The organism is Actinoallomurus iriomotensis, from assembly GCF_030269445.1.
In the GTDB taxonomy this organism is placed as follows: Bacteria; Actinomycetota; Actinomycetes; order Streptosporangiales; family Streptosporangiaceae; genus Actinoallomurus; species Actinoallomurus iriomotensis.
Genome location: NZ_BSTJ01000001.1, coordinates 769,705 through 826,134, shown reverse-complemented (window position 1 = coordinate 826,134; position 56,430 = coordinate 769,705). Strand labels below are relative to the sequence as shown.

Genomic DNA, 56,430 nt, shown 5'->3' with positions numbered 1-56,430 from the left:
GCCCGCACCTGGTCGTGGCCGCGTTCGCCGTCGAAGGCGACCGGATCTACACCGCCGTCGACGCCAAGCCGAAGCGCACCCGCGACCTGAAACGCCTGCGCAACCTCCGCGCCAATCCGCGGGCGGCCGTCCTGGCGGACCACTACGAGGACGACTGGACACGCCTGTGGTGGGTGCGCGCCGACGCGACCGCCGAGATCCTCACCGAACCGGACACGATGGCCCACCCGATCGCCCTGCTGCGCGAGCGCTACGAGCAGTACCGGGCGAACCCGCCGGAGGGCCCGGTCATCGCCCTCACCGTCGAGCGCTGGACCGGCTGGTCGTCCCAGGGCTGAGAACCGGCGAGCAGAAGGATCCCGCCGGTCAGCAGGGCGAGCACCTTGAGCGACTCCAGGGCGATGTAGACGTGGTGCGCGTGCGACCGGGGCGCGGAACTTCAGCGGGGCCTCCAGGAACGAGATGGCCAGCACCATGCCCAGCCAGACGAACGTCACCGCGGTCGCGATCGCCGGCGCCGTGCTCATCGGGGGATCTTCTCGTCAGTCGGCGACCAGGGCGCGGACCTGGTCGGGGGCGCGGAAGACCTCGGCCCGCATGCCGAGTTCACGGGCGGCGAGCACGTTGGTCTCGTTGTCGTCGATGAACAGGCACTCGTGTGGCGCGACGCCGAGCCGCTCGGCGACGAGCTCGTACGCCCGCCGGTCGGGCTTGGCCACCCCGAGCTCACAGGAGTAGGCCAGCGTCGTGAAGTGCCGGAGCCAGTCGCCGTGCCTCGCCTCGAAGATCGGCACGAGGTCGGCGACGATGTTGGAGAGCAGGCCGAGCGTACGGCCGCGAGCGGCCAGTTCGGCGACGAGGCCCACCATGACCGCGTCGACGTTGGTCCAGCTCTTCATGTCGGCCTCGACCAGCGCGCGGACCGTCGTGTCGGTGAACCGCACGCCGAGCCGGTCGGCCACCGCCGCCCAGTACTCCCCGGCCGGCTGCCCCGCGTCGTACGGCTTGCGCAGCGCCCAGTAGGCCTCCCAGAACGGCCCGGCCTCCACTCCGGCGGTCCGCTCGATCGCGCGGATGTCCTCGGGCGTCTGGGTCGAGGCGATGACACCGAACAGGTCGAACACGATCGCGCGCGCCATGAGGTCCTCTCGTGCGGGGCGGCCGGAATCCGAGCCTAACCGCCACCTGCCGGACGCCCCGCACCGAGGGCTAGGCGCCGTCACCCTCCACCACGTCGGCGACCACGCAGGTGACGTTGTCGGGGCCGCCGGCGTCGTTGGCGAGGTCGACCAGCCGCCGTACGGCGTCGTCGGGGTCGGCCGCCGCGGCGAGGGTGTCCTGGACGGCCGGGAGCGGGACCACCGCGGACAGGCCGTCGGAGCACAGCAGGTACCGGTCGCCGGGACGCGCCTCGCGGAGCTTCAGGTCGGCCGCGACCCCGCGGCCCGCCAGGGCGCGCAGCAGCAGCGACCGCTGCGGGTGGGAGGCCCCCTCCTCGGGCGTGAGGCGGCCCTCGTCGATCAGCGACTGCACGTGCGTGTGGTCGTGGGTGATCTGGAACAGCTCGCCGTCGCGCAGGACGTACGCGCGGGAGTCGCCGATGTGCACCAGCCCGAGGCGCGACCCCGACCACAGCAGCGCGGTCAGCGTGCTGCCGACCCCCTCCATCGAGGGGTCGTCGCGGGTGATGCCGCGCAGCGCGGCGTCGGCGTCGTGCACGGCCTGGTCGAGCGCGTTCAGCAGGTCGCCCGCCGGGATGTCGGTGTCGAGCGGGCGCAGCGCCTCGATGACGGCCGCGCTCGCCGGCGCGCCGCGGCCCTCACCGCCGAAGCCGTCGGCCACGGCGAGCAGCCGCGCGCCGGCGTACGCCGCGTCCTCGTTGCTCGGGCGGACCCGGCCGGTGTCGGACCGCACGGCGTAGCGGATACCGAGTGTCATGTGCTCATCTCCTCGTCCCTGGAGCTGGTCGATGAGGAAGGCGGCCAGGTCGCGCCGCGCGGCGGTGTCGGCCTCCACCCGCGCCCAGTACGCCGCGACCTCGCGGGCCGCGTCGGCCGGCGCGAGCTCGCACACGACGCGGATGCGGGCGAGCGGCATGCCGAGCCGGCGGAGCCAGGCCACCAGCCGGGCCCGCTCCAACTGCGCCGGCTCGTAGAACCGGTAACCCGAGACCGGATCGACGCGCGCCGGGCGGAGCAGGCCGAGCTCGTCGTACAGGCGCAATGCCTTCGGCGACAGCCGTGCCGCCCGTGCGAAGGCCCCGATCGTCAGCGAACCCATCGCCGCCCTCCTCCTGTCGCCACCGATGCTGTGGCCTCCCCCAGGGACAAGGTCAACCAAGGTCGGACGCCGCCTCGCTCAGTGCCGTCCGTACGGCGGTGAGGGCGGGCCGGGCGAGGCCGTCGTTCCGTACGACGGTGAGCACGCGCCGGGAGATGCCGGTGTCCCGTACCGTCACCGAGGGCTCGCGCTCGGGCCGGGACAGGTCGGGCAGGAGGGTGACGGCGCGTCCGGTGGCGACGAGCGCGAGCAGTACGAGCAGGTCGGTCGTGCGGTGGCGGATGTCGGGCACGAAACCGCCGGCGTTCGTGCACGCGAGCATCAGCAGCCGGTCGTGACTGGTGCCCGGCTGGCCGCCGGCCCAGGCGGCCTCGGACAGGTCGCGCAGACGCGTCGCGGGATGCCCGCGGGGCAGCACGAGGCGCACCCGCTCGAGGTACAGCTCCTCGAAGGTGAGCCCGCGCGGGCGCGGCCTGCGCTGCCCGCCGTACTCGTCGCAGATCGCCAGGTCGCACTCGCGGCGCAACAGCGCGTCGAACGCCTGGTCCGGCTCGACCTCCGTCACCTCCAGGCGCAGCTCCGGATGACGGTCGGCCAGCCGGGCGAGCGCGGGCGCGACCAGGCTGATGGCCGCCGTCTGGAACGCCGAGACGCGCACCGTGCCGGCCACGGCGCCGGCGGCGGCCGCCATCTCGGCCTCGGCGAGTTCCATGCGGGTGAGCAGGACGTCGGCGTGGCCGACGAGCACGTGCGCCGCCTCGGTGAGGCGCAGCCGGCGGCCGTCGCGTTCGAAGAGGGGTACTCCCGCCTCCCGCTGCAGTTCGGAGAGCTGGTGGGAGACGGTGGAGGGGCTGTAGGACAGCGCCTCGGCCACGGCGGCGATGGTGCCGCGGGCGTGCAGCTCGCGGAGGAGCCGCAGACGCCGGAGATCGAGCATCGTTCGTTTCCTTCCACGGATATTCCGCGAGAATCTTCGCTGGATCCGCCGTTCGCGCGGGGAGATCATCGCGGCATGGACCCACGTGCACGCCGCCTGATCCGCTACAACGGGGAGTTCTCCTCCGACGTGATCGCCCGCGCCTCCGGTTCGTGGCTGGAGACCACCGACGGGCGCCGCGTCCTCGACTTCACCTCCGGCCAGATCTGCGCCACCATCGGTCACAGCCACCCGCGCATCGTCGAGGCGGTGCGCCGGTCGCTGACCGAGGCCGTTCACCTGAACTCCGGGCTGCTGTCCGAACCCGTCCTGGCCCTCGCCGAACGCGTCGCCGGGCTGATGCCCGCCGGGCTGGACCGCTCGATGTTCCTCAGCACCGGCGGAGAGGCCAACGAGGCGGCCGTCCGCATGGCGAAGCTGGCGACCGGCGGCTTCGAGGTCGTGTCGCTCACCCGCAGCTGGCACGGAATGACCTCGGGCAGCCAGTCGCTCACCTACTCGGCCGGACGGCGCGGGCACGGACCGACGATGCCCGGGGTGTTCGCGCTGCCCGCCCCGTACGCCTACCGCTGTCCGGTACGGCACTGCGCCGGCACCTGCGACCAGACCTGCCTGGAGATCGGCTTCGAGCTGTACGACCAGCAGACGAGCGGGGCCGGCGCCGCGGTCGTGGCCGAACCGGTGCTGTCGTCCGGCGGCATCCTCGTGCCGCCGCCCGGATATCTCGCGCGGCTCCTCGAACTGACCCACGAACGCGGCATGCTGCTCATCCTGGACGAGGCGCAGACCGGCTTCGGCCGGCTCGGCGCGATGTTCGGCATGGACGTATACGGCGTCGTGCCGGACATCGTGACGCTGTCCAAGACGCTCGGCGGCGGCCTGCCGATCAGCGCGGTCGTCACCACGGACGCGATCGAGCGGGCGGCCTACGACGCGGGCCTGATGTACTACACCTCGCACCAGTCCGACCCGCTGCCCGCGGCGGCGGCCCTCGCGGTCCTCGACGTCGTGGAGGAGGAGGGCCTCGCCGACCGCGCCGCCCGGCGCGGCGAACGCCTCGGCGCCCACCTGCGCGAGCTGGCCACGCGGCACGAGCTGATCGGCGACGTACGCGGGATGGGCCTGCTCTGGGGCGTGGAGCTGGTCGAGGACCGGGCCACCAAGACGCCCGCCATCGAGCGCGGCGAGGCACTGACCGACGCCTGCCACGCCTGCGGGCTGTCGCTGAACATCACCAAGGGCCGGGCCGGTGGAGCCGCCGCCTGCCTGCGCATCGCCCCTCCGCTGACCGTGACCGAAGAGGAGATCGACACCGGCGCGGAGATCATGGACGACGCGCTCGCCAAGCTCACCTGAACGGCCCCCGGGGTGCCGAGCGTGCGCCGGGCTGTGTAGACATGTGCCCGTGAACGGCTCAGCGAACGGGCACGAGGATCCGGCGGACCAGCCACCGTGGGCGATGCAGCTCGCCCTGCGCGTGGAGAAGAACGCACCCCCCTCGCACCTCGCGGTGTGCGAGTCGGCGGCGATGGCCGCCGTCACGCTGCTCGCCGACCCGCGCTCCGCGCCGGGCGGCGAGTGGCACGAGGCGGTCGCGGCCTGGGAAGGCCGGCGTATCCGCAAGGTGGTCCGCCGTGCGCGCGGTGCGCGCTGGGAGGCCCTCGACGCCCTGCCCGGCGTGCTCGTCGACCACGAGGGCGCGCCGGCGCGGGCGTTCGTCCCCGGCCCGGTCACCGAGGTGCCGCCCGAGATCGCGCGCCTCCAGGTCGGCGGCACCGACCTGGAACGCGAGGAGGAACCCAAGCCGCCGCCGGCCCCGCCCTACGCTCTGGTCGCGCTGAACCCCGGTGTGCCGATGACGACCGGTAAGGCGGCCGCGCAGTGCGGGCACGCGGCGCACCTGCTGCTGCGCGCCCGAGGCGCCTGGCCGGGCCTGCGGGTGCGCGTCGTCGAGGCGGACGAGTGGAGCCGCACGGTCGCCGAGGCGGACGTCGTCGTGCGCGACGGCGGCTTCACCGAGGTGGCCCCCGGCACGATGACCGCGGTGGCCCGGCTGGTCGTCTGACGGCTGCGCGGAGCGGACCTCAACGGGTCAGACCGAGGGTCGCGCTCAGGGCCTCGTGGAGTTCGAACCACACCTGGTGGCACGAGTCGCGGCCGGTGCCGGTGATCCACGCCGGCTCCGTGCCCGCCCGGCTCAGCGCGGCCGCGAAGCGCCGGTGGTACCCGCCGAACCGGGTCAGGTGCGCCGTCAGGCGTGCCTCGAGGCCGGCCAGCGCGTGGGCGGGCTCTTCGAGCGCGGCGATCGTGGCGGTGAGCGTCACCGGGTCCTCGCCGATGCCCATCTCGGCGAGCTGCCAGGCCGTGCAGGCCGCGCTCACCACGTCGTTGACCGGCAGGAAGTCCTGGTGGACGTCCTCCACCGCCCGGCGGGCGCCGGCGGCGTCGAGTTCGGTCGCCAGGAGTCGCTCACCCCGGTGTTCGCCGGCCTCGGTCAGGGACCAGCCGCCGTCACCGGCGAAGGAGGAGTAGGCGGCCCATCCACGGGACTGCGCGTTCGAGAGCCGCTCGGTCACCTCGGCCTCGGGCAGTCCGAGACGTTCGGCGATGCGCGCGGCGGTGGCGTAGCCGAGGGTACGCGCGGCGTGCAGGACCAGAACGTCGGCCGGAGTGGTCCGGCTCATCGGGCCGGCTCCTCGTCGGCGGCGGTCACGGTGCCGCCGGTGCCGTCCACGACCACGGGCCGTCCGTCGGCGAGCACGGTCATGGCGCCCTCGGCGGCCAGGACGGCGGGGATGCCGAACTCGCGGGCCACGATCGCGGCGTGCGCGAGCATGCCCCCGGTTTCCGTCATCACCGCGGCCGCGCGGGCCAGCAGCGGCGTCCAGGCCGGCGAGGTCGTGCGGCAGACCAGCACGTCCCCGGCGGCGAAGCGGCCGAAGTCGTCCAGCCCGGTGATCAGCCGCACTCGTCCGGCCGCGCTGCCGGGGCCGGCCGCCGTCCCGGCCACCAGCACCCGCCCGGCGGTCGTCACCGGCCGTATCGCGGTGCGGGGCGTGGTGGTGATCGGGCGGGCCTGGAGCACCCACACCTTCCCGCCCGCGACGGCCCACTCGATGTCCTGCGGGCGGCCGAACAGACCCTCGATCCGCCGGGCGACCCCGGCCAGAGCGCGTGCCTGCCGCTCCGTCAGGACCCCGGCGCCGCGCGGGCCGGCCGCCGCCTCGCCGTCGAGCGTCCAGCGTTCCGGCGTGACCGAGCCGTCCACGAGTCCGTCTCCGAGCCCGGCGGTCGCCTCGATCACCACCTGGTCGGCTCCGGTGACCGGGTGCCGGGTGAACGCCACCCCGGCCGCGTCGGGATCGACCATGACCTGCACGATCACCGGTACCAGCGCGCATGCGGGGCGGCCGGTCCGGGCCGCATAGGCCGTGGCCTCCTCGCCGCCGCCGGAGGCCGCCGCGCGCCGCACCGCTTCGGTCACCCGCGCCGGCGTGGCCGCGTTCAAGGTCGTGTGCAGCTGGCCCGCGAACGACGCCTCGGAGCCGTCCTCGCCGTGTGCGGAGGACCGCACCGCGAACGGTCCGCGGCCCAGAGCCCGCAGCGCCGGCGCGAGCTCGTCCTCCCAGCCGCCGGCGCGCGGGTCGTCGATGACGAACCCGCCGGGCACCGGGAAGCCGGCGCGCAGCAGGCGTCCGAGGTGCGCGGCCTTGGCTCCGCACCGTGCGTCGGCGTCGGCCAGGGGCACCACCATGGGTCAGGACTCCGATGACCATCAACGCCACGTTGCCAACATGGCGTTGATGTCAGGGGTCACGGGGTGCTGGGCGGCCGGCGGCGTACGGGCAGGTCCTGCCGGGTCACGTCGGGACGGCGTACGGGCAGGTCCTGGCGCGTGACGTCCGGGCGGCGCACCGGCAGGTCCTGGCGGGTCGGGTCCGTGGTGCCGGTCACGAGGTCCTGCCGGGTCGCGTACGGCGGCGGGGACGCGGCCTCATCCGGTTTGCCGGCGCGGCGCGGCAGCCGTACGGCGCCGGACCTGTACAGCACGGTCAGCAGGGCGGCGAGGACCAGGAACGCGAGTCCGTGCTCCAGCAGCCGGGAGAGGTCGCCGCAGACCGCGGCCACGACCGTCAGCACGGCCAGGTCGGCGGTCCAGCCCGCCACGGCGGCGGCCAGCAGCGTCTCGTCCGACCGGATCAGGGCCAGCACGGCGACGACGGTGAGCGCCAACTCTGCGCCCTTGCCGGCGAGCAGCAGCCCGGTCACCGCGCCGGAGCCGGCGCCGAGCATCGCCACGGCGTCATGGTGCAGGCGGGACCAGTCGAGGACCTCGGCGAGCTTGGCGACGCCGTAGAGGATGAGGAAGGCGCACGCGGGTGCGTGCAGGCGTCCCTGTGTACTGCCCTTGCGGAGTGCTGCCGCGACCACTGGGCCCCCTGTCCGTGACTCCGCCGCGTACGGTGCGGTGATTCCCGAGCATAGGGGGAAACCGCCGCAGTTCCCGTGCTTTCGCCTCCCGCGCCGGGGCGAGTTCGGCGGCGCCCGGTGCTGCGAATTGCGTGGGGGCCGGGGGCGGCGAAATGCTGATGCTTCATCGGGCCACACGCTGCAAGATGAGGTGATCCGATCGTGTCTGATGAGAACGCCGCGTTAGCGCGGACGCGAATCACATATCTCGAAAGCCTCGGCGACGAACTCCGTGACCGGGGCTTCGCCGTCCGGCTGACGATCCCGCAGGGCGGACCGCCGAGCCTGCACGTGGTGAACCCACGCGCATCGGCCCTGGCGGAGAACATCCTGGCGGAGACCACCGCCGGAGCCTGGTGGTTCTGGTGGTCCTGGGCTGAGCGCATCGCTCCGGCCAACGACCCCGCGGAGGCGGCCGACCGCGTCACCCGCGTGCTCGCCGCGACGGGGGAGTACAGCTCCTGAGACGGTACTGGAGGTGAAGGGCGCCTCCAGTACCCCTCCGTCATCCCTGGAAACGGCCGTAGGCGCCCTTGTAGAAGATGAGCGGTTCGCCGTCGTGATGGCGGTCCAGGTGGTGCACGCGAGCCACGACGATCATGTGGTCGCCCGCCGGGTACTCGGCCTCGACCGAGCACTCCAGCCACGCGAGGGCCCCGTCGATCACCGGCCCGCCTCCGGGCGACTCGCCCCATTCCAGACCGGCGAACTTGTCGGCGCCCTTCGCGGCGAACTGCAGGCAGACCTCGCGCTGCGGCGCGGACAGGATGTTGACGCAGTGGCGTTCGGCCGCGCGGAGGCGCGGCCAGGTCGTGCTCGTGTGCGCGACGCAGAAGGAGACGAGCGCCGGCTCGAGCGACACGGAGGTGAAGGAGTTGGCGGCCAGCCCGGTGGGTGCGCCGGTCGCGGGGTCGATCGCCGTGATCGCCACGACGCCGGTCGCGAAGCGCCCGAGGATGCTGCGGAACCGGCGGCCGTCGATCGCGCGGACGTTCGCCGCGTGCTGGGCGGTCGCGCGGCCGGGGTCGCCGTTCACGGAGGCGTCGTCCGCAGGCTGCCCGGAAGGGCCGTACGGCGTCGCGGCCGTCGCGCCGTCGGCCATGGGGGCGTCTCCTCTTCCGGCCGGTTCGGCCACGCGCTCGTTCGGTTGCCGTCGTTCCCGCGGCGGCGGGGAGTGCCGCTCTCCGGGACTCCTCCAGTAAAGCGCGACGGGGCCCGGGAGATTCCGACAGGCGTTTCAAATCGGTCGAAAGGCCTACGACCGGCGGCCTCGGCGGCGCGCGAGAACGGCTTCGTCCAGGCGCGCGGCCGTCCGTGCCGGAACGGCTTTTCGACCGGTGCTCACCTCGGATTTGGGACCATCGGGTAAATTCGTGCCTCGTGGTCTTGCGGGCGTTCGTCCTCTCGTGCGCCCTGACCTGCGATGTCAGGCACTGTCTGGCCTGGATCGTCACGTCCCCCGACGCAGGCTCGTAGGAGGCTGCTTGTTCTACGGCATCGTCCTCGGGCTGATCGCCACCGTGCTGTACAACGCCGGATTCGTGCTGGAGAAGCGGGCGCTGCGCGGCCTGCCGCCTCTCAGCATGCGGCGCGTCGGACGGCTGGTGTGCGTCCTGGCCACCAGCAAGGCGTGGCTGACCGGCTTCCTGGTCATGGGCATGGGCATGGCGTGCCAGATCGTCGTGATGTCGCTGGTGCCGCTCAGCGTCGCGCAGCCGATCCAGCTCGCCGGGCTCGCGCTGCTGGTCGTGTTCTCGGCCGTGTTCCTCGGCGAGCGGACCACCCAGCGAGAGTGGGCCGGCCTCGGCGTCCTGGCGCTGTCCCTCCTGCTCGTCTGCCTGTCGATGGAGCCGACGAGGCTCGGGCTGCACGCGGGCACGGGAGAGATGCTCGCCGTGGTGGGCGGCACGGTGTTCCTCGGGCTGGGGGCGTTCGTCACCGCCACCCGGTCCGCCTCGCGGGCGGGCCGCCGGCCGGCGCCGGGCCTGCTGTACGGCGGCGCGTCCGGCCTGCTGTACGGGGCCGCCGGCCTGCAGACCAAGGGCGTGTCGGGCTTCCTCGCCGAGGACGCGCACCACTTCGTCGGCCGTACGCTCGCCTCCCCGTACCCGTACCTCTACCTGACCCTGTCCGGCGCGGGCCTGCTGCTGTTCCAGACCGCGCTGCAGCGCGGGCGCGCCTCCATCGTGGTGCCGGTCTCGAGCGTCGTGGGCAGCGTCTACACGGTTCTGGCCGGCACGGCGGTCTTCGGGGAGCCGCTGCCCCAGGATCCGGTACGCCTGGTGCTGCGATCGGCGGGCTTCGGCGCGGCGATCGTGGTCGTGCTCCTCATGCCGAGCCACGAGGAGCAGCCGGAACCCTCGGTGAGCACACCCCCGCTGGTGCCCGACCGGGTGCTTTAGCCGCCGTCCAGGGCCGGGAGTGCGCCGTCCTTCTCGCCGGCCTTGACCGCGAGCCAGGCGAGCCAGCCGACGCCGACGACGCCCCAGAAGGACACCAGGCGGTACAGGGCGACCGCCGCCCCCGCCGGCGCCGACAGCGCGCCGAACGCGACGAGCGACGCGGCGAGGCTGCCCTCCATCGCGCCGAGGCCGCCGGGCAGGAGCGGAACGAGCGTGCCCGCCGCCTGCGCCGCGAAGTACGCCAGCGTGATCGAGTACAGCGCGGTGTGCACGCCGACCGCGCGCCCCGCGGCGGCGAGCGAGAGGATGTCGAAGACCCAGTTGAACAGGGACGCGAAGGACAGCATCGCCCAGTCGGACGGACGCAGCCGCAAACCGGCCCGGCCTTCGCGCAGCCGCGCGGCGTACGGCGCCGCGAGCCGGTGACGCAGGAACGGGCGGGCGAGACGGCGGGTCAACCGCGCCAGTGAGGCCCCGTGGCGCCACGCCACGACCGCGCACACGCCGGCCCCCACCGCCAGAACGGCGAGCCCGGACACCGCGAGCGCCCGCGAACCCGGCGCGGCCACCAGCGCCGCCAGCCCCACGATGGCGTACGAGCCGGTCATGATCACACCGCCCAGCATGACCACCGCGGTGGCCAGGCGCGGCGGCGCACCGGCACGGCGATACTGCCGGAAGTTGAAGGCGACGCTGATCGCCGGTCCGGCGGGCAGCGTGGTGGACAGGGCGTTGCCGGCATAGGTCATCCGCAGCGCGCGCGGCAACGACATCCGCACGCCGCCCGCTCGCAGCAGCCGCCGCTGCACCCGGGCGAACATGCCCATCGAGGCGGCCTGCGCGAGCACGGCGCACGCGAGCCACCCGGGCCCGGCGTGGAGCGTGGACCGCCACATGGCCTCGGGATCGGGCAGATCGTCATGGAAGACCACGAGACAGACGACGACGGTCCCGGCCATGACCACCCGTCCGGCCCACATGAGCCGCCGACGCCGCGCGTCCACCGGAGCCGGGACGCGGCCGGGAGTGAGGACGTCGAGCGCCGTGGCGGGAGCAGACGGCGCGGAATCTTCGTCCGCGAGGGCGGCGGCCGTGCCCGCCGAGGCCCCGGCCGAGGACGGGGGGCCCGTCGGTTCCGTCGTCTCGGACACGCGTTCACCCCGTCATAGCTTGGCCTTTGCCCAGCTCAACGGCCATCTCAAGATTCACATTCCCGACATATCCACGAACCGGCGGGGTCAGTAACCGCGGGTGCGGCGGGCGGCGGGGCGGGCGCCGCGGCCCGAGCCGCCCACGCCCACGCGCTGGAACGCGCGGATGAACTCGCCGCCCAGGTTGACGCCCGCGCCCAGGGCCAGGGCGACCGAGATACCGCCGATCAAGGTGAGCACGCCCTGCGACGGTTCGCCGCCGTTCAGCTGGATCATGCCGCGGTACAACGCCGTACCAGGCAGCAGCGGTGCCACCGCCGGCACGATGTACGGCAGCGCCGGCAGGTGCCGCCGCCGGGCGAGGACGTGGCCCAGCACACCTGCGATCACCGCGCCGATGGCCGCCGCCAGCAGCGGGGCGGCCCCCAGGCCCCGGCCGAGCACGTACACCGTCCAGATCAGCGCCCCGCTCAGCGCCGCCGCCGGCAGCGTGCGGCGCGGGACGGCCAGGGAGACCGCGAAGGCCACCGACACGCCCGCCGCCGCCAGCACCGCCACCGGCCGCAGCGTCACCGGCGCCGCCGGCAGGTCCCGTACGTCGATCGGGACGCCGAGGTGCACCGCGGCGTACACCGTCACGCCGAGCCCGGAGACGATCGCCGCCACGATGAAGAACACCTCCAGCAGCCGGGCTCCGGCGCTGACCAGGTCGCCGGTGATGCCGTCCTGGATGCTCGCGACCAGCGGCCGCCCCGGCAGCATCGCCACGATGGCACCGGTGACGATCGTCGACGCGTTGCCCGGCGAACCCGCCGCGATCACCAGCACGGCGCTCGTCGCCCCGATCGCCGCCGCCACGGTGAGCTGGAAGAACTCCGCGATGCCCCGGCGGCCCAGCAGCGCGGCGGTCCGGTCGGCCAGCACCGTCGCCACGAACGCCGTCCCCACGCCGAGCGGCCCGCCGCCCATCGACAGGCTCGACGACGCGGCGATCAGCCCCAGCGAGACGACGGCCAGCCACGCCGGATACGGCGACCCGTACGGCGGCTGGCTCCGCTTGATCCTCCGGAGCCGGTCGTGGGCCTCCTCGAGGTCCAGCAGGCCGATGGAGGCCTCCTGGATGAGCGTGTGCAGCTCCACGAGCCGCCAGTACGCCGGGTAGCGCCGCCGGATCGCCCGTGAGCCGGTCACCGGCGGTGCCCCCCGCCCCGGATGGACCGACGCGGAGATCACCGTGAACGTCACCGAGACCTCGCAGCGGGGGAGTTCGTACGCGACCGCCAGGCTGAGCATCGACTCGTTCACACGTTCGGTGACCTCGCCGCTCGCCAGCAGCAACTCGCCGACGCGGAGGACCAGGTCCAGCGCCGCCCCGGAGACGGTGTCGCCGGGTTCCTCCTCGGGCGGATCCGTGATCGTCTCACCCATCAGGGTCCGCCATGTGTCCCGCAGTCGCTCGCGACTCACACTCATGAAAGCGCCCGAAACCTCCCTGGTCGTGATCTTGCTGTGATCTCGCCAGGCAGATTACCCATCAAACCTTTCGGGCTATTTTTCCGCCCTCGGATACAAGGCCGCGCTGGTCAGACCGGGGAAGGCGGCCGAAGGTGAGCCACGCCACCGGATCGCGCGTACGGTCGCCTCCTGCATCGCCAGCGCGGCGTAGCGGCGGAGGTTCGCGTCGGCGACGCCCGCCAGCCCGGCGTACCCCGCGGTCACGCCGTCCTCCAGCCGGGCGGCGAGCTGGGCGGCCGTACGGGCCGAGGAGACGGGCGAGGGCAGGCGGTAGGCCGGCGCCGCCGCGACCGGGGTCGCGCCGCCCGCCTCGACGTAGGACCGCAGCCGGTCGCGCCGGGCGCGGTGGGAGTTCCACATCTGGGTGGCGTTCTGCCGTTGGACGCCGAGCAGGTGGGCGCCCAGCAGGCCGTACCCGAAGATCGCGACGTGCTCGGCGGTGAGGGCGCCCTGCAGCGCGGCGATCGTCTCTGGCGTCTGCGTCATGAGACCCCCTTCGTCGGCCTCATGACCAGGGTGCTGTGGTCGCCGATTCGCTCGCCTCGCTCGGTCATGGGTCCTCCTTCGTCGGAGGGTGTGACCACCGGAGCTGTGTTTTTGATGCCCTCGCTTCGCTCGGTCATGGGTCCTCCTTCGTCGGAGCGTGTGACCACCGGAGCTGTGCTTTTGATGCCCTCGCTTCGCTCGGTCATGTGAGCTCCTGGGCGTGCCCGGCCTCGCAGGCGCCGATGGCGGCGAGGAGCTGGGACAGCCCCGGCGACACGCGGCGCACCTCGTCGGCACGCGCGGAGGCCGCCTTGCGCTCGGCGCTCCGGATGGCGCCGAGGGCGCCGGACTCGGTGCGCGGCGCGGTGGCGGACGGTCGCGGCTCGGGCGTCGCGGTGCTGGCGCTGCCGGGGACATAGTGGCGTTTGAGCACCGCGAGATGCTCGACATGGTGCTCGCGCAGCTTCTTGAGCCGCCCGCTCAGGCCCTGGTGGGCGGCGAGAACCGCGTCGTACAGGGCGATGAGCGCGGCCTCGCTCGCGATCACCCCGTCGAGCAGCGTCACCTCGGGACCCGGAGAGGGAGCCTCGCCCGGCCCGACGGTCGTGCATCCCGTGGTCGTCACGAGCGCCGCAACGGAGCCCCCGAGCACCGCACGCCGCGTCGGAGTCACGGACCGCAACGCCTCCAAGCGTGCCTCCGTCCATCGTCTTCCACTCAGGTGCGCAAGCATTCCACAAGGGCGCGCCCGTCGGCTGGCGATGCGGCACCCGGCGCCCGCAGCTGTGGATAGTCTTAGGTGCGGAGTGGACGCACCGGGCGGCCACTCACACATCGGCCGCGCGGCCGTACGCGCCTATACGAAGGAGGCCCCATGAGCGTCAATGCCGACTCTGGCCACGCTCAGCGGGGCCGGCGGGGGCCCGGACACCAGGCGCGGGCCTCGCTCATGCGCCTGCTCGAGCCGGTGGTCGCCGAGATCGGGTTCGATCTCGAGGACGTCATCGTGACGCCGGCCGGCAAACGGCGGCAGGTGCGCGTGATCGTCGACGGCGACGGCGGCGTCAGCCTCGACGACATCGCGGTCGTGAGCCAGCGTGTCTCCGCCGCGCTCGACGAGAGCGACGCGATGGGCTCGGGGCCGTACGTCCTCGAGGTGACCTCGCCGGGGGTCGACCGTCCCCTCACCCAGCCACGGCACTGGCGGCGCGCGAGCGGCCGCCTCGTACGCGCGACGCTGTCCGGCGGCGAGGAGGTCACCGGCCGCGTCTCGACGGCCGATGACGAGGCCGTCGTGCTCGACACCGACGGCCAGGAGCGACGGCTCGGCTACGACGAGCTCACCCGCGGGCTGGTCCAGGTGGAGTTCAACCGCCGGGATGACGCTGATCCCGACGGCGACGAGGACTAGGGGGAGGCCTCGTGGACATCGATATGACGGCTTTGCGCAGTCTCGAGAGTGAAAAGGACATCTCTCTCGAACTCGTGGTCAAGGCGATCGAGGAAGCACTGCTGATCGCGTACCACCGCACCGAGGGCGCCGCCCCGAAGGCCCGCGTCGAGCTCGACCGCAAGTCCGGCCACGTCACGGTGTGGGCCACCGAGACGCCCGCCGACGAGGCGGAGGGCGAGCCCGCCGAGCCGCGCGAGTACGACGACACGCCCACCAACTTCAGCCGGATCGCGGCGACCACCGCCAAGCAGGTGATCCTGCAGCACCTGCGCAACGCCGAGGACGAGATGACGTTCGGCGAGTACGCCGGGCGCGAGGGCGACATCGTCGCGGGCGTGATCCAGCAGGGCAAGGACCCGCGCAACGTCCTGGTCGACCTCGGCAAGCTCGAGGGTGTGATCCCGCCCGAGGAGCAGGTCCCGGGCGAGAACTACGACCACGGCGAGCGCATCCGCTCCTACGTCGTCCAGGTCAAGAAGGGGCACCGCGGGCCGCTCGTGAAGCTGTCCCGCACCCACCCCAACCTGGTCAAGAAGCTCTTCGCGCTCGAGGTGCCCGAGATCGCCGACGGCACGGTCGAGATCGCGGCGATCGCCCGCGAGGCCGGCCACCGCACGAAGATCGCGGTTCGCTCACGGAAGCCCGGCGTGAACGCCAAGGGCGCCTGCATCGGGCCGATGGGCGGCCGGGTGCGCAACGTGATGCACGAGCTCCACGGCGAGAAAATCGACATCGTCGACTGGTCGGACGAGCCCGCCGATTTCGTGGGGAATGCCCTGTCTCCGGCGCGGGTTAACCATGTCGAGGTGATCGACGCCGAGGCGCGCGTCGCGCGGGTCATCGTGCCTGATTATCAGCTGTCTCTGGCGATCGGCAAAGAGGGGCAGAACGCCCGTCTCGCCGCTCGTCTGACGGGGTGGCGGATCGACATCCGCCCGGACACCGAAAACGGATCTTCCTCCGAAGGGGAGCATGCGGCAGGTCCCGCCGACGCGCCGACGCGGTAGACTTATGGTTCGTGGTCGCGCGGTCCCACGGCGTACATGCGTGGGCTGTCGGATTTGCACGGCCAAGTCCGACCTGCTGCGCCTGGTCGTGGTCGAGGGCCCTGTTGGTTTCAACGTGGTCCCTGACCCGCGCGGGCGAATGCCGGGTAGGGGCGCCTCCCTGCACCCCGACCTGGCATGTCTTGAGCTGGCTGAGCGTCGTCGGGCGTTCCCCCGGGCATTTCGCCGGACGGGGCCGCTCGAGGTTGGCGTGCTCCGCCAATGGCTCGAGTCCCAGCAGGCCGGTTCGTAAGCGACGTCTAGTCGGAAGCAGGTCGAGATTGCTATGAGCGCTCGATGAGCACGCAGCGATGATTACCGCAAGGTAGCGACGGTCCGAGGACGTCCCCGGACCGAGTAGGGAGTGCAGTGGCAAAGGTCCGGGTATACGAGCTCGCCAAGGAATTCGGTGTGGAGAGCAAGGCCGTCATGGCCAAGCTCAACGAGATGGGCGAGTTCGTCCGGTCGGCGTCGTCAACGATCGAGGCGCCGGTCGTTCGCAGACTTAAGGAAGCATTCGGAGGACCGTCGGCCAAGTCGGGCGACGGTAAGAAGGCCCCGGCGCCGAAGCCGGGTCCGCGCAGGCCGGTGCCCAAGCCGGCCGCACCCAAGCCAGAGTTCAAGCCGGAGGCCAGGCCGGCGCCCCAACCGGAGATCAAGACGGAGGCGCCCCCGGCGCCCCGCCGCGATCTGCCGCCGGTGCCCGAGGCGCCCAAGCCGGCCCCGCAGCCGGGCCCGCGTCAGCAGGCCCCGCGTCCGGCCGCGCCCCGGCCCGCACCCGGTCCGTCCGGTCCGGCCAGTCCGGGTGGTCCGGGTGGCCAGGCCGACGGGCCCAAGCCGGGCCCGCGTCCCGGTCCCGCGCAGCGTCCCGGTCCGGGTCCCAAGCCGGGCCCGCGGCCCGGTGGCTCCGGTGGTCCCGGCGGCGGTCCGCGTCCGGCCGCGCCCGGTGGGCGTCCCGGCGGCCGTCCGCGTCCGGGTAACAACCCGTTCTCCTCGACCAACACCGGCATGGGCTCGGCCAAGCCGGGTCCGCGTCCCGGCCCTGGCCCGCGCGGCGACCGTCCGGCGCCGCCTCGCGGTGACCGGCCCAGCGCGCCTCGTGGCGACCGCGGTGCGGGCGCCCCGCCGCGCCCGGGTGGTCCGGGCCGTCCCGGCGCACCCGGCGCCGGCGGTCCCCGGCCGAACCCCGGCAGCATGCCGCCTCGGCCCGGAGGCCCGCGTCCCAGCCCGATGAACATGCCGTCGCGTCCGCAGCGCGACACCGGTGGCCCCGGCGGCGCCGGTGGCCGCGGGCGTCCCGGTGGTGGTGGCGGCGGTCGTCCCGGTGGCGGCGGTGGCCGTCCCGGTGGCGGCGGTCGTCCCGGTGGTGGCGGCGGCTTCGGCGGCCGTCCGGCCGGTGCCGGCGGCGGTGGCCGTCCCGGTGGCTTCGGCGGCCCGCGTCCGGGCGGCGGAGGCCGTGGCCGCGGCGGCACGCAGGGCGCGTTCGGCCGTCCCGGCGGACGCCCCACGCGTGGGCGCAAGTCCAAGAAGCAGCGGCGTCAAGAGTTCGACAACATGCAGGCGCCCTCGATCGGCGGTGTCCGCGTCCCGCGTGGCAACGGCCAGTCGATCCGCCTGCCGCAGGGCGCCTCGCTCACCGACTTCGCCGAGAAGATCGGCGCCAACCCGGCGTCGCTCGTCGAGGTGATGCTGCACCTCGGTGAGATGGTCACCGCGACGCAGTCGGTCAACGAGGAGACGCTGCAGCTGCTCGGCGCCGAGCTGGACTACGCCGTCCAGGTCGTCAGCCCCGAGGACGAGGACCGCGAGCTGCTCGAGTCCTTCGACATCGAGTTCGGCGAGGACGAGGGCGGCGACGAGCACCTCGTCTCCCGTCCGCCGGTCGTGACCGTCATGGGTCACGTCGACCACGGTAAGACGAAGCTGCTCGACGCGATCCGCAACGCCAACGTGGTGGCCGGCGAGGCCGGCGGCATCACCCAGCACATCGGCGCCTACCAGGTCGCGACCGAGGTCGACGGCCAGGAGCGCAAGATCACCTTCATCGACACCCCGGGTCACGAGGCGTTCACCGCCATGCGTGCGCGCGGTGCCGAGACGACCGACCTGGTCGTGCTGGTGGTCGCCGCCGACGACGGGGTGAAGCCGCAGACCACGGAGGCGATCGACCACGCCAACGCGGCCGGGGTGCCGATCGTCGTGGCGGTCAACAAGGTCGACAAGGAGGGCGCCGACCCCCAGCGGGTGCGTGCGCAGCTCACCGAGTACGGCCTGGTGGCCGAGGAGTTCGGTGGCCAGACGCAGTTCGTCGACATCTCGGCGAAGCAGCGCATGGGCATCGACGACCTGCTCGAAGCGGTGGTCCTGACCGCCGACGCCGAGCTGGACCTGCGGGCCAACCCCGAACAGGACGCCCAGGGGGTCGCGATCGAGGCACACCTGGACAAGGGCCGTGGTTCGGTGGCGACCGTGCTCGTGCAGCGCGGCACGCTCAAGGTCGGCGACTCGATCGTCTGTGGCGAGGCCTTCGGCCGCGTCCGTGCGATGCTCGACGAGAACTTCCAGCCCGTCGAGGAGGCTCCGCCGTCGCGTCCGGTCCAGGTCCTGGGTTTGTCGGCCACGCCCGGCGCCGGTGACAACTTCATCGTTGTCGACGACGACCGGATGGCACGCCAGATCGCCGACCGCCGGCAGGCGCGCAAGCGCAACGCCGAGCTGCTCCGCACTCGCGGGCGCCGCACCCTCGAGGAGCTGTTCAAGGACCTCGAGAAGGGCGAGCTCCAGGAGCTGCTGCTGGTCATCAAGGGCGACGTCTCCGGTTCGGTGGAGGCCCTCGAGGACGCACTGCTCAAGATCGACGTCGGCGACGAGGTCGGTCTCCGGGTGATCCGCCGCGGCGTCGGTGCGATCACGCAGGACGACGTGAACCTCGCGCTCACGTCGGAGGGCACCGTCATCATCGGCTTCAACGTCCGGCCCGAGCGCAACGCGCAGGAGCTGGCCGACCGCGAAGGCGTGGACATCCGCTACTACTCGGTCATCTACCAGGCGATCGAAGAGGTCGAAGCCGCGCTCAAGGGCATGCTCAAGCCCGAGTTCGAAGAGGTGCGGCTCGGCACGGCGGAGATCCGCGAGGTCTTCAAGGTGCCGCGCATCGGCAACGTCGCCGGTTCGATGGTCCAGTCCGGCACGATCAACCGCAACAGCAAGGCGCGGCTGGTCCGCGACGGCGTGGTCGTCTCCGACAACCTCACCGTCTCGTCGCTCCGCCGGTTCAAGGACGACGCGACCGAGGTCCGCGAGGGCTTCGAGTGCGGTATCGGCATCGGGTACGGCGACATCAAGATCGGCGACATCATCGAGACCTTCGAGATGCGGGAGAAGCCGCGCGTCTGAGCGCGGCTCGTCCGCCGGTCCCGGTACGACCCGAAGAGGTGGCGTGCGGCTTCGTCGCACGCCACCTCGTCGGTCGATGCCCGGTCCGATCACGGGGGTGACCGTTGTGTATGTGGGAGCATTGACCCTTGACCTGCTGCTCGGCGACGTACGTTCGCTGAAGCAGAAACGCGCCGTGGTCCGCCCGATCGTCGCCGAAGTACGCCGGCGGTTCCCGGCGGCCGCGGCCGCCGAGACGGGCCACCTCGACCTGCATCGCCGGGCGGAGATCGCGATCGCGGTCGTCTCCGCCGAGGCGGCCAACTGCGTCGAGGTGCTGGAGGCATGTGAGCGGCTGGTCGCCGGACGCCCGGAGATCGAGCTGCTCTCGGCCCGGCAACGGCTCTTCAACGAAGAGTCATAGAGTGCATTCCATTACCGGTTGATGGAGGACCGTGACCGCACCCTGGTCACGGGACCGATGAAGGAGAAGCTGTGACGGACCCCGCGAGGGCTCGTAAGCTCGCAGATCGCATCCAGCAGATCGTCGCGGAGATGCTGGAGCGGCGGATCAAGGATCCGCGGCTCGGTTTCGTCACCGTGACGGACACCCGGCTGACCAACGACCTGCGGGACGCGACGGTCTTCTACACCGTGTACGGCAGCGACGCCGAGCGCGCGGACAGCGCGGCGGCGCTCGACAGCGCCAAGGGCGTGATCCGTACGGAGGTGGGCAAGCGCACCGGCGTGCGGCACACCCCGAGCCTGACGTTCGTGCCCGACGCGCTGCCCGAGAACGCCCGGCAGATCAACGATCTGCTCGCCAAGGCGCGCGCCGCGGACGAGCAGGTGGCCAAGGTCGCCGAGGGTGCCCTTCCCGCCGGGGACGCCAACCCTTACCGCGAGGCGCGATCCGATGCGGATGTTGACGAAACCGACGGCGACGATGCCGACAACGCGGGATACTCCGGGTCGTGAACTCCCCGCCGGGTAGCACCGTAGCCATCACCGCCGACGAGTGGGAACGGGCGGTCGCCTCGATCGAAGAGGCCGAGACGGTCTGCCTGGCGTGTCACGTCTCCCCGGACGGCGACGCCCTGGGGTCGATGCTGGCCTTCGCCCAGGCGCTACGCGTCCTGGGCAAGCCGTTCACGGCCTCGTTCGGCGACGTGTTCGTCGTGCCGCGGATTCTGCGGTTCCTGCCCGGCCTGGACCTGCTCACCGACCCCGGTGACTACCCGGCCGAGCCGGACGTCATGGTCACCTTCGACGCGGCCAGCCGCGATCGGCTCGGCAGCCTCGCGGCCAACGCCCGCAAGGCGCGCGAGGTGATCGTCCTGGACCACCACGCGTCGAACACCCGGTTCGGCACGACGCATCTCGTCGACCCGGGCGCCGCGGCGACCGCGGCGGTCACCGAGCGCCTCATCGACCGGCTCGGCGTGCCCCTCACCCATGACATGGCCCTCGGCCTGTACGTCGGGCTGGTCACCGACACCGGTTCCTTCAAGTACGCCGCGACCACCCCCGAGGTCCACGCGCTCGCCGGGAGGCTCCTCGCCACCGGCATCCGGCCCGAGCGGGTCGCCCGCGAGGTCTGGGACCGCGCCCCGTTCGGCTACCTGCCGGTGCTGTCCGCGGCGCTCGGCCGCGCCACGCTCGAACCGGAGGTGGCCGGCGGCCTCGGCATGGTCTGGACCACGGTGACGCGCGCCGACCGCGCCGCGCACGGCCTGCCGTACGACCTGCTCGAAGGCGTGATCGACGTCGTCCGGCGCACGGACGAGGCCGAGGTCGCCGTCGTCTTCAAGGAGGACGACGAGGGCGCCTGGCAGGTCTCCACCCGCTCCAAGGGGCGCGTCGACGTCGGGATGGCGTGCGTCGCGCTCGGCGGCGGCGGACACCCGACGGCGGCCGGTTTCACCTTGCACGGCGAGGTCCGGCACGCGGTCGAACGCCTACGGGAGCTTCTCGCCCAGATCGAGGTCGTCAACCGCACATGAACGGACTTGTCATCGTCGACAAGCCGGCCGGCTGGACCTCCCACGACGTCGTGGGCAAGCTGCGCCGGCTGGCGGGCACTCGCAGAGTCGGCCACGCCGGCACGCTCGACCCCATGGCCACCGGTGTGCTCGTCGTCGGGGTGGACAAGGCGACCCGCCTGCTCGGCCACCTGGCGCTCACCGAGAAGTCCTACGACGCGGTGATCCGGCTGGGCCAGTCGACCAACACCGACGACGCGGAGGGTGAGGTCACCGCCACCGCGCCCGCCTCGGGAGTGACCGAGGAGGAGCTGCGCACGGCGGTCGCCGACCTCACCGGCCCGATCGAGCAGATCCCGCCCCAGGTCAGCGCCATCAAGGTGGACGGACGCCGGGCGTACAAGCGGGTCCGAGACGGCGAGGAGGTCGCGCTCAAGGCCCGCCAGGTCACGGTGTACGACTTCGCGCTCGGTGACCTGCGCTACGCCGGTGACGTGCTCGACGTCTCGGCCACCGTGACGTGCTCCAGCGGCACCTACATCCGCGCGCTGGCCCGCGACCTGGGCGCCGCCCTGGGCGTCGGCGGCCACCTGTGCTACCTGCGCCGCACCCGCGTGGGCCCGTACGACCTCTCCCAGGCCCGTACGATCGAGCAGCTCACCGAGGAGCTCACCGTCCTGCCGCTGGCCGAGGCGGTGTCCGCGGCCTTCCCGCGGCTCGACGTGTCCACCGACGACGCCCGCAAGATCGCGCACGGGGGGCGTCTGGGCGCGACCGGCCTGGGGCCGGGCCCGATCGGCGTCTTCGGCCCCGACGGCACGCTGCTCGCGCTGATGGAGGAGCACGGCCCGGTCGCCAAGCCGATCGCCGTCTTCGTCCCCTGACGGGCTGATCTGGCCGGTCTCAGCGGTCGCGGTGGCGGGCGCGGTAGGCGGCGACGTTGGTCCGGTTCGCGCAGGCGTCGGAGCAGAACCTCCGGCGCCCGCCGCGCGAGTCGTCGGCGTAGACGCGGTCACATCCGGAGGCGGCGCAGACCCCGATCCGGTCGACGCCGTGGTCGCAGACCAGCTCCGACAGGTTCATCAGCGTGGTCGCGCGGAACCGGTGCGCCAGCTCCACCTGTGGCGGCGCGTAGTGCAGGTGCAGCCCCAGCTCGTCGTGGTCGGCCAGGTGGGGGTGCATCGGCACGTCCGCGAGCAGGCCGTTGAGCAGGTCCACCGCCCGGTCCAGCGTCTCCGCCTCGAAGACCGATCGCAGCATCCGGGCCCAGGGACGCAGCCGCGCCGCGGTGTCCGCGGTGAAGTCCGCCACGAAGAAGCCGTGGTCCGCCAGGACGCCGCGCAGCGCGTCGTCCGTGTCGGTTCCCTCGGCGCTCGTCACGGCGTTGACCAGAGCGGCCGCGGCGCCGATGCCCTGACTCTTGTAGCCGGTGACCCGCATCGCCCTATCTTGCCCGACGATCGAGCTGTAATGTTTATCATCGGATAGACCATTACAGCGATCGCATTGGCGGAATCCCGGTGACCGAGTGCCCTGTCTGTGCCTGGCCCGAGTCCGAGCCGTACGAGGTCATCTCCCGGCATGCCACCTCCGAGGGCCTCGTGACCTACAGTCGGTGCGCCTGCGGTGAGGTGCGCGTCAGCATCCTGCGGTACGGCGCCGCCGAGACGCTCCGGCCGGGGAGCTGACGAGGCACGGGACCGCCGGAACCGGCCCGATGTCACCCCCGGTGCCTCACCCATGGCACGCTAGGAGCACCGCGAGAGGGGTGGACAGTGCGACGTTGGCATGGCCTCGACGACGTGCCCGCAGACTGGGGCAGGTCGATCGTCACCATCGGCGTTTTCGACGGTGTGCACCGCGGGCATCAGCGGCTCGTCGACCGCACCGCGGAGCTCGCCCGCGAGCTCGATGCGCCCGCCGTGGTGATCACCTTCGACCCGCATCCCGACGAGGTCGTACGGCCGGGGACGTATCCGCCGCTGCTGTGCACGCCGAAGCGGCGCGCCGAGCTCCTCGGCGAGCTGGGCGCGGACGCGGTGATGGTGCTGCCCTTCACGCTCGAGCTGTCCCGCATGGGGCCGGACGAGTTCATCCAGTCGGTCCTGGTCGACCGGCTGCACGCCGTCCGCGTCGTGGTGGGGGAGGACTTCCGGTTCGGGCACAAGGCCAAGGGCGACGTCGCGCTGCTCCAGGAGCTGGGCGGCAAGTACGACTTCGAGGCCGAGGGCGTGCCGCTCGTCGCGGACGGCCGGCCGATCTCCTCGACCCTGGTCCGCGAACAGCTCGCCGAGGGCGACGTGGAGGGCGCCACGCGGCTGCTGGGGCGGCCCCACCGGGTCGAGGGTGTCGTCGTACGCGGGGCGCAGCGCGGCCGTGACCTCGGCTTTCCCACCGCCAACCTGGAGAGCCTGCCGCACACCGCCATCCCGCGCGACGGGGTCTACGCCGGATATCTCCACTGCCCCGGCTACGCCGAGCTGCAGGGCGACCGGTCCGCGGGACATCCGGACGCCCGCTGGCCGGCCGCGATCTCCATCGGCGTCAACCCGACGTTCGAGGGCGGCGAGCGCACCGTCGAGGCGTACGCCCTCGACCGCGACGATCTCGACCTGTACGGCGCGCACGTCGGCGTCGACTTCACCGCGCGGCTGCGCGACACCCTCAAGTTCGACTCGGTCGGGGCGCTGATCGACCAGATGCGCCGCGACGTCGACCAGGCGCGCGACCTGACCCGCGACTGAGGCGGTTCGCGGGAACACTCCGCCATGACTGGGTGTTCAATCGTTAACGGGGTGCCAGGTTTCCCGTGGTACCGTGATTTGCCGCTGGGAAGTGACCGGCAGTAGTCGGCTGCCCGCGCGGGGCGTGATCGCCCATCCACTCGGATGACTGTGGGTACGCATGGTTTCCGAGTGTTTCGACTTGATATCGGCGTACCCGCCAGAGAAGGAGAGCCGTGTCGCTCGACACCGCCGCCAAAAAGAAGATCATGGAAGAGTACGCCACGTCCGAAGGCGACACCGGTTCGCCCGAGGTCCAGGTGGCCGTTCTCACCAAGCGCATCAATGAGCTCACCGAGCACCTCAAGACCCACAAGCACGACCACCACTCCCGTCGTGGTCTGCTGCTGATGGTCGGCCGGCGTCGTCGCCTCCTGCAGTACCTGCAGAAGAAGGACATCAACCGCTACCGTCAGCTGATTGAGCGGCTCGGCCTGCGCCGATAGCGGTCAGAGGGAGCGGCCTCCGCCGCTCCCTCTCTTCGTATTCGTACAACTGAATGAGCCCGCGACCGCCGCCCCGCGTGCGTCGGGGGCCGGTCCTCGGTAGTGGCCATCGGAACCCGGGCGGGTCCGACGGCTTCGATCGAAGACCGGCACCTCTCCACAGAGCGTTGCACCACCGGGGAACCGGATGCGGGCCTCCACCGATTCCCAAGGAGGGTTCACATCGTGGAAGGTGTGAAGATCGCCGAAGCCGTTATCGACAACGGCGCTTTCGGCCAACGCACGGTCCGATTCGAAACCGGGCGGCTCGCCCGCCAGGCGGCCGGGTCCGCCGTCGTCTACCTCGACGACGACACCATGGTCCTGTCCGCCACCACCGCGTCAAAGAAGCCGAAGGACAACCTCGACTTCTTCCCGCTCACGGTCGACGTCGAGGAGCGGATGTACGCCGCCGGGCGCATCCCCGGCTCGTTCTTCCGCCGTGAGGGCCGGCCGAGCGAGGACGCCATCCTCACCTGCCGGCTGATCGACCGGCCGCTGCGCCCGTCGTTCAAGAAGGGCCTGCGCAACGAGATCCAGGTCGTCGAGACGATCCTGGCCCTCAACCCCGAGCACCTGTACGACGTCGTCGCCATCAACGCCGCGTCGATGTCCACGCAGCTCGCGGGTCTGCCGTTCTCCGGCCCGATCGGCGGCGTGCGCGTCGCCCTGATCGAGGGCCAGTGGGTCGGCTTCCCGACGCACACCGAGCTGGAGCGCGCGACCTTCGACATGGTCGTGGCCGGCCGGGTGCTCGAGGACGGCGACGTCGCGATCATGATGGTCGAGGCCGAGTCGACGCCGCGCACGCTGAACCTCGTCGCCGACGGCGCCGCCGCCCCGACCGAGGAGGCCGTGGCCGAGGGCCTCGATGCCGCCAAGCCGTTCATCAAGGTGCTCTGCCAGGCGCAGAGCCAGCTCGCCGCCCAGGCGGCCAAGGAGACGGCCGACTACCCGATCTTCCTGGACTACCAGGACGACGTGTTCGCCGCGGTCGAGGCCGCCGTACGCTCCGAGCTCGCGCAGGCGCTGACCATCGCCGGCAAGCAGGAGCGCGAGAGCGAGCTCGACCGGGTCAAGGCGCTCGCCGCCGAGAAGGTCGGCCCCGACTTCGAAGAGCGCGAGAAGGAGATCGGCGCCGCGTTCCGCGCGCTGACCAAGAAGCTCGTGCGCGAGCGGGTCATCGCCGAGAAGATCCGCATCGACGGCCGCGGGGTCAAGGACATCCGCCAGCTCACCGCCGAGGTCGGTGTGGTGCCGCGGGTGCACGGTTCCGCGCTGTTCGAGCGCGGCGAGACCCAGATCCTGGGCGTGACGACGCTGAATATGCTCCGCATGGAGCAGATGATCGACACGCTCAACCCCGAGCGCACCAAGCGCTACATGCACAACTACAACTTCCCGCCGTACTCCACCGGTGAGACCGGCCGCGTCGGCTCGCCGAAGCGCCGCGAGATCGGCCACGGCGCGCTCGCCGAGCGGGCGCTGATCCCGGTGCTGCCGACGCGCGAGGAGTTCCCGTACGCCATCCGGCAGGTGTCGGAGGCCGTCGGCTCCAACGGCTCCACCTCGATGGGCTCGGTCTGCGCCAGCACGATGTCGCTGCTGTCCGCGGGTGTGCCGCTCAAGCAGATGGTGGCCGGCATCGCCATGGGCCTCATCAACGAGGGCGACGAGTACGTCACGCTGACCGACATCCTCGGCGCCGAAGACGCCTTCGGCGACATGGACTTCAAGGTCGCCGGCACCCGTGACCTGATCACGGCGCTCCAGCTCGACACCAAGCTCGACGGCATCCCGGCGAGCGTCCTGGCGGGCGCGCTCAAGCAGGCCAAGGGTGCCCGGCTGGCCATCCTCGACGTGATGCAGGAGGCCATCGAGGCTCCGGGCGAGATGAGCCCGAACGCTCCGCGCATCATCACGATCAAGGTCCCGGTCGACAAGATCGGCGAGGTCATCGGCCCCAAGGGCAAGATGATCAACTCCATCCAGGACGACACGGGCGCCGAGATCACCATCGAGGACGACGGCACGATCTACGTCGGCGCCACCGACGGCCCGTCCGCGGAGGCCGCGCGGCAGGCGATCAACTCGATCGCCAACCCGCACATGCCGGAGGTCGGCGAGCGCTACCTCGGCACGGTCGTCAAGACCACGACGTTCGGCGCGTTCGTGTCGCTGCTGCCCGGCAAGGACGGGCTGCTGCACATCTCTCAGATCCGCAAGCTGCACGGCGGCGCCCGGATCGAGAACATCGACGACGTCATCAAGGTCGGCGAGAAGGTCCAGGTCGAGGTCACCGAGATCGACTCCCGCGGCAAGCTGTCGCTGGTGCCGGTCGAGGTGGTCGAGCGTGAGGCGGAGGCCGCCGCCGAGGGCGGCTCGGACGTCGCGGAGACCGCGCCCTCGGACGACGGCCAGTCGGGCGAGCGGCGCGAGAGCCGCAGCGACGGCGAGCGTCCGCGCCGCCGCCGCACCCGCAGCGGCGGCGGCAACCGCGGTGGCGACTCCGACCGCAACTCATGACGATCACCGCACGCGAGCAGGAGCCCGGCTCGACCCACACCGTCCACCCCGGCACCGATGGTGCCGGGGTGGTGCGGCGCACCGTCCTGCCGGGCGGTCTGCGCATCGTCACCGAGACGATGCCGACCGTGCGCTCGGTCGCCTTCGGCATCTGGGCGGGCGTCGGGTCACGCGACGAGACGCCCGAGGAGGCCGGCGCTTCGCACTTCCTGGAGCACCTGCTGTTCAAGGGCACGCCGAAGCGCAGCGCGCTGGAGATGTCGTCGCTGATGGACGCGGTGGGCGGTGAGATGAACGCCTTCACCGCCAAGGAGTACACCTGCTACTACGCGCGGGTGCTCGACTCCGACCTGCCGCTCGCCATCGACGTCGTCTCCGACATGGTCACCTCGTCGCTGATCGAGGACCAGGACGTCGAGGCCGAACGCGGGGTGATCCTCGAAGAGATCGCCATGCACGACGACGACCCGACCGACGCGGTGCACGATGAGTTCGCCGCGGCGTTGTTCGGCGACGTGCCGCTCGGCCGTCCGATCCTCGGCACGGTCGAGTCGATCAGCGGCCTGCCGCAGGAACGCATCTCCGCGTACTACAAGGGGCGCTACGTCGCGCCGAACCTCGTCGTCGCCGCTGCCGGCAACCTCGACCACGACGAGGTCGTCCGCCTGGTGTCGGAGGCGTTCGCGGCCAACCTCGGCGACGCCGGCCGGATGCCGAGCCCGCCGCGCACCGAAGGACCGGGCGCCGCGTCCAACCCCGGAGTCCACTCGATCGACCGGCCGACCGAGCAGGCCAACCTGATCCTCGGCACGGTCGGCATCACCCGCACGGACGAGCGCCGCTTCGCCCTTGGCGTGCTCAACGCGGCCCTGGGCGGCGGGATGTCGTCGCGTCTGTTCCAGGAGATCCGGGAGAAGCGCGGGCTGGCGTACTCCGTGTACAGCTACAACTCCCAGTACGCGGACACGGGCACGTTCGGCGTGTACGCGGGCTGCCTCCCGGCCAAGGTGGACGAGGTCCTGTCCATCTGCCGCGACGAGGTCGCCAAGGTGGCCGCCGAGGGCATCACCGAGGATGAGCTGGAGCGCGGCAAGGGACAGCTGCGCGGCTCCTTCGTCCTCGGCCTGGAGGACACCGGGTCGCGGATGAGCCGCATCGGCAAGAGCGAGCTCGTGTACGACAGCCTGCTGTCGGTCGACGACATCCTGGGCCGGATCGAGGCGGTGACGCTCGATGACGTCCGTGCGATCGGCGCGGAGGTCCTCGGCCGTCCGATGACGTTGACCGTCATCGGTCCGTTCGGAGGCCGCGACTTCACGCTGTGAGCCGTCTCGCTTCGCGGTGCATGCCGTGGGCGGGGTTTTTCAACGGGATGGCACCTCCGTCGGCGGAGGTGCCATCGCCGTTTCCGGGGTCGGCGGGGACGCCGCCGCGGGCGATAGGCTCGGCGCTGCGTGAGGACGAGCGAGAGGGAACAGATGATCAAGGTCGGGGTGCTGGGTGCGCGCGGGCGCGTGGGCGCCGAGCTGTGCCGGGCGGTTGAGGCGGCGGAGGATCTGGAACTCGTGGCCGCGGTGGACGTCGGCGACGGGCGGGATCCGCTCGCGGCCGCGGAGGTCGCCATCGACTTCACGCATCCCGACGCGGTCATGGACAACCTCCACTGGTGCATCGAACACGGCGTGCACACGGTCGTGGGGACGACCGGGTTCGACGAGGGCAGGTTCGAGACCGTCCGTGGCTGGCTCGCCTCCCACCCGGGTGTCAACTCGCTGATCGCCCCGAACTTCGCCGTCGGCGCGGTGCTCATGATGCACTTCGCCCAGAAGGCCGCCCCGTTCTTCGACTCGGTGGAGATCGTCGAGCTGCACCACCCGAACAAGGCCGACGCGCCCAGCGGCACCGCCCGCCGTACCGCCGAACTCGCCAACGCCGCGCGTGAGAAGGCCGGCGTCGGCCGTTCGCCGGACGCGACCACGACCGCCCTCGACGGGGCCCGCGGCGCCGACGTGGGCGGCGTCCGCGTGCACGCCGTACGCCTCGCCGGCCTGATCGCCCACCAGGAGGTGCTGCTCGGCGGCCACGGCGAGACCCTGACGATCCGCCACGACTCGCTGAGCCGCGAGTCGTTCAGCCCGGGAGTGCTCCTGGGCGTCCGCCGCGTCGCCGAACTTCCGGGCCTCACCGTCGGCCTGGAGTCCCTGCTCGGCCTCGGCTGACCGAGCCGAGCCTGCCCGCTCAACCTCGCCAGAGCCGAGCCTGCCCGCTCCCGCCGATCCTCGTGCCGGTGGGCTCGGCCCAGGGGCGCCCGCCGGCCTGTGCTGCTCCGGTTCGAGACCGAAGCAGCACGGGCGCACACTGCTCGCCTCGCTGCCCCGCCCGCGCGGCCCGCCGGCGTGCGGCGCGATGCACCACGCCGGCGGCTGGCCGTACGCCGGGTCGGGCGGCGCGATTCACGAGCCGACCGGGCCGTCGCGACGCACACGCGACCCACGGCAGCGCTGCGGCCGTCGGCTAGCGCTCGTCGAGTTTGGTGACGACGACCTTCAGCGTGGTGGCCAGGTCCTTCAGGACGTCGCCGTGGTCTCGCAGCGTGGACTTGATCTCGGTGAGGTCCTTGGTGTGCTCCCTGAGCGTCCGGCTGTGCTCTTTGAGTGTCCGGCTCTGCTCGGTGAGCATCGTGTCGTGCCGTTTGAGGGTGGTGCCCTGCTCCTTCAGGGTCTCCCGGATCTCGTGCGTGTCCACGGCGAGATCGACGACGTCCCGCCGGAGTGACGCGGTCTCCTGGCGGAGGAGGATCACGTCGGCCTGGAGCCTTCTGGCCGTGGAGTCCGGAAGCGGAAGCGACGTGACGATGTCCTTGACGGTGTCCTCCACGGTCGAGACACGCTCCTCGAGTGAGGGTGACGCGAGCATAGTTCGACTCCCGGTATCGGTCGGGGTTTAGGTACCCTCAAACGATACGGAGAGCGATTGAGTGATCGCAATCAGTATTCGAGAATCAGTGGCCGAGGCGGGCGGCCAGGTCCGCCACCAGGGCGTGCACCGAGTCGTCGGAGCCGTACCGCAGGTAACGCCGCACCCGCCCGAGCGTGTCGACCCGCGACCCCAGGCCGAGACCGGCCCGCATGTGCAGCGGACCGGACCGGCCGGGCGGCCCGAGCCACCACATCGCCTCGCGGGTGTGGTGGCGGAGCACTTCGCCCGCGTATGCTCCGGCCAGGACGATCAGGTCGCCGTCGGAGAAGTCCGGGTCCACGTCGCCGGGGAGTAGCCCGTGCAGGCGCCGGCGTTCCTCCAGGGCGTCGTCGAGCAGCACGAGAGAGTCGAGCGACCCGTCGAGTCCGTGCTCGGCGGCGAAGCTCGCGGCGTTCGCGGCCTGCAGGGAGTCGAGGTCCGGCGAACCGTCGTGCAGGTTCGGAAAACGCGCCGGACGCCCCGCCGCCGGACGCGGCCCGGACGGCCCGACGGTCATCGCCGCGATGTCGCGTTCGCGCAGGAACCGCAGCACACTCGACGGCGGCTCTCCACCGCTGTGCAACAGGATCGTCCACCGATGCCCCTGCCCGTCGAGCCGCTCCGCGTACGCGCGGACGTGGGCCAGCTTGATCAGGAGCTGTACGTGGTCGAGCGCTTCGCGCTCGGGCGTCCAGTCCTCCGACAGGATCCAAAGGCCCTGGTCGCCGTCGGGCTCTCCCGTCACGAGGTCGACGTTTTCAAGGTCGGCGAGGCCCAAAGGGTGCACTCCGTAAGGGGGGAAGTGTCGCTGCGGTGAGCATTGTCCCGCTCCGGAGGACTTCCACGCACTGCGACCCGCCGTCACGCCACGAACACGTCCCGACCACCCACATGAGCCGCCACCGGGAGCAGGGGCGGCGTGCGGTGGCCAGGCTGAGGGCGGCATCGGAGGCATCCGGCGGCCAGTTCGAGTGCGGGCGCTCGCAAGGCCGATCGACTGCCCTGTTCCTCCGCCGCCGAGCCGGTCTCGGCCACTCGGTGGGGACTGCGGCAGGGGGCGGGATACCCGTGGCGAAGACGTCTCGGTACCCACAGGGGCCGCCGCCAAAGTGGAGGTGTCCGATGGTGCGCACACATCTCGGCCGCACGTAGGGGACCGCCGCCGGGGCAGGGGTGGCGTGCGGCGGGTGGGATGAGGGCGACCGGCTGCCGGGTCGAGGGCGGACGCGAATGGCGGGGTGGTCGGCCGTCCCGCTGCTCCGCCGCCGACACCCCTGACGCGCGTTTCGCGGACCGTGGCCGTATCGACTCACCCTCGCCGCGCCGGCCGCTGACCGAGGCGGGCGCACCGGCTCGCCCGGGCCCACGAGGCCGACCGGCAAGACGCCGCCGGCCCGTGGCGGGGGCCACCGCTTCAGCGGACAAACCCCGACATTTATACTTCTCTAACAGAACTATCTACGATGCCGAGCGTGGAGACCTGGATTGATGACGCGGTTGCTCGTTGAACCGGCACGCCCGCGAGCGGTGCGGGAACACCCCTACGCCCCCTGGTTCGCGGTCGGGTCCGTCTGCGTCGGCGCGTTCATGGGGCAGTTGGACGCCAGCATCGTCACGCTCGCCTTCCCGGCGCTCCAGCGTGACTTCAGCGCCTCGCTGGCCGCCGCGCAGTGGGTCTCGCTCGCCTACCTGCTCGCGCTCGTCGGGCTGCTCGCCGGGGCCGGCCGGCTCGCGGACGCGGTCGGGCGCAAGCTCGTCTACCTCTACGGCTTCCTCGTCTTCACCGTGGCGTCCGCGGCGTGCGGTCTCGCGCCGACGCTCGGGGCGCTCATCGGCTTCCGCGTCCTGCAGGCGGCGGGTGCGGCCATGCTCCAGGCCAACAGCGTCGCGCTCGTCGTCACGAGCGTGCCCCGCGCCCGGATGCGCGCCGCGCTCGGCATGCAGGCCGCCGCGCAGGCCCTCGGGCTCGCGCTCGGGCCGACCGTCGGGGGGCTGCTGGTCGGCTCGGCCGGCTGGCGATGGGTCTTCTGGGTGAACGTTCCGGTCGGATGCGCCGCTCTGGTCGTCGGCCGGTACCTGCTGCCCCGTACGCGCGAGCGGGCCGACGCCGCGCGGTTCGACTGGCCGGGGCTGCTCCTCATCGCCGCCGCGAGCACCGCGGCGCTGCTGGCCATCTCCGGTGCCTCTGGCCTCGGCCTGTCCGGGGCGGCGATCGCGGCCCTCGCGGTCGTGGCGGCGGCGGCGACGGCGGCCTTCGGCGTACGGGAGCGGCGCGCGGCGAGCCCGCTGGTCGACATCGCCCTGTTGCGCACTCCCGCCATCTCGGCCGGGCTGGCCGGGGCGATGTGCGGCTACCTCGTACTGTTCGGGCCGCTGGCGCTGGTGCCGCAGATCCTCGCGGGCCGGGGCGCGACGTACGCGGGGCTCGTGCTCACCACGCTGCCGGCCGGGTTCGCCCTCGCCGCGCTCGCCGCCGACCGCCTCCTGCCGCGACGTCTCGGCAACCGGAGCCGGTGCGTGCTCGGCGGCTCCCTCTCGACGGTCGCGGCGGCCCTGCTCTGCCTGGGGGTCTCCGGCTGGAGCCTGTTCCTGCTCGGCCTCGGGCTGGGCCTGTTCATCCCCGCGAACAACGCCGCGGTGATGGCCGCCGTCCCGCGCCGGCTCTCGGCGACCGCCGGGGGCATGGTGAACATGACCCGCGGCATCGGTACCGCGCTGGGCATCGCCGTCGTGACCCTCTTCCTGCACAGCACGGGGGAGGGGGCCCGGCCGGCCTTCGCCGCGATGGCCGCCGTCGCCGTCGTCGCGACCGCCACCGGCCTCGTCGCCCGTACTCCGGGAGAACCCCGGACATGAATACTAATCCTGCCGTTTAGGGGGACAATGGGCGCATGGCCCACGACCTCCGGGCGGGTCGGACGTCGGAGGACACCGGCGTCCTCCTCGCCGACACCGTCGCGCGACTCCGTCGCGCCATGCGCCGCGCCGCCCGCGCCGCCGACCCGGCCAATCCGCTCTCGGTCGCCCAGCTCGAAGTGCTGGCGTGCGTGGCCGACGAGCCCGGCATCCGCCCCGGCCGGATCGCGCGCCGGCTCATGCTCGCCGCCAACTCCGTCACCACGCTGGTCAACGCGCTGCACTCCCGCGGGCTCGTCGTACGGACGAACGCGGCGGACGACGCCCGCGCCATCGCGCTGAGCCCGACGCCCGCCGGACGGCAGGCCGTGGAGAACTGGAAGGCGACCAACACCGCGATCCTCCAGGCGGCCCTCGGCGCTCTGGACGACCACCACCAGAACGTCCTGGCCGAGGCCCTCCCCGGCCTGCGGATCCTGGCCGAGACGGTGGACACCCTCGCCGACGAACCCGGCGCCGCCCGCTCCTGAACCGGGCCTCAGCCGGTCAGGAAGCCGTACTTGCGCAGGATCGTCCTCGCCGCGGACGAGGTCAGCCAGGTCACGAACGCCTTGGCGGCGTCGCCGTGGTCGCTGCGCCGGACGGCGGCCGCGAAATAGGTGGCCGTGACGTTCTGGAGCGCCGGGATGGCCACGCTGCTCGCCGACACGCCCGCCGACCGCATGTCCGTCACGTACACGATGCCGGCGTCGGCGGCCCCGGTGCGGACCCGCGTCAGCACGGTCCGCGCGTCGGCCTCCTCCGACGACGGCCGTACCTGGACGCCCGCCTTCGCCAGGACCTGCGCGGCGTAGCGGCCCACGGGGACGATCGGGCCGCCCAGCACCACCCGCAGCCTGGGGTCGGCGAGGTCGGACAACTGGCGTATGTGCCGCGGATTGCCCGGCGCCACCGCGATCGTCATCGCCCCGTACGCGAAGGGGCGGCGGTCGGTGATCTTGCCGTCGGCGATGTCCATCGAGGCGCTGTCGGCGGTGGCCAGCACGTCCGCGTGCTCGCCGTCGTCGATGTCCCCGGCGGCCTCCTGCGAGCCGCTGAACTCGAACTGCACGCGTGTCACGTGCCGGTTCGCCTGCTGGTAGGCGGTGCCGAGCTCGCCGAACGCGTCGGTGAGCGACGACGCGGCCAGCACCTTCAGGGTGAACCGCGTGTCTCCGGACGCGATGCCGCATCCGCCCAGAGCCAGGGTCACCGCGACAACGGAGGCGAGGCGCGTGAAATACGGCATGGCCGCGATCTTAGGGCGTTGTGGGACAAGAGCCGTCGCCGCGGGGCGAGTGTCGCAACCTCGGCCGACAGCGGGGCCGTCAGGCGGGGTAGGCGTGAGTTTCCGCCGCCTTGACCGCGGCCCACACGGGTTCGCCCTCCGCCAGGCCGAGCTCGGCCAGGGCGGCCGGGGTGATGTCGGCGGCGGCCGGCAGCGGGCCTTCGAGGTGGACGCGGACCTGGTCGCCGTGCGGCTCGATCCCGCCGACCGTGGCCTCCCACAGGTTGCGAGGACTGCCCTCCGGCCGTACGCGGAACAGCGCCACCGCCGACGGCGGGAACGCCAGGAACACCTCGCCGCCCAGCGACTCGGCGGCCGACAGGGCCAGCCGCTCCAGCTTCACGTCATGGCCCTCCGCGACGCCGCGGTAGAGGTTCAGGCCGACGAGGCGGGCGACATAGTCCGTACGGGGGTGGCGCGCGACGTGCGCGGGCGTGCCCTCCTGGACGACGCGGCCGTCCTCGACCACGATGAGCCGGTCGGCGAGCGCCATCGCGTCGAGCGGGTCGTGGGTGACGAGAAGCGACGCGCCGTCGAACTCCGCGAGGTGGCGGCGCAGCCCGGCCCGGATCTCCCGCCGCGTGTCGACGTCGAGCGCGGACAGCGGCTCGTCCAGCAGGAGCAGCCGGGGCCGTACGGCGAGGGCACGGGCGAGCGCGACCCGCTGCGCCTGGCCGCCGGAGAGGGTACGCGGACGGCGGCCGGCGTGGTCGGCGAGGCCGACACGCGAGAGCCACTCGGAGGCGAGCCGACGCGCCTCGCCCTTGCGCACGCCCTGGCAGCGCGGCCCGAACGCCACGTTGTCGAGCGCGGTGAGATGAGGGAAGAGCAGGTAGTCCTGGAAGACCATGCCGACCGGACGCCGGTCCGCCGGCCGGTCACGCCACTCCTCGCCGTGCACGCGGATGTGCCCCTCCGACAGCGGCAGGAGCCCGGCGAGGGCGCGCAGCGCGGTGCTCTTGCCCGCGCCGTTCGGCCCCAGCAGCGCCACGACCTCGCCCTCGGCGGCCTCCAGCGCGATGTCGAGGGTGAACGCCGGCCGCCGTACGACCAGGTGCGCGTCGATCACGACACCCACCGGCCTCGCAGTCCGGAGAGGACCACCACGGACACCGCGAGGAGCACGAGGCTGAGCACGATCGCGGCCTGCGGGTCGTTCTCCAGCGCGAGGTACACGGCGAGGGGCATGGTCTGCGTACGGCCCGGAAAGTTGCCGGCGAAGGTGATCGTGGCCCCGAACTCACCGAGCGCGCGGGCCCAGCACAGCACCGCCCCCGCTCCGATGCCCGGTGCGATGAGCGGCAGCGTGACCCGGCGGAACGTCGTCCAGCGGGAGGCGCCCAGCGTCGCCGCCGCGTCCTCGTACCGCAGGTCGGCGGCGCGCAACGCGCCCTCCACACTGACCACCAGGAACGGCAGCGCGACGAACGCCTCGGCCACGACCACCCCGGCGGTGGTGAACGGCAGGCTCACGCCGAACCAGCGGTACAGCCACTGGCCGACGAGGCCGCTGCGGCCGAGGACCAGCAGCAGCGCCACGCCGCCGACGACCGGGGGCAGCACGAGCGGCACGGTCACCAGCGCACGGACGAGCCGGTGACCGGGAAAGGACACGCGGGCCAGCACCCACGCGAGCGGCACCCCGAGAATGAGGCAGAAGACCGTCGCGAGCGTGGCACAGACGACCGACAGTCGGAGCGCGTCGAGAATCTCGGGCTGGGCGAGCCGGGTGCCGAGCGTGGACCAGGGCGCCCGCACCAGCAACCCGGCGACGGGCAGCACGAGAAAGACGAGCGCGACGAGCGCCGGCAGAACGAGCACCCAGGGCGCCCGGCGGTTCACAGCCGCGCCCCAGCGGTGCGGGCCGGTGTGGTGCGGGCCGCGGTGGTGCGGGTCGCGGTGGTGCGGACCCCGCCCGCCCGGGGGCGGCGACCCCACTTCCATTGTCCAGCCCCGCCCCCCGCTCCCGGAAGGCTCTGCCGCCCCTGTGGACGACCCTCCGCGGCCGGGGCAGGCGGGCCGGGGGTCATTCGGTGCGCTCCACGACGACGTTCGTGGATTTCACCACGGCGACCGCGACGACGCCCGGTTCGAGGCCGAGATCGTCCGCCGCCTCCCGGCTCATCAGGGACACGACGCGGTAGGGCCCCGCCTGGATCTCCACCTTCGCCATCACGCCGTCGCGTACGACGTCGGTGACGATGCCGCGCATGCGGTTGCGTGCGGAGGAGAAGGAGGTCTCGGCCTCGGCGGGCGAGCGGACGAAAGCCGCCAGATCCGCCCCTGAAACGATCCGATGGCCGTGTTCGTCGCGCTCGGCCGCCAGCCGGCCCGAATCGACCCAGCGTCGGACGGTGTCCGGGCTGACATCGAGCAGAGACGCGACCTCACTGATCCGGAACACCGTCACCCGCGCGAGTATATCCCTCGCAGAAACGGAGAATCTTCAACGAAACACCAGGCCGATGCGGGTACCGGAGGCCGCGAACGCTGGCAGATGCGACAAAGACGCAAACCCTGAGGAAGCTCAGACGGCGAGGCCGACGGCGAACAGAACGCCGAAGACGATCTGCAACCGTCCCGTCTCGCCGAGCACCGCGATGAGCTCCGGGCCCGTCGCCCCGCGCAGGACGCGCCGCACCGGGGAGATCGCCCACAGCGCCGACAGCAGCCCGATCATCGCCCACGGGTGCGCCGCGGCGACGACCGGCACGCAGCACAGGGCCACGACCGCGCACCCGGCGTACAGCAGGCGGGTGCGCCCGTCGCCGAGGACGACCGCGAGCGTGCGCTTGCCCGCCTCCCGGTCCGTCGGGATGTCGCGCAGGTTGTTCACCACCAGCATCGAGCACGACAGCAGCCCCACCGGCACCGACGCGATCCACACCGCCCACGGCAGGCCTTCGAGCTGCACGTACGCGGTGCCGACGACCGAGACCAACCCGAAGAACACGAACACCGAGATCTCGCCCAGCGCGCGGTAGCCGTACGGCCGTGAGCCCCCGGTGTAGAACCACCCCGCGGCGATCGCCGCCGCGCCGATCAGCAGCAGCCACCAGGAGGTGACCGCCGCCAGCACGAGGCCCGCGATCGCCGCGAGCAGGAAGCAGACGGCCGCCGCCGCGAGGACCTGGCGGGGCGGCGCGACCTTGGAACCGACCAGGCGCATCGGCCCGACGCGTTCCTCATCGGTGCCGCGGATGCCGTCGCTGTAGTCGTTGGCGTAGTTCACGCCGATCTGCAGCAGCATCGACACGAGCAGCGCGACCACGGCACGCCACCAGATCGCGTGGCCGAAGCCGATCGCGAGTCCGGTGCCGACGAGCACGGGAACGATCGAGTTGGGGAGGGTACGGGGCCGGGCTCCGGCGACCCACTGGGGGAGGGAGGCCACTACCGCACGCGTCCGGCGTCGAAGATCATGCGGGAGATTCTGCCGGATCCGGCTCGGGCGGTTGACGCAGACCCAGGGTCAGCACGAAGCCGAGGCCCAGCAGCCCGGCCGTGACGAAGGCGGCGCGGTCGGTCGCGGCCGCCAGGCTCTCGTCGGCGGCGCGGGCGACGCGCGGGTCGCCGTGCCGCAGGTCACGGGCGAACGTGCCGGCCGAGTCGCGCAGCCGCGCGGCGTACACCCCGCCCTGGCTCGCCCCCGCCCCGGTGTCGCGCAGCCGGTCGGTCATGACGTGGCTGAGGCTCGTCGCGAAGACGGTGCCGATCAGGGCGATGCCCAGCGCCGAGCCGACCTGCCGCGCGGTCGACTGCGTGCCCGAGGCGAGGCCCGCGTGGGCCGGCGGCACGTCGCGCAGGACGATGTTCGTGAGCTGCGCGGTGGTCAGGCCCAGCCCGACGCCGTAGAGCAGCATCCACGGCGCGAGCGCGTACCCGGTGGTGCCGGCGTGCGTCGTGAGGCCGATGAGGAGCACCGCGACGGTCTCCAGGGCCATGCCGGCCTGGAGCATCCGGGCGGCGCCCACGCGCCGCGACAGCCGCGCCGCGAAGCCGCCGACGACCAGCGTGCCCAGAGCCAGCGGCAGGATCGCCACGCTGACCTGGAGCGGCGAATCGCCGTGCACGTCCTGCAGGAACAGCGGCAGCGTGAACATCAGCCCCAGCTCGCCGACACTGATCAGCGAGGCGGCGGCGTTGCCGCGGCGAAAGGACGGGATGCGGAACAGTGTCAGGTCCAGCACGACCGGGCGTCCGGCCGCCGCACGCGCCCGCTCGACGGCGAACAGCGCGCCCAGCGCGACCGCTCCGGCCGCGAGGGCGACCGGCACCGGGGAGATCCCGGCGCCCCAGTGGACCGGTCCGGCCGAGAAGGGCCGCAGCGGACGCCACCAGCCGTACCGCTGCCCCTCGATGAGCGCGAACACCAGTGCCCCGAGCCCGGCCGCGGTCAGCAGCCCGCCGGTCCAGTCGACGCCGCGCCGGGCGGTACGGTCGCGGGTCTCGGGGACCAGGATGAGGGCCCCGGCGATGACGACCGCGCCGATCGGCAGGTTGACCCCGAACGCCCACCGCCAGCCGTACGAGGTCGCGAGCCAGCCGCCGAGCAGCGGCCCGAGGGCGGCCATGCCGCCGATGAGCGAGCCCCAGATCCCGAACGCCACGGCGCGGTCGCGGCCGTGGAACACCGCCGTCACCGTGGACAGCGTGGCCGGCAGGATCATGGACGCGCCGACGCCCTGCAGCACGCGGGCGCCGATGAGGGCGGCGCCGCTCCCCGCGGCGGCCGCCAGCAGGCTCGCCAGGACGAACACCACCGTGCCCAGCAGGAACATCCGCCTTCGCCCGTACACGTCGCCGGCCATCCCGAACGGGATGAGCAGCGCCGCGAACACGAGGGAGTAGACCGAGGTGACCCATTCGGCGTCCGCCGTGGTCAGCCGCAGGTCACCGACCACGCGGGGCAGCATGACGTTGACGATCGTGGCGTCGACGATGATCAGCGAGACGCCGAGACCGATGATCACCATGCCCAGCCACCGGCGACGGCCCGGAGCGCCGATCGCGGGAGCGGGAGCGGCCGGAGCCGTGCTGACAGTCATGGGGATTCGGGTGGACCTGCCTGAGTGTGGGCGATGGTTCGCCGCCGAACGGTTCGCTTTCAACCTACCCCCGCCCCTCGATCCCCCTGATCCGGGTCGCCCTCTGGCCACGCGGGCGCTGAGCACGGACAATGTCGCCGTGCGCGCCTCCGAGGCCGACCCCGAACACATGTCGCTGTCCCGTCTGCTGGCGGTGGCCGGTCATGTCGTGGCCCTGCGCCGGCAGCGCTTCATGGGGAGTCACGGCCTGACGCCGCACGGTCTGGCGGTGCTGGCCTACCTCGAACAGGGCTACGCGCTGACCCAGCGTGAGCTGGCCCGTCGCTGTGGCGTGGCGCCCTCGACCCTCAATCACACGGTAGAGCACCTGGCACGTTCCGGCTGGATCGTGCGGTGCCGCGACGACTCCGACCGCCGGCTCGTACGCCTGGCGCTCACCGAGAGCGGCCACCGCCACCTCCGGCAGGTGCAGGACGCGGCCGACCGTCAGATCGAGCCCCTGCTCGACCATCTGGCGCCCGCCGACGAGGCCGCCGTACGCCGGTTCCTGCTCGACACCGTGACCCGTCTGCAGGAGGACGACGCGGGCCCGGACGATCCGCGGTTCTGAGCGTCCGTTGTCGGTGGGCACTGTTAGTTTCGGCACATGCCCTTCGATCTCCTCGAGTTCCTGCCGGACAAGTGGCGTGACCTGATCGAGCCGTTGCTCGACGCCGAGGCCACGCGGTGCCTCGGCGACTTCGTGGCCGCCGAGTACGACGGACAGGTCGTCTACCCCGCGCTGCCCGACCTGTTCAACGCGTTCCGGCTGTGCTCGCCGGACGACGTACGGGTGCTGATCCTCGGCCAGGACCCCTACCACGGCCCCGGGCAGGCCCACGGGCTGAGCTTCAGCGTCCGCGAGGGCGTGCGCGTGCCGCCGTCGCTCCGCAACGTCTTCAAGGAGTTGCGCGACGACCTCGGCGTCCCGATGCCGGCCGGCGGCGACCTGACGCCGTGGGCGGAGCGGGGCGTGCTGCTGCTCAACGCGGTCCTGACCGTACGCGCCGGCAAGGCGGGCTCGCACGCGGGCAAGGGCTGGGAGGAGTTCACCGACGCGGTGATCCGGGCCCTGGACGCGACGGACGAGCGCATCGTGTTCGTGCTCTGGGGCGCGTACGCGCGCAAGAAGCGCGACCTCGTCACCAACCCCCGGCACGTCGTCCTGGAGGCCGGCCACCCCAGCCCGATGAACCCTCGCGGCTTCCTCGGCACGCGCCCGTTCAGCGCCGTCAACAAGGCGCTGACCGACGCCGGCCGCCCGGAGATCGACTGGACCCTCGACCAGAAGATCTTCTAGACGCCGGACTCCCGAGCCCGCTCGAGGTGGTTCAGCAGTTCGCGCATCCGGCCCGCGGGCCACGGCAGGTTCCGCCCGAGTTCTTAGCCGTGGTCCCGCCACATCGCCCGCGCGGCGCAGCGGAGGGTTCAAGCCCGTGGATCAGGCGATGGCGGTGTGGAGGCGGACCATCGCGACGGGTTCCCCCATGTCGACCTTGCTGTGGGCGCCGTCCGGCGCCCAGCCGGCCGACACGAGGAAGGCCCGCAGCACGTCGTCGGCCGCGAACACCCAGGCGACCGCCGTCGTGCAGCCGTCGTCGCGCAGATGGTCCACGGTCGCGGCGAGCAGCCTGCTGCCGTGGCCCGCCCGCCGCCGCGACGGGTCGACCAGCAGCGTCAGGAGCTCACCGGTCGTCGCGGGGTCCTGGTCGGGGTCGCCGGCCGGGGCGTGCGCCGCGAAGCCCGTGATGACGCCCTCGTCGACGGCCACGAGCAGCCGGTGCCGGGGGCTGGGCGGCGCCGCGACCGCCTCGGCCCAGCGCTCGCGCCACAGGCCGAGCGCCTCCGGCCCGGTCATCTCGGCCAGCGCCGCCGGCGGGATGACCGCGCCGTAGCCCTCGCGCCAGGCGCGCACCTGGATGTCCGCGACGGCCTCGACGTCGCCCGGATAGGCCGCTCGTACCCCTACTACGCTCAACGCCCGCTTCCGTTCCCTGATTGACGGCGAGTGGCACTCTAGGGCACCGCGTCCCGGCGCCGGCGTTCGCGGTACGCGCGGGTCTTGGTGCGGTTGCCGCACATGCGCATCGAACACCACGCGCGGGAGCGGTTCTTGGAGGTGTCGAGGAACGCCCAGCGGCACCCCGTCGCCCGGCACGCCTTGAGGCGTTCCCACGTGCCGTCGGCCGCACTCGCCATGACCGCCGCCGCCACCCGGGCGAGTCCGCCGCGAACCCCGCGATGGAGCGGTACCAGCCGGGGACCGTCGAGCGACACGCGTACCGGCAGGGCGGCGAGCAGGCCCTCCAGCTCCGGCCGTGGCCGGTCGATCATCGCCGTCCGCAGTCCCTCGCGCAGCGCGACCGCCAGGCCCAGGTCGGACTCGTTCGCGGACGCGCCGGACGCCACCAGGCCGCGCTCGGCCAACCAGCCGCTGAGGTCGGAGGGTGCGCCGAACTCCTCGATGTCGCACTGCATGTCGTAGGTGTTGACGAAGTCGCGCACCAGCAGCGCGTGCTCCGGGCCGCTCATCCGCCCCTCCTCGCTGACGACGGCCGGCGACACCGGCGAACGCCGGTCACCGGTCGCCGGAGACTACCCGTTCTCGGCGAGCAGGCCGGCCAGGATCGCCACGCCACGGGCGAACTCGGCCTCGCCGCCGGGCGATCCGTGACTCAGCCGTACGTGCGGCCCGGCCGGCTCGGCGGGGAAGTAGCGGCGGCCCGCGCTGACGAGCACGCCCGCGCGGAGCGCGGCCTCGGCGAGCGCCACGTCGTCCGTGCCGGCCGGCAGCGCCGTCCACACGTGCAGGCCGCCGCGCGGCACGAGGATCGGGCGCAGGCCGTGCGCGGCCATCGCGGACACGAGCGCGTCGCGCCGCCGCCGCAGCGCCTCGCTCACGGCGCGTAGGTGGCGCGGCCACGCGGGAGACCCGACGAGCTCGAGCGCGGTCTCCTGGAGCGGCCGGGCGACGAAGAAGGAGTCGACCAGCTGGGTCGCCCGGATGCGCTCGGCCACCGGGCCGCGGGCGACCACGGCGGCGACCCGTACGCTCGGCGCGGTCGCCTTCGTCAGCGAGGAGATGTGCACGACCCGGCCCTCGCGGTCGGCGGAGACCAGCGACGGCGGCGGCGGATCGATCGCCAGGTGGCGGGCGAAGTCGTCCTCGATCACGAACGCCCCCGCGGCGCGCGCCACGTCGAGCACCCGCGTCCGGCGTTCCGGGGCGAGCACGGCGCCGGTCGGGTTGTGGAAGGTCGGCTGGCAGTAGACGGCCCGCGCGCCGGTGGCGGCGAACGCGTCGGCGAGCAGCTCCGTGCGCAGGCCGTCATGGTCGACCGGCACGGGGACGGGCCGCAGCCCCGCCGCCCGCGCCGCGTCCAGCGCGCCCGGATAGGTCGGCGACTCGACCAGCAGCGGCGCGCCGGGCGGCAGCAGCGCCCGCAGGGCGAGCGTCACGGCGGCCTGCCCGCCGCCGGTGACGGTGACGTCGGCCGCCGTCACGTCGCCGCCGGCGGTGCGGGCGAACCACTCCCGCAGCCCCCGCAGCCCGTAGAGCGGCGGGCGCTCCCACGCCCCCGGCCGCCGTACCGCGCGCGCGGCGGCCGTGGCCAGCGCCTGCCCGGGCTGGAGCTCCGGCGGGAGGTAGCCGCCGCTCAGTGCGATCACTCCGTCGGCGGGCGCCGACAGCAGGCCCAGCACGCCTGCCGCGTCCACCGTGCGGTCGGCGAGCGTCACGGCCTGCCAGCCGTAGGAGAGGTCCGCGGGGGCGCGGGGGACGGCGCGCTCCGCCACGTACGTGCCGCTGCCGGGGCGGGTCACGACCAAGCCCTCCGCGCTGAGCAGCCCGATCGCCCGCGACACCGTGACCGGGCTGACCTGGTGGCGGGCCATGAGCGCGCGGCTCGAGGGCAGGCGGTCGCCGGGCCGCAGCCTCGCCACGGCGCCGCGCAGCTCGGCGGCGAGCGTGGCGATACTGCTATCGTCTTCCATGAAAGATGACGATAGCGCTACTGCCTCCCCCTCGATAGCGCCTTCCGGCGGGCTCGCCGCCGCGGCCCTCGGCGTCCTGGCCTTCTCCTTCACCCTGCCGGCCACCGCCCTCGCGCTGCGCGGCTTCGGCCCGTACACGATCGGCCTGGGGCGGGCCGCGATCGCGGCCGTGCTGGCCGTGGTCGCGCTGCGCCTCACGCGCGCGCCGCGCCCGCGCGGACGGCAGTGGGTCGCGCTGGCGGTGGTCGCGGTCGGCGTCGTCTTCGGCTTCCCGGTGCTGTCCACCCTCGCGCTCGGCCACGGCGCCTCCGCCTCGCACGCCGCCGTGGTGGTGGGGCTGCTGCCCGTCACCACGGCCGTCTTCGCCGTCGTACGCGTGGGGGAGCGGCCGTCGTGGTTCTTCTGGACCGCGAGCGTGGCCGGCGCGGGCTGCGTGGTGGCCTTCACGCTGCGGAACGGTCCGGGGCGTCTCTCGGCCGCGGACCTGTTCCTGTTCGGCGCGCTGGTGACCGCGGGGCTGGGGTACGCCGAGGGCGGGCGCCTCGCGCGGACCATGCCCGGCGGCGCGGTGGTGAGCTGGGCGCTGATCCTCGCGGCGCCCGTGACCGTGCCGGTCACGGCCGTGCTGATCGCCGCCGAGCCGCCGCGCTGGAGCCCCCCGGCCGTGGCGGGCCTGGCCTACCTCGCGGCGGTGTCGATGTTCCTGGGGTTCTTCGCCTGGTACTCCGGCCTGGCCAGGGCCGGGGTCGCCCGGGCGAGCCAGGTGCAGCTGGCCCAGCCGCTCCTGACTCTGGTCTGGTCGTGGCTGTTGCTCGGCGAGCACGCGGGAATGAGCACGGTGACGGCCGCGGCCGGCGTGCTGGTGTGCGTCCTGCTCGCCCAGCGCGCACGGGTCTCGCGGGAGAGGACGGCGTCGACCACGGGCCGACGTACGGTGGCACCAGGGGCTGTCTCGCGACGAGGAGCGGCGGATGGATGACAGGAAGCTGACGATCCCCGAGGGCGGCTTCTGGCCCGCGCCCGACGTGCCGCAGCCGAACATCTATCCGATGGAGTGGCACGTCGAGACCGACAAGCTCGCGGCGATCTACGAGAAGTCCAAGCGCGTCGTCTGGAACCCCGCCGACCTGCCCTGGAACGAGCTGCGGCCGGAGGACTTCACCGTCGAGCAACGGCTCGGGATCATGTACTGGTTCTCGGTGCTGGCCAACTTCGACGCGTCCGGGCCGGCGGTCTTCGCGCGCGCCACGATCCAGGCGTTCGAGAAGCACGAGGAGGACCCGGTCCGCAAGTGCTTCTTCTCGATCACGCGCGACGAGATGAACCACGAGGAGTGCTGCCAGCGGACGATCGCCAGGCTGTGGCCCGGCGGGCCGCTCGACTGGGAGCCCAAGACGGACCTGGAGAAGGCCGCGCACAACAACATCGGCTGGCTGTACCACAACGGCGGGCGCTACTGGAACGGCTACACCACCGCCGTCACCCGCTACTCGCTCCCGGTGCTGTTCACCAGCTTCATGATGGGGGAGATGGCCGCCTCCACCCTGTTCCGCGGGATGGCCTCGGGCACCCGGCACCCCGTCTTCGGGGAGATGTTCCAGCGCATCGGCCGCGACGAGTCACGTCACCTGCAGATCTGCATGACCATTCTGGAGAACGAGTGGCCGGGCCTGACCGACGACACCCGCGGCCTGATCACCAAGCAGCTCCGGGCCGGCTTCGTCTTCCTGTCGATGATCCTGTGGGAGCCGCCCGAGGGCTTCTGGGACCTGCCGCCGTACTTCCTGCCCAACCACCGGGTGCTGATGTCCTACGCCCGCGACGCGGGTCTCGGCGTGCTGTCCTTCGAAGAGCAGGCGGAGAACTGGCGCGTCGCGATGGCCCGCGTCCGGGCCATCGTCGAACGCTGGGGGATCGCCTTCCCGGCCATTCCCGAACTCGACATCGGCGGCGTCGACGTCTCGAACATCGATCCGCAGGACATCATCCCGGTCTTCTGACTCCCGCTCGGACCGGCGACGCGAGAGACTAACGAGGCTTCGAGCCGGGTAAGGATCGATGCACCGGAGCGCAGGTCCCGCGCTCCGGTTCCAGTGGAGACGCCGGGGGAGGCCATGGCCTGCTGGACGCCTCGTCGCCGTCCGGACATCCGTCGGTCCGGCCGCGTACGGGACGAGGAGACCGGACCGCCCGCGTCCGCCGCCGCGAGCCCGGCCGTACGGCGGGTGTCGCTGGCCCGTATCCGCGAACAGGGCCGGTTCTCCGCGCTCCTGGAGCGCGCCGCCCGGCTGGCGAGCCGCGCGCCCATCCGGCGCCGGGACGCCGACGACACGAGCCGGTTCATGGACTACGGGCCCGACTGGCCGCCCGCGCCCGCGCCGCCGCGCCGGCGTCATCCGCTGCTGCGCCGGTGTGTCGCAGCGGTCGTGCTGTACGCCGTCATCTGGGCGCTGGGCTCCGCGCTGCTCGAGCTCCGCATGTTCCAACTGCGCAAACTCGGTGGAGGCGCGCCGGTGACCACCTACACGACCGTGACCGAGCCGCGCCACCGCTGATCCGGGCCGAACCCCCGGCACGCTCCGCACGTCTCACCGGAGATGATCAGGAAGACCCTGCGGTGCGCGGCGTGGGCGGTGGCGGTGCTCCTCGGCGCGCTCGCCGTCTTCTTCGCCCAGACCTGGTTCGCGTGGCAGCGGGAGCCCCGGGCGTACGGGGGCACGGCGAACGCCCTGTGGGCGCGCCACCAGTGGGTCGGCGAACCGCACACCGAGGCCGACTATCGCGCGCTCGCGGCGACCCTGGCGACGAACCGCATCACCGACGTCTTCTTCCACGCGGGACCGCTGGAGGGTGACGGGCGGATCCCCCCGTCCCGGTACCGGCACGCCGGTGAGCTGCTGTCGGCGATGCGCCGCCTCGCTCCCGGGGTACGCGCCCAGGCGTACGTGGGCCAGGTGGAGCGCGCCGGGGGCGGCCCGCTCGACCTCGGCGACCCGGGGACCCGGGCCCGGATCCTCGACACCGACCGGGCGCTGCTCGCCGTGGGCTTCGCCGGCATCCACTACGACATCGAGCCCGTCTACTCCGGCGACCGCGACTTCCTCGACCTGCTGGCCCGCACCCACGAGCTCACTCGTGACCGGGGGCGGCTGCTCTCGGCGGCGCTCGAGCAGCCGCCCCTGGAGGACTGGGAGGCGCCGGTGTTCCGCGCGCTGCTGCCGCGCGTGGGAATCGACTACCCGCCGCGGCCCACCGGGGCCTACCTGCGCGCCGTGGCGAGTCGCGTCGACCAGCTCGCGATCATGACGTACGACTCGGAGGCGCCGACACAGGCGCTCGCGGGATGGCACTTCGCCCACCACACCGAGCGGATCCTGGCCCTCCTCGGCGACCGGGTCACGGTCTTCATGGGCGTGCCGACCTACCGGACCACGACGCCGTGGGCGGAGGACCTGCCCACCGCGCTGCGCGGCGTACGGCAGGGGATCGACGCCTTGCCGCGCCCTCCGCGGCGACCGTACGGGGTGGGCGTCTACGCGGACTGGACCACCAGTGCGCGCGACTGGGCGACATACCGGAGGGAATGGCTGGGAATCGGCGGGGATGAGATTGATCACAACCGTGCGAATCGGGGCCGACCGGGGGGATGAGTCGCGTCCCATGAGGGTGGACGCCGACGCGTGTTCGCGAGCGAACCGGCCCGGCGACACGGTATCGAACGGTGATGCACCCGGTTTATGCTCTGACCTGCCGCGATGGGTCATTCGGTGGGGCGTGCGGCGAGGCCTACCGCGTGCCCTGCGGCGCGTTTGTCGATGAAACTTGCACCGGGGTTTGCAACTGGCGTCCGAGCGGCCGCCAGGTCCGCAAGGACAAGCAGTTGTCACGATTTAGTTACATCGCTCGCGAATTGCCTGGACTTTGGCGCGTCGTGCCATCGTCTTGCTCGCAAGAATGATCTTGTCGGCGTCACATGCGGTCATCCCGCGATCAAACCCCCTTGCCTGGGGGAAGTATTCGGGGGACCGTTGCGCTGGTCGTGGCGGATGGCGGTGTAGGGAGGTTCGGAGAAGGATGAGCATGAGGCACATGGTCGGCCCGGCGGACGGCCGGCTTCAGGAGCTGGCGTCCGACTACTCCGGCTGGAGGTTCGGATTGGGCGGTTCGGGCCACTGGTGGGCGGTGCGCGGCAACGAGTTCTTCCGCGCCCTGAGCCCCGAAGAGCTCAAGTCGCGGCTCGACGAGCACCTCGCGGCCGGGCATGAGGGCTGAGGGCCCGTGAGGATGCACACGCCCGGTTAGCGGGCGAGGACAGAGAATGTGCGCGGCCGCGCAGAGCCGGAGCAATGCGCGGCCGGGCGATCGAGCGGACACCCGAACCGGTGAGGACGCCCCGGTCTCCGTCGGACTCCGCCGATGAGCAAGACCCTCACCCGCTTCCAGCGGTGCGGAAGAGCGGCGACGAACCGCTGATCGAGAACCCCCTGAAGAACCCACACGGGACGATCGCGCCCACTCGATGAGGACATGACCCGTTCGTGGACCCCGCCGTTCGTGGACCCCGCCGTTCGTGGACCCCGCCGTTCGTGGACCCCGCCGTTCGTGGACCCCGCCGTTCGTGGACCCCGCCGTTCGTGGACCCCGCCGTTCGTGGACCCCGCCCGCCCAGGGGGCCGACCCCACTCTTATTGTCCAGCGCCGGCACCTGCCAGCGGAACATCTTCGCGCGCCTGTGGATAACCATCGGCGCAGGTCGGGGGGTGTGAGAAGGATGCGCGCGCCTCGGCCGCGGGTGCGCCGATCGGGTGGGTGATCGGCGCGAGAGAGCCCCAGACCCCGGCGAACCGAGGCGCGCATCCTCCGCCGGGAGAGGCTCCGCCAGCCCCGCCAGACCCCGGCGGAACCTCGTCCCACTCTCTTCAACGCACGAAAGCCCGCCAAGGTTCACCGGTAACGCCGGTTTTGTGAGAGACGATTGATCAGAAGACGCCGTCAGAACATGTACCCCCGAGCGTGTTCTGGCGGCGTCATCTTCGTTACAGGAGCTCACGGGCGGTAAGAAGGCGACACGGGGGTGCCCGCGGGTCCCCAGCGGGGGCGATGCCCGGTAAGTTCGGAACATGGCACCCAGCACGAACGCTGTGCCGCAGGAGCGCGACGACGCGGCGCCCTTCGGCCGGATGCTCACCGCGATGGTCACACCGATGACGGCCGACGGCGCCGTCGACTACGACGGGGCGGCCCGGCTGGCCGCCTACCTCGTCGATCATCAGCGCAACGACGGGCTCGTCGTCAGCGGTACGACCGGCGAGTCGCCCACCACGACCGACGCCGAGGACGAGCGGCTGCTGCGCACCGTCATCGATGCCGTCGGCGACCGCGCGCACGTGGTGGCGGGCGTGGGTACCAACAACACCGTGCACACCCTGAAGCTGGCGCGCCAGGCGGAGGCCGCCGGCGCCGACGGGTTGCTGGTCGTCACGCCGTACTACAACAAGCCGCCGCAGGAGGGCCTCGCGCGCCACTTCACGACCGTGGCCGACGCGACCGAACTCCCGGTGATGCTCTACGACATTCCAGGCCGTACCGGCACACCCATCGCCCCCGAGACGCTGCTGCGCCTCGCGGAGCACCCGCGGATCATCGCGGTCAAGGAGGCCAAGGGCGACATGTTCGCGGCCTCGCGGGTGATGGCCGAGACGGACCTGGTGTTCTACTCCGGAGACGACGCCCTGAACCTTCCCTGGCTCTCCCTCGGAGCGGCCGGGTTCGTCAGTGTCGTCGGACACGTGGTCGGCGCCGATCTGCACGAGATGATCGACGCCTACCTCGGTGGAGACGTGGACCGGGCCCGGCGGATCCATCGCCGGCTGATCCCGGTCACCACCGCGATCATGACCCGTACGCAGGGCGTGATCGCGGTGAAGGCCGCGCTGTCGCTCGTCGGCCAGCCCGGAGGCGCCGTACGGCCCCCGCTGGTGGACGCGACGCCGGAGTTCACCGCCGCGCTGAGGGAGGACCTCATCGCCGGCGGCGTCAAGGTCTTGGAGGGTCCGTGAGAGGACCACAGGCACCACGCGGTACCGCCGGAGGGGCGTGCCGCGATCGAAGCTAGGAGGGCGCGTGACGAACGCGCATGAATATGCCCCCGTGCCGTCGGATGAGAAGCGGGGGATCCGATGAGTCATCCACACCCTGAGCTGGGGTCGCCGCCCGCACTGCCCGATGGCGGACTGCGGATCGTGCCGCTCGGCGGGCTGGGCGAGATCGGCCGCAACATGACGGTCTTCGAGTTCGGCGGCCGTCTGCTGATCGTCGACTGCGGGGTGCTGTTCCCCGAGTCCGAACAGCCCGGCGTCGACCTGATCCTGCCCGACTTCGACTACATACGGGACCGCCTCGACGACATCGAGGGCATCGTGCTGACGCACGGGCACGAGGACCACATCGGCGGCGTGCCGTACCTCCTGCGCGAGCGGCCCGACATCCCGCTGATCGGTTCGCGGCTCACGCTGGCGCTGCTGGAGGCCAAGCTCACCGAGCACCGCATCAAGCCGACCACCGTTCAGGTACGCGAGGGGGAGACGCGGTCGTTCGGCCCGTTCTCCTGTGAGTTCCTGGCGGTCAACCACTCCATCCCGGACGCGCTGGCGGTCGCCATCCGTACGGCGGCGGGCCTGGTCCTGGCGACCGGCGACTTCAAGATGGACCAGTTGCCGCTCGACGGCCGGCTCACCGACCTCGGCGGCTTCGCCCGGCTCGGCGCCGAGGGCATCGACCTGCTGCTGTCGGACTCCACGAACGCCGAGGTCCCGGGGTTCGTCACCAGCGAGCGTGACATCGGCATCGTGCTGAGCGACGTGCTGCGGATCGCGCAGAAGCGCGCCATCGTCGCCTGCTTCGCCTCGCACGTGCACCGCGTGCAGCAGGTGCTCGACGCCGCGCACGAGAGCGGCCGCAAGGTCTGCTTCGTCGGCCGGTCGATGGTGCGCAACATGGGCGTGGCACGCGATCTCGGCTACCTGCGGGTACCCGCCGGCATCCTGATCGAGCAGAAGGAGATGGACGACCTGCCGGGCGAGGAGATCGTCCTCGTCTGCACCGGTTCGCAGGGCGAGCCGATGTCGGCGCTGTCCCGGATGGCCAACCGCGACCACCAGATCCGCATCGAGCAGGGCGACACGGTGATCCTCGCCTCGTCGCTCATCCCGGGCAACGAGAACGCCGTCAACCGCGTGATCAACGGCCTGACCCGCTGGGGCGCCCGCGTCGTGCACAAGGGCAACGCCCTGGTGCACGTCTCGGGACACGCGCCGGCCGGCGAGCTGCTGTACGTGCTCAACATGACGCGCCCCGGCAACTTCATGCCGATACACGGCGAGTGGCGGCACCTCAGCGCGCACGCGCGGCTCGCCGCGCTCACCGGCGTGCCGGACGAGAACATCGTCATCGCCGAGGACGGCGTCGTGGTCGACCTGGTCGACGGGCAGGCCAAGATCGTCGGGGCGGTCCGCGCCGGCTACGTCTACGTCGACGGCCTGTCGGTCGGCGAGATCACCGAGACCTCGCTGAAGGACCGGCGCATCCTCGGCGACGAGGGCTTCGTGTCCGTGGTGGTGGTCATCGACTCGTCGAGCGGCAAGGTACTGGGCGGCCCGGAGATCCACGCCCGCGGCGCGGGCATCGACAGCTTCGAGGCCGTGATCCCCCGCCTGGACGAGGTCCTGGAGTCCGCCGCGGCCGACGGGATCAACGACGCCCACCAGCTCCGCCAGCTCGTCCGCCGTACGGCGGGCCGCTGGGTGAACGAGTCCTTCGGCCGCCGACCGATGATCATCCCGGTCATCGTCGAGGTCTGAGAGACCTCGCCGCGCGACGCCCACGGGGGTTCCCGGCCGGTCCCTGAGGACCGGCCGGGCGCTCCCGGCAGCGCGGCGGAGGTGGCCGGTTATCCACAGTCACCGGAGAAGCTTCCGCTGGCCGGCCTCCGGGCTGGACAATGGAAGTGGGATCGGCCCCCGGGCGGGAGGGCCTCGCCGCCGGGTCTCACCGCCGGGTCTCACCGCCGGGTCTCACCGCCGGGTCTCACCACCGGGTCTCACCACCGGGTCTCACCACCGGGTCTCACCACCGGGTCTCACCACCGGGTCTCACCACCGGGTCTCACCACCGGGCCTCACCACACGCGTTGGTCTCCCGGGGGCTTCGGCCGGGAGGCTCGTGGTCTCTTTTCCGCGCGACACGCCGTTCGCGCACAAGGGAACCCATCGGGCATAGCCGTTAGTCTCACCATCATGGCCACACGTACGCCAGGGGGCGCCAAACGCTCCTCAGGCACGCGTGGCAACGCGCGTAAGCCTGCGGCCCGCAACTCGGGGTCCGCCAAGCCGGCCGCCCGTAAGGCGGCACCGGCGGCCCGTCGGCCGGCGTCCTCGGCCAAGCGTCCGGCCGCCAAACGCCCCGCCGCGAAGAGCCGGCCGCAGCGGCCCGATCCGCTCGCCCAGCTGATGCTCGGCATCTACCGGGTCATCGCCGGGGTCTGGCTGATGCTCGCCCGGTCCGTCGGCGCGGTGGTGCGCCGGTTCGGGCAGAGCGCGCGCGACCTCGACGAGGAGCACCGCAGGGACGGCGTCGGCCTGGCCAACCTCGGGCTGGCCATCGTGCTCGCCGCCGCGACCTGGTGGACGCCGCACACCGGACTGATCAAGTACTTCGGCCGCGCCGTGCGGGACGGCTTCGGCACGCTCGCCGGGCTGCTGCCGGTGATGTTCGCGCTGCTGGCCTGGCGGATGCTGCGTCATCCGGGACACAACGGCGACGGCGGGCGCCTCACCGTCGGCTGTTCCGCGCTCATCGGCGGCATCCTCGGCGTCGTCCACGCCGCGCACGGCACGCCGTACCCCGACGCGGGCGAGCGCGCGCTGCAGGGTTCCGGCGGGCTCATCGGCTGGCTGCTGTCGGCGCCCCTCACGAGCACGGTGACCGGCTGGGTCGCGGTGCCGCTCCTGCTGCTGGTGGCCGCCTTCGGCCTGCTCGTGGTCACCGCGACACCGGTGCACCAGGTCCCCGACCGCCTCCTCGCGTTCCGCGACCGGATCTTGCTCCGCGATCCGCTGCTCCCCGAGGGCGACGAGATCGTCGCCGAGGAGGAGCAGAAGACGCGGGGCAAGAAGCGCAAACGCGACGTCGAGGTCGGCGACCACAAGAAGCCGTACGACACCCCGGTCGTCTCGGGCACCGGCGCACCGGAAGAGCCGGAAGAGGAGGAGGACGACGGCCCGAGCCTCGCCGACGACCTCTTCGAGCCGGAGCCGACCGAGGTCTTCGCGCCGCCCGAGCCGCCGGACCACACGCCGCCGCCGAAGAGCTCCGAGCAGCTCACCCTCTCCTCCTCCGGCGTCAGCGGCGATTACACCCTGCCGCCGGCCGGCAAGCTCAAGCCCGGATCGATCGTCAAGCCGCGCACCAAGGCCAATGACACCGTCGTGAACGCGCTGTCGGAGGTGCTCGACCAGTTCGGCGTGGACGCGCAGGTGACCGGCTTCACGCGTGGTCCGACGATCACCCGGTACGAGATCGAGCTGGGGCCCGCGGTCAAGGTTGAGCGCATCACCGCGCTGACCAAGAACATCGCGCTCGCGGTCAAGAGCGCCGACGTGCGGATCATCTCGCCGATCCCCGGCAAGGCCGCGATCGGCGTCGAGATCCCCAACACCGACAAGGACATCGTCAGCCTCGGCGACACGCTGCGCGCCCCGATCGCGGTCAACGACCACCATCCGATGGTCGTCGGGCTCGGCAAGGACGTCGAGGGCCGTACGGTCGTGGCCAACCTGGCCAAGATGCCGCACATGCTCATCGCGGGTGCGACCGGCGCCGGTAAGTCGACGTGCATCAACGGGCTCATCACGTCGATCCTCATGCGCGCGACGCCGGACGAGGTGCGCATGGTGCTGGTCGACCCCAAGCGCGTCGAGCTGACCTCCTACGCCGGCATCCCGCACCTGATCACCCCGATCATCACCAACCCGAAGAAGGCGGCCGAGGCGCTGCAGTGGGTGGTGGGGGAGATGGACCGCCGCTACGACGACCTGGCGGCCTCCGGATACCGGCACATCGACGACTTCAACAAGGGCGTGCTGGCCGGCAAGCTCACCGCGCCCCCGGGCAGCGAGCGGGTCTACCAGCCCTACCCGTACCTCCTGGTGATCGTGGACGAGCTGGCCGACCTGATGATGGTCGCGCCGCGCGACGTCGAAGACTCCGTCGTGCGCATCACCCAGCTCGCCCGCGCCGCGGGCATCCACCTGGTGCTCGCCACCCAGCGACCGAGCGTCGACGTGGTGACCGGCCTGATCAAGGCGAACGTCCCGTCGCGGCTGGCGTTCGCCACCTCGAGCCTGGCCGACAGCCGCGTCATCCTCGACCAGCCCGGCGCGGAGAAGCTCGTCGGCCAGGGTGACGCGCTGTTCCTGCCGATGGGCGCGAGCAAGCCGATGCGGCTGCAGAACGCCTACGTCTCCGAAAAAGAGATTCATGACGTCGTCGAGCACTGCAAGAAGCAGGCCGAGCCCGACTACCGCGAGGACGTCGCGGCGAACGACCAGCGCAAGAAGGAGATCGACGAGGACATCGGCGACGACCTCGAGCTGCTCGTCCAGGCCGCCGAGCTGATCGTCTCCAGCCAGTTCGGCTCGACCTCGATGCTCCAGCGGAAACTGCGCGTCGGTTTCGCCAAGGCCGGACGTCTCATGGACCTTCTGGAGAGCCGTTCCATCGTCGGTCCCAGCGAGGGGTCGAAGGCACGCGATGTCTTGGTCAAACCCGACGATCTACCGGGCGTGCTGGCATCGCTGCGCGGCGAGTAGCGACGGAGATCTTGGGTAGCTGAAGTAACAGCGTTGCACGTCGCTTCCGGCGACCGGCCTTCATAGACTCAGCGGTAGCGAAGGACGATTCGGGCGACGTCATCGCGTGTACGCCACGAGGTTCCCAGGAGGTGCCGTGACGGAGCGGAGCGAGGGAACTGTCGTTGGCGACGGCGCCGGCGACGAAGGCGCGTCGAGCATCGGCGACACACTCGCGAAGGCGCGACGGGACGCCGGGCTGACCGTCGGGCAGGTGGCCGACCGGACCCGCATCCGCGAGACCGTGATCAACGCCATCGAGCGCGACGACTACACCCTGTGCGGCGGCAACTTCTACGCGCGCGGGCACATCCGCAGCATCGCCCGGGCCACCGGAATCGATCCCGAGCCCCTCATCGGCCGGTACGACGACGCGCACGGCGGATCACCGCAGGCGATCCCGGCACGGCAGGCGTTCGAGCCCGAGACGCCCGTACGCTTCCGCGAGCGGCGCGCGCCCAACTGGAGCGCCGCCATGATCGTCGCGCTCGTCCTCGTCGCGCTCTACGGCATCGTCCGGGTCGCGACCGGGCACGACGAACACCACGCGGCCCAGCGGGCGGCGGCCCCCGCGACCGCCAAACCGGCTCCCCGCAGTCACACCGTGTCGCCGTCGCCGGCGCCCCGCAAGGACGTCACCGTACGGGTCAAGGCGAAGCGCGCGAGCTGGCTCAACGTCCGCGACGCCAAGGGCAAGGAGCTGTTCAGCGGCATGATCCGCGCTGGGCAGAGCGAGGAGTGGAAGTCAAAGAAGCGCATCCGGCTGCTGATCGGCAACGGCGGCGGCGTCCGGGTGACGGTCAACGGCAAGGACGTCGGCGCCCCCGGCGAGACCGGTCAGGTCATCCGGCTGAGCTACGGCCCCCGTGATCCGCTCAAGGCCGGCCACTCGCCCTCCCCACAGGTGCCGCGCAAAGGCTGACCTCTTGTCGTCTCCGCGGGACCAGTACCGTATGGGGCATGTCCACCCGTCGAACTGAGCCCGTGCTCGCCCTCGCCGCGCGCCCGGCGAGAGGGGAGCGCTCCGCGTGAGCACCGCCGACCAGTCCGCGACATCGGCGGACCGCCGCTCCGTCTCGCTCGTCACTCTCGGGTGCGCGCGCAACGAGGTCGACTCCGAGGAGCTCGCGGCGCGGCTGGAGAGCGCCGGCTGGACGCTGGACGACTCCGGTGACGCCTCGGTCGTCCTCGTCAACACCTGCGGCTTCATCGACGCCGCGAAGAAGGACTCCATCGACACCCTCCTGGCCGCGTCGGACTCCGGCGCGAAGGTCGTCGCGGCGGGCTGCCTCGCCGAGCGGTACGGCGCGGAGCTGGCCGAGTCGCTGCCCGAGGCCGACGCGGTGCTGAGCTTCGATGACTACGCCGCGATCGGCGAGCGGCTCGACGACGTCCTGACCGGCCGCGGGCACCGCTCCCACAAGCCCCAGGACCGCCGGAAGCTGCTGCCGCTCACCCCGACGGAGCGGTCCGGCACCCACGTGCACGTCCCCGGGCACGGTTCGGCGCCCGACCTGCCGGAGGGCGTCGCGCCGGCGTCCGGGCCACGGGTGCTGCGCCGCCGGCTCGGCGGCGGCCCGGCCGCGCCGCTCAAGCTCGCCTCCGGCTGCGACCGACGATGCACCTTCTGCGCGATTCCGGCGTTCCGCGGCGCGTACGTCTCGCGGCGGCCGACCGAGGTGCTGGAGGAGGCGCGCTGGCTGGCCGACCAGGGCGTCCGCGAGATCATTCTCGTCAGCGAGAACTCCACCTCGTACGGCAAGGACCTGGGCGACCTGCGGCTGCTGGAGACCCTGCTGCCCGAGCTCGCAGCGGTGGAGGGCATCGAGCGGGTCCGCGTGAGCTACCTACAGCCGGCGGAGCTGCGCCCCGGCCTGCTGGAGACGATCGCCACGACCCCCGGTGTGGCGCCCTACTTCGACCTGTCGTTCCAGCACGCCAGCGGCCCCCTGCTGCGGCGGATGCGCCGGTTCGGCGACACCGAGCGCTTCCTCGGCCTGCTGGAGCGCGTCCGTGAGCTCGCGCCGGAGGCCGGCGTACGGTCCAACTTCATCGTCGGCTTCCCCGGCGAGACCGAGGAGGACGTGGACGAGCTGGCGCGGTTCCTCACCGCGGCGCGGCTCGACGTGATCGGCGTGTTCGGCTACTCCGACGAGGAGGGCACCGAGGCGGCCGGGTTCACCGGCAAGGTCGACGATGAGGAGGTGGCCGCCCGGGTCGCCGACCTGTCCGTGCTCGCCGAGGAGCTGACCGCCCAGCGCGCCGAAGAGCGCCTGGGGCAGACCGTGGAGGTCCTCGTGGAGGAGCCCGGCGAGGGCCGCGCGGCACACCAGGCCCCCGAGATCGACGGCGTGGTGACGCTCAAGGGCGACGCGCCGGTCGGCGAGATCGTCCGGGCTCGCGTCGTCGAG

56 protein-coding genes (2 of these 56 cut by a window edge) are annotated in these 56,430 nt (G+C 72.3%); 33 read left to right on the top strand and 23 right to left on the bottom strand.

What is annotated here, in order from left to right; translation table 11 throughout:
* Nucleotides 1-338: the 3' portion of a TIGR03668 family PPOX class F420-dependent oxidoreductase gene (locus QSK37_RS03915; protein WP_285617573.1), read on the top strand. 82 nt of this gene lie to the left of the window's left edge; only the last 338 of its 420 coding nucleotides appear in the window; the start codon falls outside the window, past its left edge; the stop codon is at nt 336-338.
* Nucleotides 339-542: 204 nt separating this feature from the next.
* Here the strand turns inward: QSK37_RS03915 and QSK37_RS03910 are convergent, their stop codons facing one another.
* The 3 genes from QSK37_RS03910 to QSK37_RS03900 form a co-directional block, all read right to left on the bottom strand.
* Complete coding sequence (locus QSK37_RS03910; RefSeq protein ID WP_285617572.1) at nt 543-1,139, bottom strand: HAD family hydrolase; 597 nt, start codon at nt 1,137-1,139, stop codon at nt 543-545.
* A gap of 70 nt (nt 1,140-1,209) precedes the next feature.
* Nucleotides 1,210-2,280 (bottom strand): MerR family transcriptional regulator, encoded by a 1,071-nt coding sequence (locus QSK37_RS03905; protein ID WP_285617571.1) that lies wholly within the window; start codon nt 2,278-2,280, stop codon nt 1,210-1,212.
* Between the two features lie 52 nt (nt 2,281-2,332).
* Nucleotides 2,333-3,217, bottom strand: a complete 885-nt coding sequence (locus QSK37_RS03900) for a LysR family transcriptional regulator (protein ID WP_285617570.1) — start codon at nt 3,215-3,217, stop codon at nt 2,333-2,335.
* Between the two features lie 75 nt (nt 3,218-3,292).
* On the opposite strand from QSK37_RS03900, the gene QSK37_RS03895 reads away from it, so the two are divergent.
* Nucleotides 3,293-4,573: an aspartate aminotransferase family protein gene (locus QSK37_RS03895; RefSeq protein ID WP_285617569.1), complete on the top strand. Its 1,281-nt coding sequence runs from the start codon at nt 3,293-3,295 to the stop codon at nt 4,571-4,573.
* Nucleotides 4,574-4,622: 49 nt separating this feature from the next.
* Nucleotides 4,623-5,282: an aminoacyl-tRNA hydrolase gene (locus QSK37_RS03890; RefSeq protein ID WP_285617568.1), complete on the top strand. Its 660-nt coding sequence runs from the start codon at nt 4,623-4,625 to the stop codon at nt 5,280-5,282.
* 19 nt (nt 5,283-5,301) lie between these two features.
* Here QSK37_RS03890 and QSK37_RS03885 read toward each other — a convergent pair whose 3' ends face one another.
* The 3 genes from QSK37_RS03885 to QSK37_RS03875 are packed head-to-tail and all read right to left on the bottom strand — an operon-like array spanning nt 5,302 to nt 7,648.
* On the bottom strand, nt 5,302-5,901 hold the full coding sequence (locus QSK37_RS03885; protein WP_285617567.1) for a helix-turn-helix domain-containing protein: 600 nt from the start codon (nt 5,899-5,901) through the stop codon (nt 5,302-5,304).
* Nucleotides 5,898-6,971: a PEP/pyruvate-binding domain-containing protein gene (locus QSK37_RS03880; RefSeq protein WP_285617566.1), complete on the bottom strand. Its 1,074-nt coding sequence runs from the start codon at nt 6,969-6,971 to the stop codon at nt 5,898-5,900. The genes QSK37_RS03885 and QSK37_RS03880 overlap by 4 nt, the downstream gene beginning before the upstream one ends.
* A 59-nt stretch (nt 6,972-7,030) precedes the next feature.
* Nucleotides 7,031-7,648 carry a hypothetical protein gene (locus QSK37_RS03875; protein WP_285617565.1) on the bottom strand — a complete coding sequence of 206 codons (618 nt, stop codon included), beginning with the start codon at nt 7,646-7,648 and terminating at the stop codon, nt 7,031-7,033.
* Nucleotides 7,649-7,849: 201 nt separating this feature from the next.
* On the opposite strand from QSK37_RS03875, the gene QSK37_RS03870 reads away from it, so the two are divergent.
* Complete coding sequence (locus QSK37_RS03870; protein ID WP_285580851.1) at nt 7,850-8,152, top strand: hypothetical protein; 303 nt, start codon at nt 7,850-7,852, stop codon at nt 8,150-8,152.
* A 40-nt stretch (nt 8,153-8,192) separates the two neighbouring features.
* Here the strand turns inward: QSK37_RS03870 and QSK37_RS03865 are convergent, their stop codons facing one another.
* Nucleotides 8,193-8,789, bottom strand: coding sequence for a flavin reductase family protein (locus QSK37_RS03865; protein ID WP_285617564.1), 597 nt, complete (start codon nt 8,787-8,789; stop codon nt 8,193-8,195).
* A 382-nt stretch (nt 8,790-9,171) separates the two neighbouring features.
* On the opposite strand from QSK37_RS03865, the gene QSK37_RS03860 reads away from it, so the two are divergent.
* Nucleotides 9,172-10,089 carry a DMT family transporter gene (locus tag QSK37_RS03860; protein ID WP_285617563.1) on the top strand — a complete coding sequence of 306 codons (918 nt, stop codon included), beginning with the start codon at nt 9,172-9,174 and terminating at the stop codon, nt 10,087-10,089.
* On the opposite strand, the gene QSK37_RS03855 is transcribed toward QSK37_RS03860, so the two are convergent.
* The 4 genes from QSK37_RS03855 to QSK37_RS03840 all read right to left on the bottom strand — a co-directional run bounded on the left by QSK37_RS03855 (nt 10,086) and on the right by QSK37_RS03840 (nt 13,866).
* On the bottom strand, nt 10,086-11,240 hold the full coding sequence (locus tag QSK37_RS03855) for a lysylphosphatidylglycerol synthase transmembrane domain-containing protein (RefSeq protein ID WP_285617562.1): 1,155 nt from the start codon (nt 11,238-11,240) through the stop codon (nt 10,086-10,088). The two genes, QSK37_RS03860 and QSK37_RS03855, sit on opposite strands and share 4 nt — an antisense overlap.
* Nucleotides 11,241-11,327: 87 nt before the next feature.
* Nucleotides 11,328-12,668: a threonine/serine exporter family protein gene (locus QSK37_RS03850; RefSeq protein ID WP_285580842.1), complete on the bottom strand. Its 1,341-nt coding sequence runs from the start codon at nt 12,666-12,668 to the stop codon at nt 11,328-11,330.
* Between the two features lie 120 nt (nt 12,669-12,788).
* Nucleotides 12,789-13,241, bottom strand: coding sequence for a ferritin-like domain-containing protein (locus QSK37_RS03845; RefSeq protein WP_285617561.1), 453 nt, complete (start codon nt 13,239-13,241; stop codon nt 12,789-12,791).
* A 202-nt stretch (nt 13,242-13,443) separates the two neighbouring features.
* Complete coding sequence (locus QSK37_RS03840; RefSeq protein ID WP_285617560.1) at nt 13,444-13,866, bottom strand: hypothetical protein; 423 nt, start codon at nt 13,864-13,866, stop codon at nt 13,444-13,446.
* Nucleotides 13,867-14,115: 249 nt separating this feature from the next.
* On the opposite strand from QSK37_RS03840, the gene rimP reads away from it, so the two are divergent.
* The 8 genes from rimP to truB all read left to right on the top strand — a co-directional run bounded on the left by rimP (nt 14,116) and on the right by truB (nt 21,981).
* The gene (gene rimP, locus QSK37_RS03835) at nt 14,116-14,652 is read left to right on the top strand and encodes a ribosome maturation factor RimP (protein WP_285580836.1); all 537 of its coding nucleotides are present in this window, start codon (nt 14,116-14,118) and stop codon (nt 14,650-14,652) included.
* Nucleotides 14,653-14,675: 23 nt separating this feature from the next.
* Nucleotides 14,676-15,701, top strand: coding sequence for a transcription termination factor NusA (nusA, locus tag QSK37_RS03830; RefSeq protein ID WP_285618875.1), 1,026 nt, complete (start codon nt 14,676-14,678; stop codon nt 15,699-15,701).
* Nucleotides 15,667-15,993 (top strand): YlxR family protein, encoded by a 327-nt coding sequence (locus QSK37_RS03825; protein WP_349497940.1) that lies wholly within the window; start codon nt 15,667-15,669, stop codon nt 15,991-15,993. Before nusA ends, QSK37_RS03825 begins: the two co-directional genes overlap by 35 nt.
* A gap of 116 nt (nt 15,994-16,109) precedes the next feature.
* The gene (infB, locus tag QSK37_RS03820) at nt 16,110-19,136 is read left to right on the top strand and encodes a translation initiation factor IF-2 (protein WP_285617558.1); all 3,027 of its coding nucleotides are present in this window, start codon (nt 16,110-16,112) and stop codon (nt 19,134-19,136) included.
* 106 nt (nt 19,137-19,242) lie between these two features.
* Nucleotides 19,243-19,539 (top strand): DUF503 domain-containing protein, encoded by a 297-nt coding sequence (locus tag QSK37_RS03815; protein ID WP_285618873.1) that lies wholly within the window; start codon nt 19,243-19,245, stop codon nt 19,537-19,539.
* A 71-nt stretch (nt 19,540-19,610) separates the two neighbouring features.
* A complete protein-coding gene (gene rbfA, locus QSK37_RS03810; protein ID WP_285580832.1) occupies nt 19,611-20,093 on the top strand; it encodes a 30S ribosome-binding factor RbfA in 483 nt (160 codons plus the stop codon).
* Complete coding sequence (locus QSK37_RS03805; protein ID WP_285617557.1) at nt 20,090-21,118, top strand: DHH family phosphoesterase; 1,029 nt, start codon at nt 20,090-20,092, stop codon at nt 21,116-21,118. Before rbfA ends, QSK37_RS03805 begins: the two co-directional genes overlap by 4 nt.
* Nucleotides 21,115-21,981 (top strand): tRNA pseudouridine(55) synthase TruB, encoded by an 867-nt coding sequence (truB, locus tag QSK37_RS03800; RefSeq protein WP_285617556.1) that lies wholly within the window; start codon nt 21,115-21,117, stop codon nt 21,979-21,981. The genes QSK37_RS03805 and truB overlap by 4 nt, the downstream gene beginning before the upstream one ends.
* Nucleotides 21,982-22,000: 19 nt before the next feature.
* Here the strand turns inward: truB and QSK37_RS03795 are convergent, their stop codons facing one another.
* Entirely contained in the window at nt 22,001-22,537 is a 537-nt protein-coding gene (locus tag QSK37_RS03795) for a CGNR zinc finger domain-containing protein (protein ID WP_285580827.1), read from the bottom strand.
* 80 nt (nt 22,538-22,617) lie between these two features.
* Between QSK37_RS03795 and QSK37_RS03790 the strand changes: the two genes are divergently transcribed.
* From QSK37_RS03790 to dapB, 6 genes are all read left to right on the top strand, one after another.
* Nucleotides 22,618-22,785 (top strand): hypothetical protein, encoded by a 168-nt coding sequence (locus QSK37_RS03790; RefSeq protein WP_285580824.1) that lies wholly within the window; start codon nt 22,618-22,620, stop codon nt 22,783-22,785.
* A gap of 87 nt (nt 22,786-22,872) precedes the next feature.
* Nucleotides 22,873-23,841, top strand: a complete 969-nt coding sequence (locus QSK37_RS03785; protein WP_285580822.1) for a bifunctional riboflavin kinase/FAD synthetase — start codon at nt 22,873-22,875, stop codon at nt 23,839-23,841.
* Nucleotides 23,842-24,056: 215 nt separating this feature from the next.
* Entirely contained in the window at nt 24,057-24,326 is a 270-nt protein-coding gene (gene rpsO, locus QSK37_RS03780) for a 30S ribosomal protein S15 (protein ID WP_285580821.1), read from the top strand.
* 225 nt (nt 24,327-24,551) lie between these two features.
* Nucleotides 24,552-26,891, top strand: coding sequence for a polyribonucleotide nucleotidyltransferase (locus tag QSK37_RS03775; protein WP_285617555.1), 2,340 nt, complete (start codon nt 24,552-24,554; stop codon nt 26,889-26,891).
* Complete coding sequence (locus QSK37_RS03770) at nt 26,888-28,216, top strand: M16 family metallopeptidase (RefSeq protein ID WP_285617554.1); 1,329 nt, start codon at nt 26,888-26,890, stop codon at nt 28,214-28,216. Before QSK37_RS03775 ends, QSK37_RS03770 begins: the two co-directional genes overlap by 4 nt.
* A gap of 153 nt (nt 28,217-28,369) precedes the next feature.
* Nucleotides 28,370-29,110, top strand: coding sequence for a 4-hydroxy-tetrahydrodipicolinate reductase (dapB, locus tag QSK37_RS03765; protein ID WP_285618872.1), 741 nt, complete (start codon nt 28,370-28,372; stop codon nt 29,108-29,110).
* A gap of 295 nt (nt 29,111-29,405) precedes the next feature.
* On the opposite strand, the gene QSK37_RS03760 is transcribed toward dapB, so the two are convergent.
* A complete protein-coding gene (locus QSK37_RS03760) occupies nt 29,406-29,768 on the bottom strand; it encodes a hypothetical protein (protein ID WP_285617553.1) in 363 nt (120 codons plus the stop codon).
* A gap of 124 nt (nt 29,769-29,892) precedes the next feature.
* Nucleotides 29,893-30,594 carry a hypothetical protein gene (locus QSK37_RS03755; RefSeq protein ID WP_285617552.1) on the bottom strand — a complete coding sequence of 234 codons (702 nt, stop codon included), beginning with the start codon at nt 30,592-30,594 and terminating at the stop codon, nt 29,893-29,895.
* 743 nt (nt 30,595-31,337) lie between these two features.
* Between QSK37_RS03755 and QSK37_RS03750 the strand changes: the two genes are divergently transcribed.
* Nucleotides 31,338-32,705: an MFS transporter gene (locus tag QSK37_RS03750; protein ID WP_285617551.1), complete on the top strand. Its 1,368-nt coding sequence runs from the start codon at nt 31,338-31,340 to the stop codon at nt 32,703-32,705.
* A 35-nt stretch (nt 32,706-32,740) separates the two neighbouring features.
* Entirely contained in the window at nt 32,741-33,235 is a 495-nt protein-coding gene (locus QSK37_RS03745) for a MarR family winged helix-turn-helix transcriptional regulator (protein WP_285580811.1), read from the top strand.
* A gap of 8 nt (nt 33,236-33,243) precedes the next feature.
* Here QSK37_RS03745 and modA read toward each other — a convergent pair whose 3' ends face one another.
* The 6 genes from modA to QSK37_RS03715 form a co-directional block, all read right to left on the bottom strand.
* Complete coding sequence (gene modA / locus QSK37_RS03740; RefSeq protein ID WP_285617550.1) at nt 33,244-33,993, bottom strand: molybdate ABC transporter substrate-binding protein; 750 nt, start codon at nt 33,991-33,993, stop codon at nt 33,244-33,246.
* A gap of 79 nt (nt 33,994-34,072) precedes the next feature.
* Nucleotides 34,073-35,110, bottom strand: a complete 1,038-nt coding sequence (locus QSK37_RS03735; RefSeq protein WP_432705520.1) for an ABC transporter ATP-binding protein — start codon at nt 35,108-35,110, stop codon at nt 34,073-34,075.
* On the bottom strand, nt 35,098-35,874 hold the full coding sequence (locus tag QSK37_RS03730; RefSeq protein ID WP_285618871.1) for an ABC transporter permease: 777 nt from the start codon (nt 35,872-35,874) through the stop codon (nt 35,098-35,100). The genes QSK37_RS03735 and QSK37_RS03730 overlap by 13 nt, the downstream gene beginning before the upstream one ends.
* A 184-nt stretch (nt 35,875-36,058) precedes the next feature.
* On the bottom strand, nt 36,059-36,442 hold the full coding sequence (locus QSK37_RS03725; protein WP_285580805.1) for a TOBE domain-containing protein: 384 nt from the start codon (nt 36,440-36,442) through the stop codon (nt 36,059-36,061).
* A gap of 117 nt (nt 36,443-36,559) precedes the next feature.
* Entirely contained in the window at nt 36,560-37,426 is an 867-nt protein-coding gene (locus QSK37_RS03720) for a 1,4-dihydroxy-2-naphthoate polyprenyltransferase (protein ID WP_285617548.1), read from the bottom strand.
* A gap of 25 nt (nt 37,427-37,451) precedes the next feature.
* Nucleotides 37,452-39,080, bottom strand: a complete 1,629-nt coding sequence (locus QSK37_RS03715; RefSeq protein ID WP_285617547.1) for an MFS transporter — start codon at nt 39,078-39,080, stop codon at nt 37,452-37,454.
* A 139-nt stretch (nt 39,081-39,219) separates the two neighbouring features.
* Here QSK37_RS03715 and QSK37_RS03710 point away from each other — a divergent pair, with 139 nt between their 5' ends.
* Entirely contained in the window at nt 39,220-39,690 is a 471-nt protein-coding gene (locus tag QSK37_RS03710) for a MarR family winged helix-turn-helix transcriptional regulator (RefSeq protein ID WP_285617546.1), read from the top strand.
* A 36-nt stretch (nt 39,691-39,726) separates the two neighbouring features.
* The gene (ung, locus tag QSK37_RS03705) at nt 39,727-40,419 is read left to right on the top strand and encodes a uracil-DNA glycosylase (protein WP_285617544.1); all 693 of its coding nucleotides are present in this window, start codon (nt 39,727-39,729) and stop codon (nt 40,417-40,419) included.
* Between the two features lie 141 nt (nt 40,420-40,560).
* On the opposite strand, the gene QSK37_RS03700 is transcribed toward ung, so the two are convergent.
* The 3 genes from QSK37_RS03700 to QSK37_RS03690 all read right to left on the bottom strand — a co-directional run bounded on the left by QSK37_RS03700 (nt 40,561) and on the right by QSK37_RS03690 (nt 43,112).
* Nucleotides 40,561-41,097, bottom strand: a complete 537-nt coding sequence (locus QSK37_RS03700) for a GNAT family N-acetyltransferase (RefSeq protein WP_285617523.1) — start codon at nt 41,095-41,097, stop codon at nt 40,561-40,563.
* 38 nt (nt 41,098-41,135) lie between these two features.
* Complete coding sequence (locus tag QSK37_RS03695) at nt 41,136-41,651, bottom strand: CGNR zinc finger domain-containing protein (protein ID WP_285617522.1); 516 nt, start codon at nt 41,649-41,651, stop codon at nt 41,136-41,138.
* Nucleotides 41,652-41,714: 63 nt separating this feature from the next.
* Nucleotides 41,715-43,112 (bottom strand): aminotransferase-like domain-containing protein, encoded by a 1,398-nt coding sequence (locus QSK37_RS03690; protein ID WP_285617521.1) that lies wholly within the window; start codon nt 43,110-43,112, stop codon nt 41,715-41,717.
* Between QSK37_RS03690 and QSK37_RS03685 the strand changes: the two genes are divergently transcribed.
* From QSK37_RS03685 to rimO, 10 genes are all read left to right on the top strand, one after another.
* Nucleotides 43,111-44,091: a DMT family transporter gene (locus QSK37_RS03685; RefSeq protein WP_285617520.1), complete on the top strand. Its 981-nt coding sequence runs from the start codon at nt 43,111-43,113 to the stop codon at nt 44,089-44,091. The two genes, QSK37_RS03690 and QSK37_RS03685, sit on opposite strands and share 2 nt — an antisense overlap.
* The gene (locus QSK37_RS03680; protein WP_285617519.1) at nt 44,084-45,112 is read left to right on the top strand and encodes a hypothetical protein; all 1,029 of its coding nucleotides are present in this window, start codon (nt 44,084-44,086) and stop codon (nt 45,110-45,112) included. The genes QSK37_RS03685 and QSK37_RS03680 overlap by 8 nt, the downstream gene beginning before the upstream one ends.
* 114 nt (nt 45,113-45,226) lie before the next feature.
* Nucleotides 45,227-45,667: a hypothetical protein gene (locus tag QSK37_RS03675; RefSeq protein ID WP_285617518.1), complete on the top strand. Its 441-nt coding sequence runs from the start codon at nt 45,227-45,229 to the stop codon at nt 45,665-45,667.
* Between the two features lie 42 nt (nt 45,668-45,709).
* Nucleotides 45,710-46,762: a glycoside hydrolase family 18 protein gene (locus QSK37_RS03670; protein ID WP_285617517.1), complete on the top strand. Its 1,053-nt coding sequence runs from the start codon at nt 45,710-45,712 to the stop codon at nt 46,760-46,762.
* Nucleotides 46,763-47,192: 430 nt separating this feature from the next.
* Entirely contained in the window at nt 47,193-47,384 is a 192-nt protein-coding gene (locus QSK37_RS03665; RefSeq protein WP_285617515.1) for a hypothetical protein, read from the top strand.
* Between the two features lie 848 nt (nt 47,385-48,232).
* Nucleotides 48,233-49,171 carry a 4-hydroxy-tetrahydrodipicolinate synthase gene (gene dapA / locus QSK37_RS03660; RefSeq protein WP_285617513.1) on the top strand — a complete coding sequence of 313 codons (939 nt, stop codon included), beginning with the start codon at nt 48,233-48,235 and terminating at the stop codon, nt 49,169-49,171.
* A 120-nt stretch (nt 49,172-49,291) separates the two neighbouring features.
* The gene (locus QSK37_RS03655) at nt 49,292-50,971 is read left to right on the top strand and encodes a ribonuclease J (protein ID WP_285617512.1); all 1,680 of its coding nucleotides are present in this window, start codon (nt 49,292-49,294) and stop codon (nt 50,969-50,971) included.
* Nucleotides 50,972-51,406: 435 nt separating this feature from the next.
* On the top strand, nt 51,407-53,980 hold the full coding sequence (locus tag QSK37_RS03650; RefSeq protein ID WP_285617511.1) for an FtsK/SpoIIIE family DNA translocase: 2,574 nt from the start codon (nt 51,407-51,409) through the stop codon (nt 53,978-53,980).
* A gap of 136 nt (nt 53,981-54,116) precedes the next feature.
* Nucleotides 54,117-54,941: a helix-turn-helix domain-containing protein gene (locus tag QSK37_RS03645; protein WP_285617510.1), complete on the top strand. Its 825-nt coding sequence runs from the start codon at nt 54,117-54,119 to the stop codon at nt 54,939-54,941.
* 106 nt (nt 54,942-55,047) lie between these two features.
* Nucleotides 55,048-56,430 carry the 5' portion of a 30S ribosomal protein S12 methylthiotransferase RimO gene (rimO, locus tag QSK37_RS03640; RefSeq protein ID WP_285617509.1) on the top strand. It continues 42 nt past the right edge of the window, so the window shows 1,383 of its 1,425 coding nt (coding positions 1-1,383); its start codon is at nt 55,048-55,050; its stop codon lies beyond the right edge, outside the window.

Bases quoted from the DNA above. Each gene is read 5' to 3' on its own strand.
- dapB (WP_285618872.1), top strand. From the start codon at position 28,370: ATGATCAAGGTCGGGGTGCTGGGTGCGCGCGGGCGCGTGGGCGCCGAG.
- nusA (WP_285618875.1), top strand. From the start codon at position 14,676: ATGACGGCTTTGCGCAGTCTCGAGAGTGAAAAGGACATCTCTCTCGAA.
- QSK37_RS03850 (WP_285580842.1), bottom strand. From the start codon at position 12,668: ATGGGTGAGACGATCACGGATCCGCCCGAGGAGGAACCCGGCGACACC.
- QSK37_RS03895 (WP_285617569.1), top strand. From the start codon at position 3,293: ATGGACCCACGTGCACGCCGCCTGATCCGCTACAACGGGGAGTTCTCC.
- QSK37_RS03865 (WP_285617564.1), bottom strand. From the start codon at position 8,789: ATGGCCGACGGCGCGACGGCCGCGACGCCGTACGGCCCTTCCGGGCAG.
- QSK37_RS03655 (WP_285617512.1), top strand. From the start codon at position 49,292: ATGAGTCATCCACACCCTGAGCTGGGGTCGCCGCCCGCACTGCCCGAT.
- QSK37_RS03650 (WP_285617511.1), top strand. From the start codon at position 51,407: ATGGCCACACGTACGCCAGGGGGCGCCAAACGCTCCTCAGGCACGCGT.
- QSK37_RS03685 (WP_285617520.1), top strand. From the start codon at position 43,111: ATGAAAGATGACGATAGCGCTACTGCCTCCCCCTCGATAGCGCCTTCC.
- QSK37_RS03690 (WP_285617521.1), bottom strand. From the start codon at position 43,112: ATGGAAGACGATAGCAGTATCGCCACGCTCGCCGCCGAGCTGCGCGGC.
- QSK37_RS03670 (WP_285617517.1), top strand. From the start codon at position 45,710: ATGATCAGGAAGACCCTGCGGTGCGCGGCGTGGGCGGTGGCGGTGCTC.
- QSK37_RS03910 (WP_285617572.1), bottom strand. From the start codon at position 1,139: ATGGCGCGCGCGATCGTGTTCGACCTGTTCGGTGTCATCGCCTCGACC.
- QSK37_RS03885 (WP_285617567.1), bottom strand. From the start codon at position 5,901: ATGAGCCGGACCACTCCGGCCGACGTTCTGGTCCTGCACGCCGCGCGT.
- QSK37_RS03665 (WP_285617515.1), top strand. From the start codon at position 47,193: ATGAGGCACATGGTCGGCCCGGCGGACGGCCGGCTTCAGGAGCTGGCG.
- QSK37_RS03845 (WP_285617561.1), bottom strand. From the start codon at position 13,241: ATGACGCAGACGCCAGAGACGATCGCCGCGCTGCAGGGCGCCCTCACC.
- QSK37_RS03715 (WP_285617547.1), bottom strand. From the start codon at position 39,080: ATGACTGTCAGCACGGCTCCGGCCGCTCCCGCTCCCGCGATCGGCGCT.
- QSK37_RS03900 (WP_285617570.1), bottom strand. From the start codon at position 3,217: ATGCTCGATCTCCGGCGTCTGCGGCTCCTCCGCGAGCTGCACGCCCGC.
- QSK37_RS03795 (WP_285580827.1), bottom strand. From the start codon at position 22,537: ATGCGGGTCACCGGCTACAAGAGTCAGGGCATCGGCGCCGCGGCCGCT.
- QSK37_RS03825 (WP_349497940.1), top strand. From the start codon at position 15,667: ATGCGGCAGGTCCCGCCGACGCGCCGACGCGGTAGACTTATGGTTCGT.
- QSK37_RS03745 (WP_285580811.1), top strand. From the start codon at position 32,741: ATGGCCCACGACCTCCGGGCGGGTCGGACGTCGGAGGACACCGGCGTC.
- QSK37_RS03695 (WP_285617522.1), bottom strand. From the start codon at position 41,651: ATGAGCGGCCCGGAGCACGCGCTGCTGGTGCGCGACTTCGTCAACACC.
- rimP (WP_285580836.1), top strand. From the start codon at position 14,116: ATGAGCGTCAATGCCGACTCTGGCCACGCTCAGCGGGGCCGGCGGGGG.
- truB (WP_285617556.1), top strand. From the start codon at position 21,115: ATGAACGGACTTGTCATCGTCGACAAGCCGGCCGGCTGGACCTCCCAC.
- QSK37_RS03680 (WP_285617519.1), top strand. From the start codon at position 44,084: ATGGATGACAGGAAGCTGACGATCCCCGAGGGCGGCTTCTGGCCCGCG.
- QSK37_RS03880 (WP_285617566.1), bottom strand. From the start codon at position 6,971: ATGGTGGTGCCCCTGGCCGACGCCGACGCACGGTGCGGAGCCAAGGCC.
- QSK37_RS03675 (WP_285617518.1), top strand. From the start codon at position 45,227: ATGGCCTGCTGGACGCCTCGTCGCCGTCCGGACATCCGTCGGTCCGGC.
- QSK37_RS03905 (WP_285617571.1), bottom strand. From the start codon at position 2,280: ATGGGTTCGCTGACGATCGGGGCCTTCGCACGGGCGGCACGGCTGTCG.
- ung (WP_285617544.1), top strand. From the start codon at position 39,727: ATGCCCTTCGATCTCCTCGAGTTCCTGCCGGACAAGTGGCGTGACCTG.
- dapA (WP_285617513.1), top strand. From the start codon at position 48,233: ATGGCACCCAGCACGAACGCTGTGCCGCAGGAGCGCGACGACGCGGCG.
- modA (WP_285617550.1), bottom strand. From the start codon at position 33,993: ATGCCGTATTTCACGCGCCTCGCCTCCGTTGTCGCGGTGACCCTGGCT.
- QSK37_RS03770 (WP_285617554.1), top strand. From the start codon at position 26,888: ATGACGATCACCGCACGCGAGCAGGAGCCCGGCTCGACCCACACCGTC.
- QSK37_RS03750 (WP_285617551.1), top strand. From the start codon at position 31,338: ATGACGCGGTTGCTCGTTGAACCGGCACGCCCGCGAGCGGTGCGGGAA.